The organism is Alkanindiges illinoisensis (assembly GCF_004377485.1).
GTDB lineage: Bacteria > Pseudomonadota > Gammaproteobacteria > Pseudomonadales > Moraxellaceae > Alkanindiges > Alkanindiges illinoisensis_A.
On record NZ_SNTY01000011.1, the window covers coordinates 1 to 57,671 of the forward strand.

Below are 57,671 nucleotides of genomic sequence, written 5' to 3' on the forward strand. Positions count from 1 at the left end.
TAGAGCACGTAGTCTTCATGGATTTCTGAGTGGAATTTACGCCTCACTATGTGCATATCAACTCACTCATCAAAATAAGCCAACAATTCAAATTAAGGAATCATCGGCTTAAGCACGATTCGGGTTAGCTAGGATGATTTCTTGCGCGCCCGTGGATGGGCACTGTCATAGACTTTCGCCAGATGCTCAAAATCCAGATGGGTATAAATTTGCGTGGTGCTAATATCCGCATGGCCCAGCAATTCCTGCACCGCACGCAAATCGCCACTACTGGCCAGCAAGTGCGAAGCAAAACAGTGTCGCAACAAATGCGGATGCAAGTGCTGACTAATGCCTGCCCGCTCAGCCTGCAAACTCACCCGGCGTTCAATTTGCCGGGTGCTTAAGCCCTTGCCGGAACGCTCGCTGACAAAAATCGCATCCTCTTCAGATGCAACCCAGCTACTACGTAATTGCAGCCAGGCTTGCAGCGCTTCAATGGCTTTGCTACCCACTGGCACCACACGGGTTTTATTGCCTTTACCAACGACAGACACTAAGCCACGCGCCAGATCCAGTTGCGCCAAGGTGAGTTTGGCCAGCTCGGACAAGCGTAAACCACTGCTGTAAAACAGCTCCAGAATGGCTTTATCCCGACACCACAGTTGTGCATCACGCTCCTTTTCTGGCGCAGCCTGATCCAGAATCTGCGGCATGATTTCCGCATCCAGCATACCGGGCAGCGGACGATTGGGACGCTGAATAGCAAAGTCCAGTGCAAAGTTTTGCGCAATAATTTCCTGCTCAACCAGCCAGTCGGCAAAACTGCGCACCGCAGACAGCTCACGTTGCAGGCTGCTGCTGGAAATGCGGTCTACTTCAATGCGCTGGGCGGCAAACTGGCGCAAGGTATGATGGCTGACCTGCTGCAATCCAACAGATTTACAAGATAAAAACACGGTGAATTGCAACAGATCACGCTGATAGGCCTTTCGGGTATGGAAAGACAAATTCATGCGGACCAGGGCTTGCATCCATTGCCGCACAAGCTCAGATACATTGTCCTGTACAGAACCTTTTTCAGGCTGATCTGTTTCTGAAAAACTTAAATCCTGCTGGGTCACTCAGTTATCCTTAAAAAAGCCCTGTTGCGAAACCATAAAAAATCCTTCTTGCAAAGCAATGTCTATCATCCCACTTGCCAAAAGAAATAATAAGAATTTCGCAAGAAATCTGGAGAACTACTGCTCCTCGTTTTGCTCAGGAACATAGAAGTCATAGGGATTAAAAGTGCCTTCAAAGGTGGTTGCTGTTGGCCCGGTCATCCATACTACGTCATTAGGTTGCCACTGAATTAATAAAGGGCCGCCCGCCAGATAAACGCGAACTTCCGGGTCAAGCAGGCCACGGCGAATCCCGCTCACTGCGGCGGCACAGGCGCCAGTACCGCAGGCTAGGGTTTCGCCCACGCCACGCTCAAACACGCGCAAACGTACCTCGCCCCGGTTCACAATTTGCATAAAGCCGACATTGACCCGTTGTGGAAAACGCACATGCGATTCCAGTACAGGGCCAAGGGTGTCTACAGGTGCTGTATGAATATCATCCACCAGCAGCACTGCATGCGGATTGCCCATATTGACTACATCCAGCTCAACCGTTTGACCCAGTGCCTCTACCGGATAGCTGTCTGGCAACTGCGGGCTTTGTTCTTCAACCTTAAACGGAATATCGTCCGGCAAAAAGCGCGGCTCGCCCATATTGACACGTACCCAGGCCTGATTATTGATTTCTGGCTCCACCACGCCGCTCTTGGTTTCCACCCGGATTTTGGCTTTTTTGGTTAAGTGACGCTCATGCACAAAACGGGCAAAGCAGCGCACGCCATTGCCACACTGCTCTACTTCCGAACCATCGGCATTAAAAATACGGTATTTAAAATCCACATCCGGCCGCTCAGGAGCTTCCACAATCAGCATCTGGTCAAAGCCGATGCCAAAATTGCGATGTGCCAAACGGCGAATGAGTTCAGGATGCAGCGGCATGCGCTGGGTTACCAGATCAATCACCATAAAGTCATTGCCCAGCCCATGCATCTTGCTAAATTGAATCCGCATTGTGTTCTCCGTTTGGTATTGCCACAGTGATTTGTTAAAAAGTGCTTATTCCGGCAGGCAGCTTTCCAGTTGCCACAGGTCTTGCAGGGTTTCACGCTGACGCACCACATGCATGTTGCTGCCATCGACCATGATTTCAGCCGCACGCGGGCGAGTGTTGTAGTTACTGCTCATTACAAAACCATATGCCCCTGCACCCATCACCGCCAGCACATCGCCTTCCTGCAAGGATAGCTCGCGCTCTTTGCCCAAAAAATCCCCGGTTTCGCAAATCGAACCCACCAGGTCCCACTGCTTGCTATCTTGCTCGCGTGGTGCTGCAACCGGCACAATATTCATCCAGGCCTGATACAGCGACGGACGGATCAGGTCATTCATGGCTGCATCAATTACCGCAAAATTACGGTGCGCGGTGGGCTTTAGCAAATCCACAGTCGTCAGCAACACGCCAGCATTGGCACTAATGGCACGGCCGGGTTCCATATATACTTTCAGGCCCAGTTTGCTTAAGGCAGGTTGCAGGCTTTTGGCATATTCGGCAGGGGTTGGTGGGGTTTCATCGTTATAGCGCACGCCAAGGCCGCCACCAATATCAATATGCTTAAGATGAATACCCTGCGCTTTCAACTGTTCAATCATTTGAATGATTTTGTCCAGCGCATCTACAAAAGGCTGGGTGGTGGTGAGCTGCGAACCAATATGGCAATCAATGCCAACTACATCCAGACCTTGCAGGCTGGCGGCATACTGGTAAGTGTCATACACAGTATCGCTAGGCACGCCAAACTTGTTTTCTTTGAGACCCGTGGAAATATACGGATGGGTTTGCGCATCCACATCAGGGTTAACTCTTAAGGACACTGGTGCCTTTACGCCCAAACGCTGGGCCACGCGGTCAATGCGGGCCAGCTCGGCATAGGATTCCACATTAAAACAGGCAATACCAACCTTTAGCGCCTGTTCAATTTCAGCTTCAGTTTTGCCAAGTCCGGAAAAAACCACTTTGGCCGGATTACCTCCTGCGGCAAGCACACGCGCCAGCTCGCCCCCACTGACAATATCAAAGCCTGCACCCAGACGTGCCAGCACATTCAATACCCCAATATTGGAGTTGGCCTTGACCGCAAAACACACCTGATGGTCAATAAACGCAAACGCTTCATCAAAGGCTGTATAGTGCCGTTCAAGGGCTGCCCGCGAATACACATATAGCGGGGTGCCGTGGGCTTTTGCAATTTCTGCCAGTGATACCTGCTCCGCATGCAAAACGCCTGCAATACGCTCAAAACTCATGAGTTACCTATTATTTCTAAAAAACGAAAGGGATAAATGCTTAAAAGCCGATGGCTAAAAATTATGCATTAAAACGAAGACATTAATTGGTGACTGTAGTGCCCGGCTCATCTGAAAAATCAGTTTGCGGGTTGGGCTGCACTTCGCCATTGGCCTTTTTCGGCTTAATCAAATAAATGGCTTTGCTGTCTTTGGCAGCATGATCAGAAGGCAGGATCAAAGGCCCTTTTTGCCCACAGGCGGCCAGCCCAAGAGCTGTCAGGCAAAGCAAGGCAGAAGAAAAGCCTATGCGCATGGTGGTTCCTTAAAATAATTCTAAAATTACGCAGTAGTATAACTCAAGCAAAATCCATAGATACGGTTTTTCAGCAAACTCGGCACTCACAGCTTTGACAGGATGCCGTCCTTCTGGCCCTAATCACGATAACCCCATAAAAACCTGTTTATCTATCCAGAAACTTTTTATGACCAGCGATTGTACTTGCATAAAATAACCAAACTTACAGAGTTTGACAGGGAATGCGCACTTTATTGACTGAAAAGACAGAGCAGTTCTTTTAAAACTAGAATGCACTGTATTGGCAACGCACAGAATTTAATCAAATTAATGACTGTTTGAAGGCAAGAATTCACCGAATCAGCGTTATCACAACCTTTTTAAACCAACCCGACTAAACCAACCAAATCATGCCCAGGTAACCGCTCTGCCAACCGTTTTAGGACAGCAGGCCAAGCCCGAGCACAGGAGTAGCACAATGCACGATTCAAATGGCGCAACCACCTCACTCTGGCAGGATATTCAGCCACCCATTCCGGCTAATGGCCAGCAAGCCCCCGACATGACTGTTGATGTCTGTATCGTTGGCGCAGGGATTAGTGGCCTGTCGGTGGCTTATATGCTAAGCCAGGCCGGCAAGAAAGTGGTGGTACTGGATGATGATCCAATTGGCGGTACCATGACCTCACGGACCACAGCGCATTTATTTAGTGCACTGGATGACCGCTTTTACAAGCTGGAGCGCCTGTTTGGTGAAACCGGCAGCCAGCTTGCTGCGGAAAGTCATACCCGCGCGATTGATAAAATCGAAGAAATTGTTTTGCATGAAAACATTGACTGCGAATTTAAACGTGTTGATGGGTATTTGTTTTCCCATACCACTGAAGACAGCCATGAGCTGGATAAAGAACTTGAGGCAGCACAACGCGCCGGTTTTACCGATGCACAAAAAGTTGATTTTCCGCCACAGCAGCCCCAACTTGGCCCGGCCATTTGCTTTCCACGCCAGGGTCAATTTCAGCCGCTGGCTTATGTGGCCGGACTGGCAAAGGCCATTCAGGCCAAAGGCGGACTTTTATATGATGGCACTCATGTTAGCAAGATACAGGATGATGAAAGCCAGCCTTATGTCGAAACAGCACATGGCACCACCATCAAAGCCAGACATATTGTAGTGGCGACCAATAGTCCCATGCACAGCCGGGAGTTTTCGCTAAAACAGGCGCAATACATGACCTATGCCATTGGTGTGCGTATTCCACCCAACAGTTTTACCCCTACCCTGTACTGGGATACGCAAACACCGGGTTATCATTATGTGCGGTCTGCTTCCAGTCCTGCCGGTAAAAATGATCTTTTGATTATTGGCGGTGAGGATCACAAGGTCGGACAAGATAATGCCGAAAACAAGCATTTTGACAATCTGGAAAAATGGGCAAAGCAGCATTTTCCCAATGTTGAGAACCGCGTGTACCAATGGTCGGGCGAGTATGCAGAACCCATGGATTCACTGGCATTTATTGGCCTAACCCCTTTTCAGAAATCGGTATATATGGTCACTGGCGATTCTGGTCAGGGCATGACACACGGTACTATTGCCGGCATACTAGTGACTGACCTGATTTTGGGACGCAACAATCCATGGGCTGAACTCTACGATCCATCACGGCGTAATCTGCATCCAGAAGCCATGCTAACCATGATGAAAGAAGGGATTAATGCCAACCTGCAATTTGCCGATTATTTACGTTCTGGCGAAATTAGCTCACCTGACGAACTGGATCATGGACAAGGTGCCATTATGTCCAAGGGCTTACGCAAAATCGCGGTTTATAAAGATGATGAAGGCAAGATTCATCAGTGCAGTGCCATTTGTACCCACTGGAAAGGGGTGGTGCGCTGGAACAATGCGGAAAAAACATGGGATTGTCCGCTACATGGCTCGCGCTTTAATGCCTGTGGCAAGCTCATTCAGGGGCCAGCCAATAAAGACCTTGATCCGGTTGAGTAGTTTTTCGGATTGAATATTCTTTCAGGCAAACAATCAGCCAGCTAAAATTAATAGCTGTAAATCAAAAGCCAGCCAGTTCATCTGCTGGCTTTTTTACAGTTGAAAATTCATCATTGCTAAAAACTTATCACTGCTCAATTGCGCGTGAACTATGCTATAACAACCAAGATTTTCAAATAAAATACTACTTAGATCAGGGACCACAGGGATTGTCATGTCTAGCAAAATCAGGTCAGTCAAAAGCCAATCTGGGAACCGTGACACCAGCAAAAAGAAAACCCTCTTAAGCCGTTTACTGAATCAACCGGAGCCCAGCTGGTATACACCCGTTGCAAAATCTACCAACAGCACGCTGGAAATTCTGTATCTGGGCACGGCAGGTTTTGTACTAAAAAGTCAGGATCGCATTATTGCACTTGATCCCTACATAAGCCGCCCTTCACTGTGGCAATCTTTGAGCCAGCCTTTATTGCCAAATACTGCCCTGATTGAACAGCTTATTCCTGAAGCCGATGACGTGCTGATTGGCCATGCACATTATGACCATATTCTGGATGCGCCACAGCTTTGCCGCTCTACCGGGGCACGCCTGATTGGTTCGACGGCTACCATTATGGTCGGGCGTGCAGCAGGCTTACCGGATGTGCAACTGGTAGAAACCCAAGGCCGTGAAACTATTAAATCCGGGAGCTGGCAGGTTCGTGGCCTGCCATCCATCCATGGCAAGGCTGCGTTTGGCCGGATTCCACTGCCGGGCGACATGAACGAGCCACCGCCGTGGCCGCCACGCTTTTACCAGCTTAAGCATGGACTGGTTTTAAACTGGCTGGTGGATACGGGCAATCTTAAAGTGGTGCATATTGATTCTGCCGATTTCATTGAATCTGAACTGGCAGGTATGCAAGCCGATATTGTATGCCTGTGTGCGATTGGTCGCCATTATCGCCCCAATTATGTGAAGGATGTGGTGCGCTTGCTGCAACCCAAGTGGATTATTCCCTGCCACTGGGACAGCATGGTTACACCCATCCATGACACGCCAGACCTGCTGCCACAAGTCGATATGCCGGGCATGATTGAGGAAATCCGGGCTGCTGGCTGTGAACCCGTGGTGATGCCCATTTTGGGTAAGGCCTGGTTTTAGTAGCTTGCATTAGTAATAACAAACCTGACAGTAGCGAACCCTACAGTTTCAATCCACGCACCTGCATGAGGTGCGACATGCAGTCTGAGCCTGAATTACCTGACTTTATGTTTCAATCCACGCACCTGCATGAGGTGCGACGACTAATAAAATCTACAAGTGTCGCAACTTCTGTTTCAATCCACGCACCTGCATGAGGTGCGACTAGTATAAGTATTTCTATAGTGGGCGTTTTATGTTTCAATCCACGCACCTGCATGAGGTGCGACATGAGGTTAAGGCTGGGTATAGATTGCATCCTGTTTCAATCCACGCACCTGCATGAGGTGCGACATGATGCAATCATGCAGCAATTTGACCAGATGGTGTTTCAATCCACGCACCTGTATAAGGTGCGACTGTCAAAGTTAGTAATTTCAGCTTCACCAAAATGTTTCAATCCACGCACCTGTATAAGGTGCGACTTATTTTTTGAAGATTTATTGCCAGGCTGTCGTGTTTCAATCCACGCACCTGTATAAGGTGCGACAAATCCCAGATCATGCGCGGAAAATCTGGCAATGTTTCAATCCACGCACCTGTATAAGGTGCGACTGTAAGTGGCATTTGTGCGCCCTATACTGATAGGTTTCAATCCACGCACCTGTATAAGGTGCGACAGCGCCCCACTTGGTATTCAGGGGCGATGTGTGTTTCAATCCACGCACCTGTATAAGGTGCGACTGCTGGTGGTACTGGCAAACAAATGTCAGATGCTGTTTCAATCCACGCACCTGTATAAGGTGCGACAATCCAATTACTGATACAAAGTCCAAAGCTAAGTTTCAATCCACGCACCTGTATAAGGTGCGACTTAATCCACCTCATGTTGGTGAAGTGCTACGGGTTTCAATCCACGCACCTGTATAAGGTGCGACTTGATACAACCATTAATTTGCCCAGTGCACCTGTTTCAATCCACGCACCTGTATAAGGTGCGACAAGAGTAGCAATGGCCAAGCTTGATAGTGAAATGTTTCAATCCACGCACCTGTATAAGGTGCGACGAGCAATCCCCGCAAGCACCAACACTCACCAGCGTTTCAATCCACGCACCTGTATAAGGTGCGACGTTTGTCATCAATAGCGAGCAAAAGCCCGCTGTTGTTTCAATCCACGCACCTGTATAAGGTGCGACGTTCTTTATGGCTGCTTACAGGGGTTTGATATGTTTCAATCCACGCACCTGTATAAGGTGCGACAATGACGAGTAGGACAAGCAAAGAGTAGTCAGGTTTCAATCCACGCACCTGTATAAGGTGCGACTTTTAAAATAATCACGCTCGCCAAAAGTGCGGGTTTCAATCCACGCACCTGTATAAGGTGCGACGCCATGAAAGCCGCCCAATGGCACATAGCACCAGTTTCAATCCACGCACCTGTATAAGGTGCGACCTGCACCACAGCCCGAACGGTGGCAAGCGCAGGTTTCAATCCACGCACCTGTATAAGGTGCGACTGTTGTAGGATTTGTGCGGATAAACGTAGCAAAAGTTTCAATCCACGCACCTGTATAAGGTGCGACAACATCACAGATGCCTGTATGCTCTCTTGATCTGTTTCAATCCACGCACCTGTATAAGGTGCGACTCGTGCGTATGCCGGATGGCACCATTATCAAGGTTTCAATCCACGCACCTGTATAAGGTGCGACATGACTGCGGATTGCCCAGGCTTGCCAGTTCACCATCTGGTTTCAATCCACGCACCTGTATAAGGTGCGACTATCCGCTGTTGCCTTATCATCCTCCAAGTTGGTTTCAATCCACGCACCTGTATAAGGTGCGACCCAGTCGTATGTTGAGTGTTGGTGATGGCCACGTTTCAATCCACGCACCTGTATAAGGTGCGACATGCTGATTATGACAAGGCTATGGCCATTATTGTTTCAATCCACGCACCTGTATAAGGTGCGACGGTTTAACGTCAGTGCGCTTCTGCCATAGGTCGTCATTCAGGTTTCAATCCACGCACCTGTATAAGGTGCGACGCACATCATCAGCAACCAGCGCGCTGCCATCATCGTTTCAATCCACGCACCTGTATAAGGTGCGACTTGCGCCTATGCGGCGCGTTTAGCTAAACGAGTGAGTTTCAATCCACGCACCTGTATAAGGTGCGACTGTGGACGTTTACAAAGCTTTGATCCAGGGTGTTTCAATCCACGCACCTGTATAAGGTGCGACTATAGCACGCTCCAGTGACCGACTGACTGAGCAGTTTCAATCCACGCACCTGTATAAGGTGCGACACCGTGTCTTGATCGTTCTCGTCCACCAGCACGGTTTCAATCCACGCACCTGTATAAGGTGCGACAAATTCGTTCTGATACGCCAGCCAGCTATCAGTTTCAATCCACGCACCTGTATAAGGTGCGACTTGTTCTGCAACGGCCATAAAACCCCCTTAATCGTTTCAATCCACGCACCTGTATAAGGTGCGACCTTGCGCCCAGAGCCAAACCATGTATTTATAAAATGTTTCAATCCACGCACCTGTATAAGGTGCGACTCTCTAAAGACGGCAAACCCGCACCAGACCTGCTGTTTCAATCCACGCACCTGTATAAGGTGCGACTTGCCAGTGGTACTGATCTGGAATGCTTCAGCAGGTTTCAATCCACGCACCTGTATAAGGTGCGACATCATTTCCTCTAGCTTGATAGCCACATTTAAGTTTCAATCCACGCACCTGTATAAGGTGCGACGTGCGCGGCATGAAATACGCACAGGACAGCCTGTTTCAATCCACGCACCTGTATAAGGTGCGACACTATCAACTGCTAATGCCGCAGCTTCTGACAATGTTTCAATCCACGCACCTGTATAAGGTGCGACGCCCATACAGCGGCTTATGGTCAGTTAAAGCTAGTTTCAATCCACGCACCTGTATAAGGTGCGACATCCAAGGCTGGATAATCTGGTCAGGTTTACGGTTTCAATCCACGCACCTGTATAAGGTGCGACATCCACAGGTTGTTATCCAGCCTCGTCTTGATGTTTCAATCCACGCACCTGTATAAGGTGCGACTATTAATTTAACGTGGGACCGGGTGGATTATAAGTTTCAATCCACGCACCTGTATAAGGTGCGACGCTTTCGGGGTTGGCTTGGGTACTGGTACAGCAGTTTCAATCCACGCACCTGTATAAGGTGCGACACTGGCGCATGAATCTGGTGGCTTTCGCTACATGGTTTCAATCCACGCACCTGTATAAGGTGCGACGCCAGCGTTATACACGTCGTCGGGCTTTGGTGTTTCAATCCACGCACCTGTATAAGGTGCGACCTGCCCAAGGCACTCTTAATGTGATTGTATTGCCAGTTTCAATCCACGCACCTGTATAAGGTGCGACTTTGCCTGTGCCATGTAGTGATCTGGCTGAATCAGTTTCAATCCACGCACCTGTATAAGGTGCGACGGTCGTGCGGCTGGCCGACAAAACTACTTGCTCGTTTCAATCCACGCACCTGTATAAGGTGCGACTGTTTTGATAACTGGCGGTGGAACATTCAGTTTTGTTTCAATCCACGCACCTGTATAAGGTGCGACGGCGCCCCAATTGTATCGAGTGACAATATCGTAGTTTCAATCCACGCACCTGTATAAGGTGCGACCGGTATGATGCACGACAATCACGTCAGCCAGCCGGTTTCAATCCACGCACCTGTATAAGGTGCGACTATCCAGCCATTCCATTTCATCAACACAAAATGTTTCAATCCACGCACCTGTATAAGGTGCGACGTGCCACTGGGGTGAACCCCCCCAACAATGCCAGTTTCAATCCACGCACCTGTATAAGGTGCGACAAATGATAAAGGCACTTTGGTCTGGAATGATGGTTTCAATCCACGCACCTGTATAAGGTGCGACGGCTTAGCCAAGCTGTTTGGTGGCAATGGCAAGATGTTTCAATCCACGCACCTGTATAAGGTGCGACAGCATTCTCTTAACCTACTAATAGCAAAGGCAAAAAACTGCAATTTTTGCGAATAGTAGAGATTGGAAATGCAAAGCTAATCATAAAGTAAAAATATTCCCCCATAACGATAATGATTTCAAACACTTAACCGATTTGCGAAAACCCTAGCAATTTTATGCCCGCTTAGGATTCGCGCACTGCTATTTACCTGCTTAAAAAATAAGTGGGCCGTTTAAGTCAAATGCTGGTTTTGCCCCAATATGTTCAACCCGATGCTCCCAGTTGCTGCCTAGGTAGTAGAACCGCAGGCTATCTAAGGATTCATCCATGACGTTGAGTAACCGACTTTTAAGGCTCACCCATTGAGCAGGGTCAACCTCAATTTCAAATACTGAGTATTGCACCCGCTGGCCATAATCGCGACATAATTTTGCAATTTTACGTAGGCGCTTTGCCCCTGTTTCACTATCTTTTAAGCTCACATCATAAGTGACCAGTACCATCATTACAGCATTCTCCTATTTCCATAAAAATGGAATATAGCTGTCTACATCGCCACGTAAATGACGCGCTAAAATTTGTGCCTGTAGCCAAGGGATTAAGCCAAATGGCACAGTTTCTTCAAACCACGGATGCAACAATGTTTCCTGCTTACGGGCTTGCCAAGCCGCCAAAAAAGTTTTGCGGGCGTCATCTTTCAACGTGACTGCACCATTTGGCCAGCTTTCAAAATCCTTTAGTAAAATTTGCTTTTTATTAATCAATGACAACACAAAACGGTCAATCATGGGACGCAATTCTTCAGCCATATCTAACGCTAAGGATGGGCGACCTGGCCTTAACTGATGCAAGAAACCACATGCCGGGTCTAGGCCTGTTGTTTCTAGAGCCGAACGATAATCATGTGTTAGTAAGGTATAACTAAATGATAATAACGCATTGACAGGATCTTTTGGTGGACGTCGCTGACGGTTTAAAAATTCAAATTCCTGCTGGCGAATTAGATGAGAGAACACACCAAAATAAACTGTAGCGGCCTCGCCTTCTCGCCCCATGAGCTCATCAATACTGGCACAATCAACCAATTGCCCAAGACACCGCGTCATGCGCTTATCCGCATATTCGAGCTGGGCAATATCTATACTGTTAAGCTGCTCGGCATAATCACGTAGATAGCGCCGTATTACTGCACGCTGGTTATAAAGTTTGCCACTTAGCATACTCTGTGCAATCAAAATACTGCTGGTTGAGCTATGAGCAGTGAGATGCTGCCTGCGCCTGAGCAATACATTGCCACTGACCGCGCCTTCTACCCGCGCCAGAAATTTTCCAAACTGGTTAAGCAAGGTAATAGTTATACCGTTTTTAGCGCAATGCTCCATTAAATAAGGCGAAATAGTAATCTGGCCAAAACACACCAGCCCCTCTAGCTTATGGATAGGCACGCGTGCTTTGGTTTCATCACCCAGCTTCATTACCAGATTTTCACCATCCTTATGAATCCATGCACCCTGAGTTTGCACGTAGATGGTATTTCTCAATGGTCGCATTTAATTTCCCTATTTATTCTGCCTGTAAGTGCTTAGCTAACCATAAACTCGCTGATTTTTTAAATTTTTTTGGATGGCATAATTCAATCAACGAACAGGCGCGACATTTTTTACTGTCGAATATAGCGGCTGGTGTGCTGCCGGTTTTCACAATCTCACGGCAGGCCTGAATGGTATTTAGAGTTAAGTCCTGCAGTTGCTGGTCAAACTCTATATTTTGCCGCCTGCGAGTTTCTCCATAAAATAATGCACCCTGAGGAATAACCACATTCTGCATTTCTTCCAGGCATAAAGCTTGCGCACAAAGTTGTACTTCATCCGCCTGATGCGATTTGGGCTTGCCGCGCTTATACTCAATTGGATAAGGCAACTCGGAACCATCAGGTTGCCGATGAAACTCAACCACATCGGCTACCCCTTCGATACCTAGTCTTTCTGAGGCTAAAGGCAATGCCCACGCCGTACGGATTTTGCCGCGTTTTTGCTGATCCTGCTGATTAACCCGCTGATGCAATACCTGACCTGACGCAGTAAAATAATTTTCTGTCCAGATATCTTCAAGTTCGATTAGCGCAAACTGGCGTGGACAGTATAAATAATGCTGCAAGCGCGATAGATAAATGGTTTCCATACCATGTGTCCTTTTAAACTAAAATAAACCCTGCCCATTAGAATCTCATTTATAGGCAGGGTTTAAATTTATAGCCGCTCGATAATTTCTACCCCTTCTGGTTTGCCTGCATGGTCAACTGTGATGTTGTAATCGGTATAGGCACGCGTACTCTCCACACCTTCTTTGCGCTCAACTTTGACACGCTCAAAAAGCTGATGTGCAGGCGCATTGCCTAACTTGCTTTCATGTTTAAATATCACAAGTTTTCGTGTGGTCATCTCGCCTCTTGCCGCAGAACGATCATGCTCAAACATCTGCTCTAAAGCCTGCCAAAATATTTCCAAGTCATTTTCGCTAAAACCTGTTCGCTCCGCCAATGGAGCAGAAATAAAGCCATGCATTTCATACAAGCCATAAGGAATAATATGCTTGCGCCCCATTGTCCGCTCTTTGTCGGCATCCTTTTCATTGGTGACCGCCATACGGGTAATTGAAATTTCAAGCGGCACTATAGGGTCAATTGACCGCGCAAAAGCTAGTTGAACCGCGCCACGCACTTGGCCAGTGTTTACCTCAGTCGTCATTACTGCACCGAAAGTCCGCACATCAAAAAAATGGTCACACATAAACTTAGTTAGGGCTTTTGCCTTGTCGGCATCTTTAGGCAGTTTTTTTGTTTTGGTATCTGGTTCAAGGCCTAATGCCTCGTAAGCTTTCTTATTAAAGTTATTAAGTACCGCCTTTTCCTGCATATAGATGGCGTAACCTTGTTGGTCATCCTGCGTTAATTCAACAAAGTTCCGTACCTTGCGTTTGATACAAACATCTGTAACCAGTCCCTGATTAGTTTCAGGATCCAGGCGCGCCATGTTACCGGCATCAGGATCACCATTGGGATTACCGTTGGTAACATCAAATAATAGAACAAAATCGTAGCGGTTGGTAATGGCAGTCATCATTGCTTCCTGAATTGAATTATAAAAATAGTTTCGATTGGAGATTACTCTTCGGTATTATTCATACCGTCATTCACAGGAAGTGATTCGGCCATCTCATTTTTGACTTCCTCGCCTTCCTTGGTTTTGATAGTTTTCGTCCACTTTTGATGATAATAACCAATAGCAAAGCGGCCCTGGTCATTCATGTTTAAACTTTTTGGCCAGCTTGTACTCAAGCCTTGTTCAATATCGCCAATTTGCCAGTCAAAAAAACTGGATAATCCCGGATTTTCCTTGCGTATCTTGCCCAAATGGTTAGCAGCATTTCGAAGTAGCATCGGAAAAATAGATGCGGGCGTTGCTGAGGCTGCTCCCCAATAACGGTCGCGTATAGTCGCGTTCACGCTATCTCCAAGCGCTTTACGCTGAATACTTTCTAATACAGCAAATAACCGCCCCAGTCGGTAGGCCGGATTGGTTTCGGTCACATCTAGGCTCATAGGTATCTCCTTATGGTTTTTTGTTTGTAGATCAAACTGCTGGCTTAAGCGGGCAGCGCGGTTAATTACTGCCTTGCACAGTGCCACACGCAAGCTAGTAATTTGCCCATCACTACGCATCCGCAGTAGCAGTTGTGCCAATAAACTTTGTGGATAGCGTTGCCCAGTAAAAATAGCTCTTGCTAAATCGCCAGCAAGTAGAGGGGAAACATCATCGAATTTAGGTTTCTGTCCTGCACGGTGCGGAACAGTAGCCAGCGTAAGTGAAGCTATGCTTGGTGGCGTCCGCCACGGGATAGGCTCCAGATATAAATCCTGATAATGCTCGGAGATTCTTTCGCTTAACTGTCCAAGCGTAGACTGCTGCCAGAAGCGGACGCTGATACGGGCTGCATTAGGAGATAAACCCAAAATATAAAACCGAGTATATGGGTCTAGATCGGGTCGTATAGCTGATAAAGGTCTACCACTAGCAATTTGTTTAATTAAACCAGAAAGACTTTGCGTTTCCTGCTCATCAGTTGGTGGCGGAGGTGCAAATAATGCAGCAACGAATAGTTCTGCTTGTTCAGCCTGACTTGCATTATTAGCCTCCGCCCAAAATACGGTAACCGCATCACCGATCTTTAGACGTTGCTGATTTCCTTCACTGCGCCGTAGTAAATAGTTCAATGCTATTGTATAGGCAAAGGTAGCTTGCTCGCTCATAGGTGAGTTTTCACCCTGCGTTTTTCCAAACGATTCGAACGAGTTTTTATTAAACGAAACAATCATTGCACCAGATGATTGCCCTCCGTCCACGCCCTTTATTGCTGGATGCAGACGTGCTAATGGAGCTTGCCTACCACTAACTAAACACTGCCCAATCACAGAAGTTTCTTCGGCCTGCAAACTAGCCCAGATGTCTTTAGCTATTGGCCTATCATGCAAATATAGGGTTTCACCTTCCAGACGAAACACTACATTTTTATCGATTAGTTCCTCTGTAAAGGGTTGAATAACAGGATGCGTCGTATAGTGCTCAGGTTGCCATTCTTGTAAAAAACTCACCAAAGCCTGTAAGCCCAAATCTTCATTTTGTGCCAGAGCATTAAAATGTAAATTTTTAAAGTTCTGATGCTCTTCCTGACTACGCTTACTGGTCGTGCTTACTCCTAACACATAAGCAGTTTTATCCCATAAAAAGTTGGACTTAATCCCAACTGTACGAGTTTGGCCTTGTGGCGCAATTAGTTCTAAGGCCGAGCGGCGTTTATCAGGTAAACGTAAATCATTGATCGCTGCTAATTCTCCTGCCTGATTTAATATTAGACAAAAATCAATTTTGGCAACTGCGTAACCCCTAGTGGCGACCTTTCCCTGTTCGTTTAATCGCTCATATAGATCATTTAGTTTTTGTAATATCATTGTAGTGTCTCCCCAAATGGAGGCACATTCAACACACCATCTTCAAGCCGGGCACGAAAAAAGCGGGCTTGATGCTTATTTTTATAATCTATGTCCCATAGCATATAGCCGAGGTCTTTGTTGCGATCGAGTTCAGGCAGGCTACTTTTTGGAATATCGGCTACTTGGTCAATCCATTCAAAATAAGCCGGGAATTCTCGATTCCCTAGACAAGGCTGCTGAAAGCATTGACCTTTTTGTGCCCGACGCTTAAAAGTTTCAAAGTGTTTGTTGAGGTTATCGTCTGCACCTGCCTGCTTTGTCATTTCAAAGGAGGCCTCAATCACATAAACAACTTGACGTAGTACTGTCGCAGCACGCTGTTGCCGGTCCTCATCAATAAATGTAACAGCCTCAGCAAGATTACCCGTCTTTTGTGCTTTGCTAATGCTCGTGGTAGCCAGCTTTGAACCTACCTCATTCCGCCGTATATTTTCAAATTGAATAGGATTTAAAACATGAATCCGTTCAATTACGTACCGAATAGCAGGTTTCCAATGTATGGCTTCAATAATTCCCCGTGCGGCTGATGGTGTCATCACATCATAAGATACTCGCTCAACTTTCATCTCTGGGCGAGTAAAGCATGCGTTATCTCCCCAAACTTTTAAAATAACTCTTTTTCTTGCCATAATTTCCCTCGCTCTTTTATTTTTAAATTGCCCGTGCACTGAGACCAAAGCCACCAATGCACTGGCTGTTTGCATCACTCTAACTGACGTTTATCGGTTTCAATCCACGCCTCTAAAAGAAGGCGAACTCAAACCAGCCTACCTATGTTCATTACATGCTTCAATAATTTTATTCCTATAAACGTCAGTAATTTAAAAAATTACCAATTACACTCCATTCCTGAAAGTAATAGTGGCTCACGGTCTGGGTCGAAACCCACATCAGTGGTATACATACTTCTGGTATCCAGCACCAGAAATTGCTGGCCAAAGCGTTCAGGCTGTATATATTGCAGTGCACCAACCTTGACTAAATCAGCGGCAACGCGTTCAGGTACGGACACGGTATAGACCTGTAATTGCCGTGCAATCTTGCCGACGCTTAGGAAAGTTGGAAGCGCTTTTAATTTCTCGATCAACTCTTCTGCTTTGGCATCAAACGGAACAATCACGGTGCACATTGTGCTTTCAATCAGCTTAAATTTTTGATCGACCCAATCAAATGGCAAACTATTAATTTTGCTATTTTTGACTTTAGTAAGTATCTGTTCCCGATCTAGCAGGCTGTTAGTACCTGATTCTTTTTGCCAGTAAAGTAATTCGAAATATTTACGTATACTTTTAATACCTAGAGGGTCTATTGCATAATCTGGCAGTCGTAGTATCTCTTGCATGGTTGAAGCAAAAGCTTGCAACTCTGTTGGCATACTATGATCTTGGGGTGTAAATACCTCAACTAAGCTACAGGCTATTTCCCACTTACCTTCACGGTTACAACGGCCAGCGGCTTGGGCAATAGAATCCAGGCCAGCATCGGCACGTAACACATGGGGAAAGCTAACATCTACACCCGCCTCAATTAATGAGGTAGAGATCACCCGACAAGGCTGGCCTTTCTCCAAATATTCGCGAATTTCCTGCAAAACCTGGCTGCGGTGTACTGAGCACATAAAGGTTGATAAGTGAAAACTTCCTTCCAGTGCTGCAATACCCCGATACAACTCACGCGCCTGCTTCCGATTGTTTACTATGCATAAAATCTGCTCGTGCTGGCTGATTCTTTCGATAAGTTTCTCGTCATTTTGCGCACCAATATGCTTAATAGTGACACGACGGAACTGTTCATATAAAGCTTGGGGTTGAATGTCAGCGGATTGTGCGAGCTCCCGTACATTCTCTAGGCCATCTAAAAAACCGTCTACCTTTCGAATTGCAGGTTGTGTTGCTGTGCATAGGACAATAGAGCAACCATAATTTTGGTTAAGCTCATCAATTGCAACCAAACTAGGACGTAGTAAATGAAGTGGCAGGGTTTGCGCCTCATCCATCACAATGACGCTATTAGCAATATTATGTAGTTTTCGGCAGGGACTGGTTTTGCTAGAAAATAATGATTCTAAGAATTGCACCACAGTCGTGATAATAATAGGTGCATCCCAATTATCCTGAGCAAGTTTTAGCTTAGTCAAACTATCAATATGAGCAGTCTTTTGAGAAATTTTGGCCTCGTTGAAAGCACTATGGTGTTCAATGATAGCCTCTGCAAACTCCTCATCCAGCGCCCTTCGAAATACACTTGCGGTTTGTTCAATAATGCTCGTGAATGGAATAACAAAAATAATTCTGCGTTTATTTTTTAGTGCAGCATGGTCAAGTGCAAATGCCATAGAGGTAAAGGTCTTACCTCCCCCAGTAGGAACCGTTAAGCTAAATAGTCCTGGTTCAAAAGCCGCATTTTCTCGTACAGTTTTAAGAATGACATTCCGCTTTTGTTGGATATCAGTTCGGTTAGGTAAACCTGATAAGAATTGATCAAACTTTTTCTTAATAGATATTAAAGTCGGGTAATTTCCGCGCGGCGCTGGCTGTTTTCCCTCAGCCTGTAAAGCAAAAGCCTCTGTATCTAGCCGATCTGCATCTACTAAACTGGACAACAATATACGTGCAAGTAACATGAGCTGAAAATTTATTGCATCATTTTTTACTTTAAAAAAGGGGTTCATCTCTATTTTAACTGGTAGCAAATGCTCAATTTCAGATTTCCATTGTTCAGCCAATACAGGAAGTGAGCCTTCTTTTTCTTTATTCAAACGCCGCTCAAGCTCAGTTAAACGTGCTGTGTCCTCATGTATTCCATTGGCTAATCCAGCATGGTGGCCAGCAATTACGTAGGCCATAAGTTGCCCCAAGTTGCCATATTTTTTAAATGCTGTTATTGCACCCCAAGTTGCATGATCAACAGATTTCGGATCACCCTGTAAACGCTCCTGAAACTCCTGACAATATTTCCCTAGATCATGTAACAAACCAATAGCTTTAGCAAGTTGAGCCCAACCAATAGACTGGGCGGATTGTTCAGCTATTTTGCCTACCACTGTTAAATGATCGATTAAGGGTTGCCAATTTGTTTTATTAGGGTCTGAGGTAGAGTGGGCATAAAACTCCATAGTTATTCCCTTAATTCATCTTTTCTTCACAATTACTAGTTTTATCACATCAACCAGCTTTAGCAATATCTATACGTCATAAAATGTCGCCCATAAAAAACCAGTCACAGGGACTGGTCTTTTTGTTTAGTCATGCTTTAAACCGGCTTGCGTTTCATCATTAGATAACTAAGCGCCAGAATCACCAGCCAGATCGGGCTAACAATCAGCGACTGCCGCGTATCTGGTTCCAGTGTAAGAATAAACACGGTAAAAATAAAAAATGCAATCACCACATAACACATGGCAACACCGCCGGGCATCTTGAATTTAGAAGTTGCATGCAGCTGCGGACGGGTCTTGCGGTACTTGATATAGGACAGCAGCACAATAATCCACACGCAAATAAACAAAATGGTGGACAGTGTAGTGACCAGGGTAAATGCAGTAATGGTATTGGGTACAAAGTACTGTAGCAATGCGCCGGACATAATCAGCACGCAGGAAAAGATCAGGCCATTGGCAGGAACAGCCACACTGGACAAACGTTCGAAAAAGCTGGGCGCCTGCTTGTCTTTTGCCAGTCCAAACAGCATACGACTGGTGGAAAAAATCCCGCTATTCATCGAGGACATCACTGATGACAACACCACCAGATTCATCACAATAGCCGCCACCGGAATCCCTGCCAGCAGGAACAATTCCACAAATGGGCTTTTATCCGGCACTACAGAGCGCCATGGGGTCACTGACATAACCACCACCAGCGACAACACATAAAACAAAATGACGCGAACCGGAATAGAGTTAATTGCCTTGGGTAGATTCTTTTCCGGGTCTTTAGTTTCTGCTGCTGTCGTTCCCACCAGTTCAATCCCGACAAAGGCAAAAATGGCTATCTGGAATCCAGCCAGAAAACCTTTTAACCCATTGGGAAACATGCCGCCATCTGTCCACAAATTGGTGAGGGACGCAACTGAACCACTGGGCGAGGTAAATGCGGTGAGCACCATGTATAACCCGGCGCAAATCAACGCAACAATGGCAACAATCTTGATCAGGGCAAACCAGAACTCCACTTCACCAAACAGTTTGACGGTCAGCAGGTTAAGACCCATCAGGAACAGCACACAGCCTGCACTAATGGCAGCGCCACCCAGTGGGGTAAACTGCGTGCCTTCCGGTAGCCAGAAGGTTAGATAATTGACAATGGCAGTCAGGTCGGCAATACAAATTGAGACCCAGCACAACCAATAGGTCCAGCCAGTAAAAAACCCGGCCCATGGCCCCAGCAGGTCATACGCCATATCCACAAATGACTTATATTGCAGATTTGACAGGAGTAACTCGCCCAGTGCCCTCATCACGAAGAACACCATCAGGCCAATAATCATATAAATAAAAATAATGGATGGGCCAGCAAGGCTAATGGTCTTGCCTGAACCCATAAACAGGCCGGTACCAATGGCGCCCCCAATTGCAATGAGCTGTAAATGACGGTTCTGTAATTTACGCTGCAAATGGTCTGGCGACGATTGGCTTACGGCATCATCGTGCGACATCATGAAAAGGTTCCCTAATGTTGTTGCGCCTTACCCAAGCAAACTATATTCCTAAAATACCAGCCTATGATTTTTTATCATCATGCCATGCTGATGCTTGCAGATCCCTGATGGCTGTAAGGCAAAAATAAGCCTGCACATTTAACAATGAAGTGCCCGGCGATACAACCTGCCATACGACACATTGCTTAATTTTATCGCAGGCTTACTCCCTCAAAAGACGTCAGATCACGACGCATTTTGCATTAAAATCCATTTTTGCAGATTAAAACCCGCTAAAATAAGCCTCATTTATTAAAAAAATGGACACAATGAGCAAAGTCAAAACCCAGTACGCTTGCCAGCAATGTGGCACGATTCATCCCAAATGGTCTGGCCAGTGCAGCGATTGCGGCGAATGGAACTGTCTGGTTGAAAGCAAGCCAGAAGCGGCCTCAACCCATCGTGCCAAAGCGGGCATCGTGGCTGGCGGCTATGCAGGCCAAGCCAGTAGTGTCACCAAGCTCAATAAAATCAGCATGGCACGTGAAACCCGCCTAAGCACTGGTATTGGTGAGTTTGACCGGGTACTGGGCGGCGGGCTGGTCACAGGCTCAGTGGTGTTGATCGGCGGTGATCCCGGTATTGGCAAGTCCACCATTTTGCTGCAAACCATGACTCACATGGCAGAACAGGCTGGTTCAGCCACAGAAAATACTACGCGCGCGCTGTATGTGACGGGTGAAGAATCACTGTCACAGGTAGCCTTGCGTGCCCAACGTCTGGACTTGCCTACCCATCAACTAAGCGTGATGGCCGAAACCTGTGTGGAAACCATTTGCGCTACGCTGGCACAGGAAAAACCCGCTGTTGCCGTACTGGACTCCATTCAAACCCTGTATACCGAAAGCCTGCAATCTGCACCGGGCGGCGTGGCACAAATCCGTGAATCGGCTGCCCTGCTCACGCGCTATGCCAAAAATTCCGGCACCGCCTTGTTTCTGGTCGGTCATGTCACCAAAGAAGGCGCACTGGCGGGGCCGCGTGTGCTGGAACACATGGTGGATTGCGTCCTGTATTTTGAAGGTGAATCTGACTCACGCTTCCGCATGATTCGTGCGGTCAAAAACCGTTTTGGTGCAGTAAATGAACTCGGCGTGTTTGCCATGACGGATCGCGGCCTGCGTGAAGTGCCCAATCCCTCCGCCATCTTTTTAAGCCGTTATGATGAAGCCATTCCCGGCAGTATTGTGATGGTAAGCCGTGAAGGCACCCGGCCGCTACTGGTAGAAGTGCAGGCGCTGGTGGACGATGCGCATGGTCAGCCACGGCGTGTAGCACTGGGTCTGGATCAAAACCGCCTAGCCATGCTGCTGGCGGTAATGCACCGGCATGGTGGCGTGCAAACTACCGGACAGGATGTATTTGTTAATGTGGTGGGTGGCGTCAAGGTCATGGAAACTGGTTCTGACCTTGCCGTATTGCTGGCTGTAGCCTCCAGTTTACGCGGCAAGGCCTTGCCACAGCATCTGGCAGTCTTTGGCGAAGTGGGCCTGTCTGGTGAAATACGTCCGGTACCCAATGGTCAGGAACGCTTGCGCGAAGCCGTCAAGCATGGCTTTAAAACCGCCATTGTGCCACGTGCCAACATGCCCCAGCAGCCTGTCAAAGGCCTGAATGTAATTGCAGTGGGTCGCCTGCATGAAGCACTGGATGCCGCCCTGCAACTGGACAGTTAATTCAGGCAGTGATAGCCAGTTAAACCGGCTGGTATAGGCTTAAGCCAGTATTTTAACCCGCCTTAATTGTGTGCTATTTGATTGCTTTTAAGGCTGGCTTAATGCACTTCAACAACAATTCCAGAACAAAGTGTTTGCTTGAAATTCAGGGGCCAGCACTACATTAATGGTTTATCACTTGATGATTTAAACTTGATAATCTAAAAAGCAGGAAATTGCAGATGCAAATCAATAAGCATGGTGTCGTGGCAGCGTTGATGATGACGACTTTGGTTTTGTCACCGCTTGCTGAAGCAAAACGGATGGGCGGTGGTAAAAGTTATGGCATGAGCCGTAGCCATAGCAGTAGCTCATCGTCTTCTTATAATCAGGGTTATAACCAGAACCGCCAAACTGCTGCGCCCGTACAACAGGGTACTGTCCAGCCACAGCGCTCTGGCCCCGGTGTAGGTACAATGGTTGCGGCGGGTGTGGCAGGTGCTGCGGTTGGTGCCGTGGCTGCTAACGCGCTGGCTAATGACAATGATCCGGCCACCTCTCGTGATGCAGCAGCTTCTCCTGATGCAACAACAGCGCAACAGCAAAATGCACAGGCAGCACAAGCTGAACAAAAAAGCAGTTTTAGCTGGTTGTGGATCGCCATTCTGGCTATTGGTGCATTTTTCCTGTTTAGACGCTTGTCTGCAAAAAAAGCATCTGCTAATGGCAACCCTTTTGCCCCGAACAGTGGAGGGCCATTTGGTCGCACCAATGCAGCGCCATCACCTAGCTCGCGTCCATTCTCTACCGGCGGCGATAACACCAATATCTTTGGTCAAAGCGTAGGTACAACCGCAGGTGGTGCATATAGCTCCAGTGGCCAGCAACTTCCTGATGGAACTGAACCGGCAGCATTTTTGCGTCAGGCGCGTGCCAAGTTCCTGCACCTGCAATCCATGAACAGCAGCAGCAACATTGAAGAGGTTCGCCGTTATTTTACGCCTGACATGTATGCGGCGATTCGCAGTGATATCCTGTCCAACGATGAACTGGCAGAATTCCCGCAACTCAATGCGCAAGTGGTCGAAAGCGGCACGGAAAATGGTCAGTACTTTGCCAGCGTGCAATTTAGTGGAACAGTGAGTGAAACCTTGAATGCGCAGGCGGTGCCATTTAGCGAAACCTGGCATTTTGTAAAACCTGCCAACAGCAGTGAATGGCTGGTGGCGGGTATTCAGCAAAACTAAGTTTAGTGCTGTTTTGCCTTATCTAAAAACCTCCGGTTTAAAACTGGAGGTTTTTTTATTGGTTGAACTTTAGGAATTAAATTGTTTTAACCCATATACCTAGATCAGCCACATAATAGGTATGCGTATCAGCCACTTCAAGGTTATAAACGGTACAGATATAAGGCTGCCCATGATCCTTATACCAGCCAAGATAAGTTTCCCGATAAGATACTCCAGTGTCACGTTGTCGCATTATCCCTGGGGTTAGATCAACGTCAACAATGCTTACACCCTCATCATCTCCATATTCGTTAAAACGAATAGTCCAGCCACTTAGATCACCAGGGAAATGATAAATAGGACGAGCTGCGGTAAACATTCCTCCTCCATTGTCATACAGTTTAGCTAATCGTCCATCATTAAGCTCAAAGGAATCACTCTCTCTTAGATCCTCAGCCTGCACCCAGCCTTTTCCTACCACCCAGAATGGATGATTGGCAGTCACTATAATATTGGTTAACTCATCATCAGAAATATATTTTCTATCTCTTCTAGCTTGGTCTCTAACCTCTTGTGCAATACATTTAACCAAGCGTACGGGTACATTATCCGTTTTAACGGTTCTGACTACAGACTTGTAAACTTGCGCCCCAATGCCATCTTCAGGTTTAGACAATACCCTATCGCCAACCTTGATCTGTTCAATGGGGACTAAACCTTGATCCGTATGAACCAGTGTTCCTGCTGCAAAACCACTTTCTATTTTTAATGTCATGTCTTTATCTCTCTTATCAATTTTAAAGTAATAAAAAAGCCCTCATGTTGAGAGCTTTTTTAAATTCACAGCTTCAAATCAGCCGAATGGATGACGCAAGATAATGGTCTCTGCGCGATCCGGCCCAGTAGAAATGATATCGATTGGACAACCGACTAGCTCTTCAATTCGCTTGATATAAGCTTGGGCATTGGCAGGTAGCTGATCCACACGGGTTGCACCTACGGTTGTTTCTGTCCAGCCCGGCATGGTTTCATAGACGGGCTTCATGTTTTCAAACGACACGGCATCGCTGGAACCTGCACAGCCGCAATCAGTTGCTTCATAGCTGGTACAGATTTTTACTTCAGAGAGGCCATCCAGTACGTCCAGTTTGGTCAGGCAAATTCCACTGAGGGAATTGACTTCGACTGCACGGCGTACCACCACGGCATCAAACCAGCCACAACGACGCTGACGGCCAGTAGAGGCACCAATTTCATTACCAACCACACCCAAATGCTTGCCAATGGCATCGCCCACATCAGTTTTGGCATCCCAGACCAGTTCGGTTGGAAACGGCCCAGCACCAACACGGGTGGTATAGGCTTTGGTAATGCCCAGCACATAATCCAGGAATAATGGGCCAACACCTGTGCCCGTGCTCACACCACCAGCTGTCGTGTTGCTGCTGGTGACATAAGGATAAGTCCCGTGGTCAATATCCAGCAAGGAACCTTGCGCGCCTTCAAACATCAGCGGCTTACCCTGCATCCGGTAGTCATGCAAAATGGCAGTGACATCAGCAATTAACGGTTTTAACTGGGCAGCCCATTCGGTGCATTGCTGCAATACGGTGTCAAAATTTACCGCTTCAACGCCATAATACTGGGTCAGGCGGAAATTGTGATATTCAATGACTTCTTTCAAGCGGGCAGCAAATTCTTCACCACCACGAATCATGTCAGCCAGACGCAGGCCACGGCGGGCAACCTTGTCTTCATACGCCGGGCCAATACCACGGCCAGTTGTACCAATCTTGGCATTACCACGCTTGATTTCACGCGCCTGATCCAGCGCAATGTGGTAAGGCAGAATTAGCGGGCAATTCGGGGAAATACGCAGGCGCTCACGTACCGGCACGCCTTTGGCTTCCAGTGTACCCATTTCCTTGAGCAACGCATCCGGCGCCAGCACCACGCCATTGCCAATCAGGTTAAGCACATTGGCACGTAAAATCCCTGAAGGAATCAAATGCAGTACAGTTTTCTCGCCACCAACGACAAGGGTATGGCCTGCATTGTGCCCGCCCTGATAGCGTACAACGGCTGCGGCCTGATCGGTTAGCAAATCAACGATTTTGCCTTTGCCCTCATCGCCCCACTGTGTACCAAGCACAACGACATTCTTGCCCATATCTGCCTCATTACCTATATAAAACTGTTGCTCAGGCTGCACCAACACGCAGCAGCCCTTACGTTAAAATTAGCCTTGAAAACTCATGCTCAAACTGACTGGCGCTGCCATATCGCCCCATCATGTACCAGACGCTGACTGGCACGACTATGCTGATCCTGCTCATCCAGCGCCTGAATAACCACAAAACCATCCTGACGGGCCTGTGCAATCGCAGCCTGTAGCTCGGTATCCTTGCCCAGTGGTGCTAGCATTATCGGCATGGAGTTGGCTTGATTGGCCTGCGCCAGCACATACAAATCACAGCTAAATCCTGTTGCTGCACGCTCACGGCCAAAGGCAATACCAATACCATCATAACGCCCACCCTGAGCCAGTGGCACTGCACGGTTAGGGCCATACACGGCAAACATCAGACCAGTATGGTAGTGATAACCACGCAACTCTGCGGCATCCACGCCAACATTAATCGTAGGCCAGTACTGCTGAACATGCGCCTGTGCCTGTTCCAGCGCATTTAGTGCCTGTTGCAGGGTTTGGTCAGCCAGTACCTGTGCAGACAATTGCTGCTTTAAGGTAGTCAAATCATTGCCATAACGGCCCAGCGCATAAAAATCCTGGCCCAGATTCAACGTCTGGGTATATTCTGCCAGTTCGGGAATTGCCTTGCGCTGATATAAATCGGTGAGCTCTGCTTCCTGAGCATCGCTCAGGCCAGCGATGCGTGCCAGATTTCTAAAAATACCCACATGACCCAGATCCAGATGCAGCTTGTGCTCAAAGCCTGCCTGTTGAAGCAGGGTCAGCATCAGGTCTGCCATTTCCAGATCAGCTTCCAGCCCCTCACAGCCAAACAGCTCAGCACCTAGTTGTAAGGGAGCGCGGGACGCTGACAAACCCTGTGGACGGGTATGTAAAACAGTAGCGGCATAGCAATAACGGGCAATGCCTTCAACCGGTCTGACATGCGCGTCAATGCGGGCAACCTGTGGCGTAATATCGGCACGCACGCCCAGCAAACGACCTGAAATCTGGTCGATGAGCTTGAAGGTTACCAGATCAAGGTCACTGGTATTGCGGTTTAGCAGGGATAAGGATTCGACGTATTCAATAAATGGCGTGTAAACCAGTTCATAACCACGGCTGGCCAGAGAATCAAGTAAACGACGACGAAGCTGTTCAATCACTTGCGCCTGTTCTGGCAGCACATCAGCCACCCCATCAGGCAATAACCAAGTTTCTGAAACTGGCATGGTAAAACCTATTTGATAGTTGGGTTAATGCCAAAAAGTGGCATCCCACACGAAAAAAAATCGGGCTATTTCCCGACGTCGGCAAGTCTAGCACGAAGCAAAAATGGTTGCACGCCTGTCTGCCCGGCAAACCAGTGAAAAATGGACAAATGACGCACAAACCAGCCTTTGAGCAATTAAATCAGCATTGAACCGGATTGCTACTTAAGGCCGTACACAAATCCAGCAAGCGATTCGCATAGCCCCATTCATTGTCATACCACGCCAGTACCTTGGCCTGCCTGCCCACCACAATGGTTTGCAGGCTATCCACTACCAGTGAATATGGCTGGTGGTTAAAGTCACTAGACACCAGCGGCTGGTCAGTGACATCCATAATATTGGCATACTGGTTTTGCGCAGCATCTATAAACAACTGATTAATCGCGTGTGCATCTGCCGGGTTTTTCATCACAAATGACAGATCAATGGCAGCCACGTTGATGGTTGGCACCCGAATGGAATAGCCATCAATACGGTTTTCCATGTGTGGCAATACCCGCTTTAAGGCACCTAGCGCACTGGAAGTGGTTGGAATAATATTGTAGCCCGATGCCCGTGCCCGGCGCGGGTCACGATGGGCATGATCCAGTACAGCCTGATCAGTCGTGACCGCATGGATTTCAGTCATTAATGCGGATTCAATGCCAAAAGCATCATCCAGCAGTTTTACCAGTGGCACCAATGCCTGCGTGGTACAGGACACACTGGAAATAACCCGGTCTGTTGGCAAAATATCCTGTTCGTTAATCCCAAAAACAACTGCAGCATCTACAGTATCAAATGGGGCTGCACCAATAATGACGCGCCCTGCTCCTGCTTGCAAATGCCCGGAAGCCCCAACGCGGGAACGAAACAGTCCGGTACACTCCAGCACAATATCAATATGTAGCGCCTGCCAAGGTAACTGTGCGGGTTCAGCGATTTTAAGAATTTTAATATGACGACTAATGCCATCTTTACTGACCTGCAAAAAGCTGGATTCACCCTCGCTAATCACCTCAACTTTTGCATTAAAACGGCCATGCGTACTGTCAAAACGTAGCAGGTGTGCCAGCATTTCCGGTTCAGCAATGTCATTGATAGCCACAATATTAACCTGTGGCCACAATCCTTCTTCAATCCAGGCACGCAATACATTACGGCCAATGCGTCCAAACCCATTGATGGCAATATTTAAGGCAGAAGAATGGCTCACAAACAGGCTCAGCGTGGCAAAACAGGCGATATAGTTTAGCGTATATCTTTCATAAAAAAAGTTTCCGGGCACTTTTTATGGAAAAAACATGAATTGAATCGATTCAAGCGATTACAAAAGCGGTTTCTCAAAATTTTTACTTAAAAAATGGGGATTTTTTGTACATTCACTTAACAATTATGTCGACTACGTCTATAATTTTAAAAATCAAGGACGTGACTTTTGACGACATAAATTATGGCTAAACTCTTTAAAGTTTTTGCATTTTCTACTTTAGCACTTTCTTTTCAGGTGCTTTCCCTTCAGGCTGCCTATGCTGAAGATACCATTTACACCTGGACTGATGAGCAGGAATCATTAACGAATTATGGTGGTATTCCGCCAGAGGAAGAACTGAGTTCCGACGCTGTTAAAGTGATTGACCTGCAAAAAGGCATTACAACCAAGGTTGATTTTCCCACCCGTGCCGTGGATGCAGCCGCTGAAAAAAACAGACAGCAACTTAAGCCGCCTGCGGGCTATCCTGCCGCAGCTGTTGCAGCAATGAATCCCAATGCTCCTACAGAAGCAGCTACACCTGCAACTAGCAGCAGTGCACCTAAAATGCTGGGTTCCTCAACGCCTGTACCACCGCCTGCCACTACTGATCAGGCTAAACCTGCTGCACAGTCCGGCATGCTGGCCTCAGGCAAGGCTAGTTCGTTTATTAATGAGGAAGAAGCCAAAAAGCTGAGTGAACAGGAAAACAAACTGGAAGAACAGGCCAAAAGTGCACGCCGTATTGCCCTTGAAAAACGACGTGATGAAATGAAAGCGCTGGCAGAACGTGTGCGCAATGGTGCAGCATCACGGCAGGAAATTGCAGCCTTAATGACTTATCGCCAAACCGCCTCTTTTGGTGAAGCCCGTAGCGCATTGGCACGGCCTAAAACTGCCAAGAAAGTTGAACTGAGCGATTAAGTTTTAGGTTTATTCATAAAAGTCAGCCCTAAAAAAATGCCTCCCAGATGGAGGCATTTTTTATGTCAGAACACTTGCAGGAATGGTTTATCGAGCAACCAGTTCTTCTACCGCAGCAACAACTGCTTCAGTAGTAATGCCAAAATACTTGAACAGGTCTTTGGCTGGGGCAGACTCACCAAAGGTACTCATACCAATCACCTTGCCATCCAGACCCACAAATTTCCACCAGTAGTCTACATGTGAGGCTTCAACTGCAACACGCGCGCGGATATTGGCTGGTAATACCGATTCCCGGTAAGCCGCATCCTGACGCATGAATTCTTCAGCACATGGCATGGAAACCACGCGTACACCAGACAACTGGCTGTAGGCCTGCATGGCCAAGTCAACTTCCGAACCCGTTGCAATAATAATGGCTTTAAGCTCGCCCTGCTCTGCGGCCAATACATAGCCGCCTTTTGCAGCATCCGTAATTTGCGTTTCAGTGCGGGTTAAATGTGGCAGATTTTGACGGGAGAACACCAATGCAGTTGGGCCATCCTTACGTTCCAGCGCTGATTTCCAGGCAATAGCGGATTCAACGGTATCCGCTGGACGCCAGGTATTCAGATTTGGTGTACCACGCAAGGACGCAAGCTGCTCAATGGGCTGATGCGTTGGGCCATCTTCACCCAAACCAATCGAATCATGCGTATACACATGAATCACACGCTGTTTCATCAATGCGCCCATACGAACGGCATTGCGGGCATATTCCATAAAAATCAGGAAAGTCGCGACATAAGGAATAAAGCCACCATGCAATGCAATACCATTGGCAATCGCTGTCATGCCAAATTCGCGCACACCATAGTGAATATAGTTGCCTGCCGGATTGTCCTGAATGCCTTCACAGCCTTTCCAGATCGTCAAGTTAGAGCCAGCAAGGTCAGCCGAGCCACCCAGCAATTCGGGCAACTGTGGGCCAAACGCCTGCAATGCATTCTGGCTGGCCTTACGGCTGGCAATGGTTTCAGCCTTACTGTTAACGTCGCGAATATACTGGTCGGCTTTAGAGGCAAAATCAGCAGGCAAGTCACCATTCAAGCGGCGCTGTAGCTCAGCAGCCAGTTCAGGATACTGGGTGCGATAGTCTTCAAACAGCGTGTTCCACTCATTTTCCTGAATGATTCCCTTTGGACGTGCATCCCATGCGTCATAGACATCCGCCGGAATCACAAAGGGTTCATCAGTCCAGGTTAGGGTATCGCGCACCAGTTCAATTTCTGAGACACCCAGCGGCGCACCGTGACATTCTTCCTTACCCTGCTTGTTAGGTGAACCCAGACCAATGACGGTTTTACAGATAATCAGGCTTGGGCGTTTGGTTTCTGCCTGTGCAGCCAGGGTTGCAGCATGCAGCGCTTCGGTATCGTGGCCATCCACTTTCACCACGTGCCAGCCATAAGCCTCAAAGCGTTTTTGTGTGTCGTCGCTAAACCAGCCTTCCACCTCACCATCAATGGAAATGCCATTATCATCATAATAAGCAATCAGCTTGCCCAGTTGCAGGGTACCTGCCAGCGAGCAGACTTCATGCGAAATCCCTTCCATCAGGCAACCATCACCCATAAAGCAATAGGTGAAGTGATCCACGACATTCAAGCCATCACGGTTAAACTGTGCGGCCAGCGTTTTTTCAGCAATGGCGAAGCCCACTGCATTGGCAATACCCTGACCCAATGGCCCGGTCGTGGTTTCAACCCCAGCGGTATAGCCATATTCCGGGTGGCCCGGTGTTTTGCTATGCAACTGGCGGAACTGTTTTAAATCATCAACTGATACATCATAGCCAGATAAATGTAATAAGGCATATTGCAGCATGGAGCCATGGCCATTGGACAACACAAAACGGTCACGGTTTGGCCAGTTGGGATTACTTGGGTTATGACGCAAGAATTGACGCCACAGCACTTCAGCAATTTCTGCCATGCCCATCGGCGCGCCTGGATGACCGGAATTTGCCTGTTGAACAGCGTCTACGGCCAGCACACGAATGGCATTGGCAAGGCGGCGTTCATTGAGTGGTGTTGTCATGAGCCAGTTTCCCGAATAACTAAATGAAGGACTTGAGTAAAACCTGAGCAAGCAAGCTTCAGTCTGTTTTTAAAACCAGTACAAAAAACCAGTTTGATAAAAGCAGCACTAAAAAAAGATGGGCGTATTGTCCTAAAAATCAGGTGCAGGGTAAAGCAAAGAATGCTTTTTTATTAAAGACAGGTGACATGATGGCATCAGGCTGAATTTTATTGCGATAAAATCAAGCATTTTTCATGCAAGATATGCTAGTCCAAAGCTTGAAGTCGCGTTAACATAGCCGCCATCTTTAACTTCTTATTTTCTGGAACATTCATGCGCGAATACGCTGTCTTTACGTCAGAATCGGTCAGTGAAGGCCACCCAGATAAGATGGCAGACCAGATTAGCGATGCCATTCTTGATGCAATCTTACAACAAGACCAATATGCCCGCGTGGCCTGTGAAACACTGGTAAAAACCGGTGCCGTGGTACTGGCAGGTGAAATTACCACCACTGCCAATATTGATTTTGAAAAAATCGTGCGTGATACGGTTAATGATATTGGCTATAACCATAGCGATTTGGGTTTTGATGGCTCGACCTGTGCGGTTATTAACATGCTAGGCAAGCAGTCCCCTGAAATTGCGCAAGGTGTGGATCGCCAAAAGCCTGAAGATCAGGGTGCTGGTGATCAGGGCCTGATGTTTGGTTATGCCAGCCACGAAACCGATGTGTTAATGCCAGCACCGATTTGCTATGCGCACCGTCTGGTTGAGAAGCAGTCTGAACTGCGCCGTAACGGTAAGCTGGCATGGTTACGTCCTGATGCCAAAAGTCAGGTCACTTTCCATTATGAAGATGGCAAGCCTGCCCGTGTTGATGCAGTAGTACTCTCTACCCAGCATGATCCCTCCATTAGCCAGGCTGACCTAAAAGAAGCCGTGATTGAAGAAATCGTCAAAGCTGTATTACCAGCTGAGATGCTGCATGCGGCCACCAAGTTTCACATCAATCCAACTGGCAAGTTTGTGATTGGCGGACCAGTCGGTGATTGCGGTTTAACAGGCCGCAAGATTATTGTAGATACTTATGGCGGCATGGCCCGTCATGGTGGTGGCGCTTTTTCGGGTAAAGACCCGTCCAAGGTTGATCGCTCAGCAGCCTATGCAGGCCGTTATGTGGCTAAGAACATTGTGGCGGCGAGCCTTGCCGATAAATGTGAAATTCAGGTGAGTTATGCGATTGGTGTGGCAGAACCCACTTCTATTTCCATCAATACCTTTGGTAGCGGCAAGATTGATGATGAGCAGATTATTGCCCTGATTCGTGAACATTTTGACCTGCGTCCCTATGGTATCACTCGCATGCTGAACCTGATTCAGCCGATGTACCAGAAAACTGCAAGTTTTGGCCATTTTGGCCGCCATGGTTCAGATAGTGCATTTACTTGGGAAAAAACCGATAAAGCGGCTGACCTCAAGCAGGCTGCCGGTATTTTATAATTTTATATAGCCTACAATAAATATATTTATTGTAGGTTATAATTTCACATAGAGATAAAAGCTGTGGACAATTATGCTCAAAAACTTTAGTTTTATTTTAACAATAGTTTTATTTTTTTTTACAAAAGCTTATGCTTCAGAAATATACGACAGCTCTGAAAAATGTGATAGTTTTATTATAGTGATTTCTCCTATTAATGACACTGTAAAGGTTTTATGGAAAGAAAAATCTATCTTCCCAAACCCACCTAAAACTTTTACAGCTGGTGATAATTATTTTAAAGGATTAAAACAATTTACACTTAATTGTCCAGATAGATTTATAAGCTATGATGGAAACATTCTTAAAATAAAATCTGATGATTATCTAGAAAAAACTAGAAATTTATTAAATGGAAATATTGATATTTCGTATTCTTATTATTATGATTATCCTAATATTAAAGAAGGGTATCATAGCAATAAGTTAATATTTGATTTACACTCTTATGAAATTAAAAATTCCCCTTCTGTAAGCTCTGAATTAAGTGGTAAAATTATCGGCACCAAAATAGATGACAGTGAGTTATTGCCTTTGATATATGACTCTAAAATATATGATCATAAAACAGATATGAGAACTGCTGATGTAATAGAAATTTTTAGTAAAACTGAAGCTATATGGGAAAAAATATACATAAAAAAATCGGATGGCGTTATAGAGTTACACAAAAAATTTCAGTTTCCTGACCGGAAATAGTTTTCAAGTGAATAAAAAGCTAACTAATTTTTACTAAAAATAAGTTAGCTTCATAAAACATCTAGATATTCTGGGTGGGTGCTTCACCCGCAATGTTAGACTCTGGTAATGCAGAGCGATCTTCATCTGCTCGCGCAGTCGGACTTGGGGTGGAGGTGGCCAGGCCAGTGATTTCTTCCAGCTCTTCTTCATTGCTATCAATCAAGTCATCAATATCCATTTCCTCCAGCCCGCCTTCCGGTTCATTGGCCACGGTTTCATCGTAGCCTGCATCGGTTGGGTCTGCTGCGTCGTCTGACAGGTCACTGGCTGCAGGCTGGTCAGAATTATCACGGTTATTCACGCTAAATTCAGGTGGTACGTCAGTCAGCGCACTGTCCTGACCCATTGCATCCTGACGCATATCCTGTTTGGCATCCTGTTCTGCCTGCTGTGCCTCGTGGTTTGAACTGGCCTGGTTTGAATGGGTCATTGCTTACTCCTACTGCAAAATTTTGAGATAGCAATAAACTAATAGGTTTATAAATAAGTAATAAGAGCAGAATTGCGATGTTGCAACAGCTTTATGTAAGCAGGATTACGTTATGTAAAATCCAGCAAAATTTTAACTGAAAAAATTAAGTAAAAAAATTATTGCAGGCCGTTGAATGCCGTCCAGACAGTTGCCTATCATCCAGAAAATTGCATACCATCCAGACAATTGCATATCATCTAAACAGTTGCATACTGTTAATCTGCAATTTCTTGCATACACCATTTTCCAAGCATGCCTAAGAATTTCGCCGCCCAGGCCGCCATTGCTAGAAAATTTTTTTTCTGGGAAATACCGTCTTGTTATTGACTCAGCTGTACAACATTAAAAAAAGCCTGCATGCGCAAGCTTGGTTGTTAAGAGTTTGAATAATTTACTTCATTACCACCATCACCCGGATAGCATCTGGTACTAACGATAACTGCTGCAACAACTGTACGCCCTGTGCCTGCTGTTCTTTTAGACGCTCCAGCTCGTCTTCGCGAATGCTGGGGTTATGTTCCTTCAGATAGGTCAGACGATCAATTTCCTGTTGCAGTCGATCGTTATAACGCTTGCGGGCAACTTCACTAAAGCTTTGCACCTGTGCCTTGGCCAGTTGCTCTGCCTGCTTGTAGCGTTCTTCAATCACTTCGCGGCGCAATTTAACCACCTGACGCGCATTATTCATGTCCAGACGATGCACATACGGATGCAGCATGGCAGAATTAATCTTAGCGGATAAATCCTGTCCATTTTCATTTAGTAATACCCGAATAAGCTGCTGTGGCAAACTGGCAGCCAGATTCAGGATTTTGGGTGCAATCACTTCGACCCGAAACCACATTTCCAGCATTAGGCTACCTTGTGGAATTGCCGCGCTTTTCAGCACTGTAACACTGGTATTACCAAACGACTGAGTATGTACCATTTCAAAAATGCTATTGGTAAACGGGTGTTCCAGCGTAATGTACTGGGCATCTTCCCGGTGCTGTGCCTGCTCACGCGAGAAGGTGGCTGTCATGCCCTCTTCATCCATTAACAAACCTTCTACCTGCATTTGATCGGAAGGCCGGATAATCAGCGTGCCATCACTTTGTTCTTCATAGTCAATGTTGGTAGCTGCCAGAAAGCGTGTCATAAAGTCAGGTAACGGATTTTGCTCATCCTGATCTTCCAGCGCCTTGACAATCCGTGCAGCCACTTTAGGCCGGCAGGAATTAAACTCCAGCAGACGGTCACGCCCGGCCTGTAATTCATCTTCCAGCGCCATACGCTCGCTGTTCACCTGTTCCAGCAGGTCTTCAAACACCTGCCCCTGATCACTTAACAGGCAATCTTTCAGCTCGACAATATGGTTTTCCTGCAAGGTTTGCGCAGTAGGGGAAATATTGCTGAAAATATTTAAGGCTTCGTTGTACCAGCGGAACATGCGCTCTTGCGCGGTGCCTACAAAATAAGGCACATGAATTTGAATGCGGTTTTGCTGACCAATCCGGTCAAGACGTCCAATCCGTTGTTCCAGCACATCAGGGTTGGCAGGCAGGTCAAATAAAATCAGGTCACTGGCAAACTGGAAGTTACGGCCTTCCGAGCCAATTTCCGAACACAGGAGGATTTGTGCCCCATAGCCTTCTTCAGCAAAATATGCTGCGGCTTGGTCCCGTTCCAGCAGGCTCATGCCTTCATGGAACATGGCCGTACGAATGCCGCCATGAATGCGTAAGGCAGTTTCCAGTGATTCCACCACTGGGCCACTACGGGCAATCAGCAGCACTTTTTTGTGTTTTAAATCCTTGCGCAGAATGTCCATCAGCCATGGCAGGCGTGCATCATGTTCCATCCATGAGCCATCCAGCATGGTTTCTTCAAACCACATTTGCTCACGCAGTTTGCCAGTTAACGGCCAGTGCTCAGGAGCTGGCAAAGCTGCTGGAATGCAGTCACGACCCGGAAAACCGGAAATGGCCTCACGGGTATTGCGGAACAAAATCCGGCCTGTGCCGTGACGGTCTAGCAGTTCATTAATAGCACGATAGCGCGCTTCACTATCTTGCTCCACTTCATGGCCCAGCAGCTCAACTAAAACCTGTTGATGCTGTTCATTTAAAGGCTCATCCGACATCAGCACTTCAGCAATTTGTGCCGTCTGGCTGTATTGCGCTTCTTCTTCCAGAAAGTGATCCAGCGTGTCAAAGCGCTGTGGATCCAGCAGGCGCAAACGGGCAAAATGGCTATCTACACCCAGTTGCTCCGGGGTTGCTGTCAGCAATAAAACACCCGGCGTTTGATTGGCAAATTCTTCAACCAAATCATAGCGGTCATTGCCAACGCCTTCACCCCTTTCCGGGTCTTCGTGCCAAGTTAAATGGTGCGCTTCGTCAATCACCAGCAAGTCAAAGCCAGCATCCAAGGCCTGTTGTTTGAGATCTTCGTGATCCAGTAGCAAGTCAATACTGGCAATGATGCATTGTTCGGTTAAAAACGGATTGGCATCTTCATCGTGTTCTTTAATGGATGCCGTACGCGTGAGGTCAAACAGGGAAAATTGCAGATTGAAACGGCGACGCATTTCAATCATCCACTGGTACTGCAAGGAATCTGGCACCAGAATTAAAATACGTTCACTACGGCCAGTTTGCAGTTGCTGGTGAATAATCAGGCCGGCTTCAATGGTTTTGCCAAGACCCACTTCATCGGCAAGCAATACACGCGGTGCCAGACGGCGGCCCACTTCATGGGCAATATATAACTGGTGTGGAATCAGGCCAACACGTGGGCCAAGTAAGCCACGCAACGGACTAATCGCCATACGGCTTTGCATGAGCAATGCTTCAATGCGCAAGTCATACCATTCTTTGGATTCAATCTGGCTGGCCAGCAAACGATCCAGCGGACGCGCTAGCTGGATATTGGCACCCAGCCGGGTTTCATTCATGCTTTTACGCTGTTCCCCTGCTGGGCAAACCACGTCATAGCGCATGACGCCACGTACATTTTCAACACCTTCAACCTGCCACTCCTGCCCTTCCTGATCGGTAAACCAGTCACCCTGTTTAAACAGGATACGGGACAGCGGCGCATTGGCCCGGGCATACACGCGCGTTTCATCGCTTTTGGGGAATAAAATGCTAATGGTACGTTCATCGACATCGACCAAAACGCCTAAGCCAAGTTCTGACTCTGTGTCTGATAACCAACGTTGTCCAATGGCAAAATCTTGCAATTCATTCACCTTATCTTTTGCAATTATTACAGCACACGTATTTACTGCCCAAGGATTTGAAGCCCAAATCGTGCGGCGCGCATTCTCTCATATCTGCTGTGCGTTGTGCTTGAGTTTTTGTATAAAACTCGCCCGTAAAGATATTTTCTAAACTATTCCTGCGGGAAAGACAGACAAAAGCAACAGGTCAGTTGATTAAAATGGTGCTGGACAGAAAAAATTCAACTTCTTGCCTGTTACGGGATGAAAAAAAGACAACTGTTCGGCATGCAAACATAAGCGTGGCATCAGCTGGCACGCCTGTTCATCGGCATACAGTTCATCACCGACAATGGCATGCCCCAGATATTGCATGTGTACCCGCAACTGATGGGAGCGCCCGGTAATAGGTGTTAATTTTACCCGGGTAACTGGCTGGTTGTTGATTTCAAACTGCTCAACGGCCTGCCAGTGTGTTAAAGCTGGCTTATGATAGGCAGGCTCAGCAATGTGTAAGGGTGGACGGGTTGGATCATAATTAACTGGCACATCTACACTACCCTCACCCATTAAATGTCCACTCACCAGCGCATGGTATTGCTTGTCAGTTTGGCGGTTTTGAAACTGTTTTGAGATATGGCTTTGCGCTGTTTTATTTAAGGCAAATACCAGAATACCCGAGGTATCACGATCCAGGCGGTGAATGAGTAAGGTATTGGGTTCATCGAACAACAAACGATTAATGACGCAATCCGTCAGATCGCCTTTGCCCGGTACACTGAGCAATCCGGCAGGTTTGTTGATGACAATAAAGTGTTCATCGCGGTGGATGAGCGTTTGCTGTAAAAAATTGGTCATAGGTCGGTCAGGGTTCTTCAAATAGCCAGATGGCTTATAGCAAAATTATTAATCATCAAGTTATAGGGTCAAATCAAGCCTGCCATGGATTGAATAAGCTAACCCCAGTTTCCTTAAAATCAGCAATGTTTCGGGTAACCACTGTCATGCCATGGATAATGGCCGTTGCTGCAATTAAGGCATCTCGTTCAGAACGTGGATCTGGCACATGTAATCGCGCGCAGGCTAATGCAACCTTGGTATCAATAGCCAGAATTCTTTTTTCAAAAGTAGGTAACACTTGCTGATCCAGCCATTGTCTTAATAGCTGGCCTTGCTGGAAATCACGGCGCTCGATTCTTAATACGCCGGTTTCCAGCTCCATAATACTAATGGCAGACACATAAAGCTCAGGAAGAATCAGCTGATTTGCCCATTGTGCAAATCGAAGGTCAGCCTTGCCAGTGTGTACTTTTCGCAGCTCGGAAATGACATTGGTATCCAGTAATAACATTAGTCAAAATCTACTGGCTTTAAGTACAGACTGGTTTTTACAGTTTCAAAATCAATCTCGTCAGGACAACTTAGCAACTCAGTAATTTTTGGCTGGGTACTCAACATTTTTTGGTATTCATCATAGCTCAGTAATACATGTGTAGGTTTGCCACGCTCAGTAATAACAACTGGATCTTGCACACTTTTGCGTTTGGCATAACCAATATCCTGATTAAATTCACGGCTGCTAATTTGAATCATGATTCGCCTCCTAAATTCAATACCGGTTTGCAATAATAAATTGTATAAGCCCACACGTAGTAATGTTACTACATTTTCAAGAAATGCAATAGAGAACTGATTTCATTTTTATATTTAGTGAATTGCTGCAAATGCACCCAATTTGCAGGAACAGGTACATTTGCATTCTTTTTCTTATAAATAGTGACTTAAACTGCCATCTCATTAAATACATCGCACGCAATACTAATGGTTTTCTCAATATCAGCATCGCTATGCACACTGGAAATAAATCCGGCCTCAAAGGCTGACGGTGCCAGATATACACCACGCTTGAGCATGCCATGGAAAAACTGCTTAAAGGCTTCAATGTTGCAATGCGTCATGGCTTCAAAACTGGATAGGTCATCAGAATTGGTAAAATACAGACCAAACATGCCACCCACCGCTTGGGTTTTAAAAGCAATGCCAGCGTCATCTGCTGCCTGTTGCAAACCTGTCAATAACTTGGCCAGTTTAGCCTCCAGTTGCTCATAAAAACCGGGCTGGGTCAAGTGCCTGAACATGGCAAGTCCTGCCCGCATGGCCAGTGGATTGCCGGACAGTGTGCCAGCCTGATACACCCCACCCAAGGGCGCAATACACTGCATGATTTCTTTTTTGCCACCAAACGCGCCAACAGGCAATCCGGCACCAATAATCTTGCCTAAAGTCGTAATATCGGCCTGCACGCCATAGCGCTGTTGTGCGCCGCCCAGTGCCACACGAAAGCCAGTCATCACTTCATCAATAATCAGTACGCTACCGGCTTTGTCGCACTCATCACGCAGGCATTGCAAAAAGCCTTCAACAGGAATAACCAGATTCATATTACCAGCCACTGGTTCAACAATAATGCCAGCAATTTCTGAACCAAACTCAGCAAAGCAGCGTTGCACCGCTTCAATATCGTTATAGGGGAGAATAATCGTGTGTTTGGCAAAATCCTCTGGTACGCCTAAGGAGGTAGGCACGCCAAGTGTTAACATACCAGAACCGGATTTTACCAGTAAGGAATCGGCATGACCGTGGTAACAGCCTTCAAACTTGACGATCTTGTCGCGTCCGGTATATCCCCGCGCCAAACGAATGGCACTCATACAGGCTTCGGTGCCGGAACTGGTCATACGCACCATTTCAATGGATGGCATGATCTCACAAATTAAATCAGCCACTGTGGTTTCTGTGGGTGTGGGCGCACCAAAACTCAAGCCATCTGCAGCAGCCTGCTGTACAGCTGTGACGATATCCGGATGCGCATGCCCTAAAATCATTGGCCCCCATGAGCCAACATAATCAATATACTGTTTGCCCGCCGCGTCCCACAGGTAAGCACCTTGAGCCTTGGTAATAAAAACTGGGGTACCACCTACCCCTTTAAATGCACGCACGGGTGAGTTTACACCGCCAGGAATATGCTGGTTTGCTGCTGCAAAAAGCTCAGCATTAGAAGGCGTTGATAAAGGCTGGGTCATACATTCACCACAAGACAAGTCACTGAAAAAATAAGCACATCGTATTTAAGGCCGGGCTAGGGTCAGGCTTTTAAAGCATTCTGACCCATAAAATGAATGCATTATAGGATGTGCGATACGAAAGCGTGAGTTTAACGCGAAAACATGCTACAAGCGTTGTGAAATGTTTAATTGAATACAGTTCAGCCAATGTGAAATCAAGACAGAATAAAGTTAAAACGAACAAGGCTAGGGCAAAATGATATTACTGAGCTTCCAGCCCAATCCTGAACGGGTGAGCACATAGCGCACAGGCTGACGTTCAGGATGCTGCTGAACAATACTAAACTGGTTTACATTATCAAAATGATATTGCCACTGTGTATGAGAATGCGTGGAGTGTAATGCATGAACCGGATAAGTGCTGCTGGCTTGACTGGCAAGCGGCTTGCCCATTTGTACTTGCTGATAATCTGTGGTGTTTTCATTAAGACCATCTTCAGCACCAGACCAGCCCTCAAGGTTGTTGAGATCATTTTCAAAACTGCGGATATTGCTTACCAGTGTAATGATGGATGCAGGCGTTACGGTGCGATTCAACATGCCATCAATGGCCTGATTGGCAATATTGTAAGTCAGGCTACCGAAAAAACTGCCATTCTGGCGCAAGGAGATTTTTTGCTCCAGTTTGTCTTGTAACTGGATTTTCAAGTTACGCTTTAACAGGGCAAAGTCAATGTAATGAGCTAGATCATCACTACTTTTTTGCTCAACTGCCTGTTTAATTTGATAAACCGTGTAATAGGGACTTACGATCTGCCAGACAATAAAAGCCAGAAAGACTAAAACAGCAGTCCACTGCTTTTTCATATCCATTAACCACTCGTTACGCTAACAAGTGAATCAGCCTAACCAATAACACGTGTTCACAGATTTCTTTTTTTGTGTAGGTTTGTGTTAAACAGTGTAACCAAGCGGTTAATTTTCTAAGAGCGCTTGCCATGCTTTAACACGTTGTGCTACCTGATCCATGTCAAGATTAAGGACATCTCCGACCACTGCATACAAGTCGATATTCAGATTTATCAGTGGCTGACTATTTTCCACTGTCAACCCGCCAATTACACAAATGGGTAGCTCAAACTGGGCCTTGGCCTGCTGTAGGGTTGCCATACTAACGCGCTGTGCATTGGGCTTGGTAAATGAAGGAAATACCGCACCAAAGGCCAGATAACTGGCGCCTTCTGCAACGGCCTGCTTTGCAAGCTTCAATGAATCATGGCAAGTCCTGCCAATAATCGCCTGCGTTCCAAGTTGCGCTCTGGCGTCAATCAGTGAGCCATCCCCCTGCCCCAGATGCAAGCCGCAAGCAAACTGTCGCGCCAGTACCAAATTATCATTAATAATTAACGGCACCTGATATTGCTGGCAAAGCTTCAATAGTGTTTCAATTTCCCTAACTTGCTGGGCAGGCATTACCTGCTTTCTACGGTACTGAATGAATGCAATAGGCCCACTTTGCAATGCAATATGCAATTTTTGATACAGCACATCAAATGGATCGTCATTGGTAATTAAATACAGTCCGCGCATTAGGGTATTTTCCTTATCACAGGAATATAAGCCTGTAAAATTGATAAATCATCTGCATAAAAAAGCGCAGTAGTGACGCAATGCCTTAATAACAGTGTTAACTGTATTTGGCAAAGCTCCACCCTGCGCTTTTAATACACCGCTGCTTTTAAAGCAATGGTTGAATGCCCATGTCAAATCAGGCTTCTTCTTTAATACCTGTCATATCTACTGGGGTATTTTCAGAAGACACATCAATCACAGTACTTTTTACTGCAATCTTGGCCTTATCATTACGACGCGCTTCCAGTCGATCCAGATAGCCATCATCAATGCCTTTGGTGACATAAACGCCATTAAATACCGAACAGTCAAATTCCTGTACTGGCGATTTGCGACTCTTGGTGGCTTCAATCAGGTCTTCCAGATCCTGAAAAATCAGACGGTCTGCACCAATAATCGTGCGTACTTCCTCAACACTATGGCCGGATGCAATCAGCTCACTCTTGGCTGGCATATCAATGCCATACACGTTGGGAAACTTCACTGGTGGCGCAGCAGATGCAAAGAACACCTTGGTTGCACCAGACTCACGGGCCATCTGGATAATTTCATGGCAGGTGGTGCCGCGTACAATTGAATCATCCACCAGCAATACATTCTTGCCTTTAAATTCAAGGTCAACCGGATTTAACTTCTGGCGCACTGATTTCTTGCGCTGCTGCTGACCCGGCATAATGAAGGTACGGCCAATGTAGCGGTTTTTCATGAAGCCTTCACGGAACTTCACACCCAGATGATTGGCCAGTTCCAGTGCTGCGGTACGACTGGTGTCCGGAATTGGAATCACCACGTCAATATCATGCTCTTCGCCCCACTCACGCAAAATTTTCTGGGCCAGTTTTTCACCCATGCGCAAACGTGATTTATAAACCGAAATACCATCGATAATGGAATCCGGACGGGCAAAATAGACAAACTCGAAAATGCACGGTGCGTAACGGAACTCTTTAGCACACTGCTTGGTAAAAATCTGGTTATCCGAATTAATGAAAATGGCTTCACCGGGAGCGACGTCCCGAATAACCTTAAATCCTAATGAGGTCAGCGCTACTGATTCGGAAGCAATCATGTATTCAACACCGCCCGCTTCGTTCAGGCGCATGCCATAGGTTAATGGACGGATACCATTAGGGTCACGAAAACCCAGCAAGCCATGACCGGTAATCATGGCAACTACCGCATAAGCCCCTTCACAGCGCTGATGTACCCGGGAAACCGCTTCAAAAATATCATTTTCGCCAGGAATTTCTTTGCCTAAAGCCTGTAGCTCATGGGCAAATACATTCAGCAGCACTTCAGAATCTGAATCAGTATTGATATGTCGCAAATCGGTCTTAAACAGGTCTTTGCTGATTTCAATGGCGTTGGTCAGGTTGCCATTGTGTGCCAGTGTGATCCCATAAGGTGAGTTCACATAAAATGGCTGGGCCTCGGCACTACTGGACGAACCAGCTGTTGGGTAGCGCACATGCCCAATCCCAAAATTACCCGCCAGACGCATCATGTGACGTGTATGAAACACATCACGCACCATGCCGTTTTCCTTGCGTAAAAACAGGCGACCATCCTGGCAGGTCACAATTCCGGCGGCATCCTGTCCGCGATGCTGTAACATGGTTAAGGCATCATATAACGTTTGGTTGACTGGCGCTAAACCGGCAACACCAACGACTCCACACATAGCGACCTCGCAGACAGGCTAGGTAAATAAACTGATTGAATCAACCAGCTAGACAAACAAGAGATAAATCAGGAAAACGGATTAGGCACTGTATCGGCAGCATCACGGCGGCCTACGTTGTGCTCATACTGGTCAACCGGCTCGGCAGACAACTCTGGTTCTTCACGAGCATCACGGGATTTTACTTCATCCCACACGTGTCCTGCTACATGTTCCGACATTTCAACAGCCATTGGCGCATAAGGTGACAACAGCGATACCATTCTGGATTTTTGCCAGTAGGGTGATTCAGCCACCCACGGCCCCAGCAACTGGATTGCAATCATTAAGATCAGGGAACCTTTGGCAGCCCCAAAAATGCCCCCTGCCGCCTGTTCGGTTAGACCAAGCTTTAGGGCTTTAAACAAGCGACGCAGCACATTGCCAATTATAGCTGTCACAAACAACACCAGTGCTGCAATCGTGGCAAACGCCGCAATTTTCTGGACGACAGGATCATGCGTCAGGACAGAAAAACTGGGAGCCAGGGTTTGTGCAAAACGGCTACCCAGTACGAGTGCCAATAGCCAGCCAATCAGACTGGTTAGGGAGCGAATCAGGCCACGTTGTAGCCCTGTCCATGTTGCCCACATGATGATCACCACACTGGCGATATCCAGATAATTCATGATCTGTTAGCGCACCGCTTTAACACAGTCATTAATGAGGTCTGGACCCTGATAAATCAAGCCACTATACAATTGCACCAAGGATGCGCCAGCATCCATCTTGGCTTTGGCCTGATCACCGTTTAAAATTCCGCCTACCCCGATCAAGGGGATACGTCCCTGCAAATGCGCTGCAAATGCTGTCAAACATTCGGTACTTCGGTCAAAGACCGGGGCACCCGACAACCCACCCGCTTCATCTCCATGCGGCAGTTCAGCAACGCCATCACGGGATAAGGTAGTATTGGTGGTAATCAGGCCATCAATTTCAAAGCGGATTAACTGCGCACTAATAAACGCAATATCTTCCGGGCTTAGATCCGGTGCAACCTTAAGTACCAGTGGTACATAATGGCGGTGTTTTTCAGCCAGATAAAGCTGTCGTTGTTTTAATTGCTGTAATAAATCGGTTAAGGCATCACCACTTTGCAGGCTACGCAAGCCTTTGGTATTGGGTGAAGAGATATTAACCGTAACATAAGAGGCGTAGGGATAAACCTTATCCAGACAAATCAGGTAATCATCTACTGCTTTTTCAACCGGCGTATCTGCATTTTTGCCGATATTAATGCCAAGCACCCCTTTATACTTGGCTGCCCTGACATTTTCAACCAGCTTGTCTACGCCATCATTATTAAATCCCATGCGGTTAATAATGGCTTCGGCTTGAGGCAAACGGAACAAACGCGGGTGCGGATTGCCGGACTGCGGGCGTGGCGTGATAGTGCCAATTTCAATAAAACCAAAACCCAGTGCGGCCAGTGCATCAATATAATCGCCATTTTTATCCAGACCAGCGGCAAGTCCCACGGGATTATCAAATGTAATTCCCATGCAGGTAACAGGCTGGTTAATTTTTAGATATAGTCGGGATAGCAGACCGGTTTTTTCGGCCAGCTTGAGCGAGCTTAGCGTTGCATGATGTGCACGTTCAGGATCAAGGGCAAACAGGGCTGGACGTGTAAACTGATAGAGCATGAACAAAACAGGCTGGGTGCGATAAAGCGCAATTATAACTGTCTCGCTGTTCAGTTGCTACCTGTTGATCTTAAAACACCTGGTAAAAAGCAAGCTATTGCAGGAATTTATCAGGTCAATACCATCTGGCCCAATTTATCGACCCTGTTATGTTGCATTTAAAAGCTGCATTTAAAACAAAATGGGCTAGCCCTGTTTTAATGAGGCCTTTAACTGCAAGTCACCGGATGGATTCTGGCTGATATCCAGTTGCTGGATACTCACGCCCTGCTCGGCCAGCCGCGATAGCCAGGTTCCCAGCACTGCAAAATTCTGATGCACCACACTCACCTGTATCTGATCACCCGCAGGCATTTGCGACACGGTCAAACCCTGATTTTGTGCGGTGGTTTGTATGATCATGTTTAGAGGCATCTGGTCGCCCTGGGACTGGCGAATGTTGGGTGCCTGAGAGCGCATCCACAGCAGTAGCTCGCGTTCTTCAGTAGCCTGGGTTTGAGCCTTGTCGGCTGCCTTGTGCAATGCCCAGATACTATAGCCAATTGAAGTAACAATTAAGAATATCGTCAGGATAATCAGTGCAAAGCGGTCACGTGGTGAAAGCTGATCCAGTCGCTGCTGCAACCGGGCAACGCGCTGATTAAAACGCTGGTTAAAATTAGCTGCCAAACTCATAATTGCACCCGAATTAAACCTGATACCTGTCCATTGGCCGGATTCACTGATCCAAGTTCAGCATTTAAACCCTGATCACTCAACTGGGAGCGCAAGGATTCTAGCGCAGGCAAACCACTGGCAATAATAGTCAGCTCCAGCACATTGTCACGATATTGCACCTGACTGGCCGGCAAATTGGCCTGCTGTAATAATGGCCCTACCCGGCTAATCAACGACAGTGCCGTTAGATCCATTGAGCTGTTGCTTTGCAGGTGTGCTTCGAACTGTCTTTTCAGGTTAACAATCCGTCGCTCCTCTGGAAACCAGCTTTGGAACTGCTGCACTGCCATTGCATGGGTTTGCTCAGCTATTTTGTGATAGCGCCATGTTCGCACCCCATCATAAACCATCTGTACCAGCAAGGTTGCTACCAGCACCGCAGCAATTGCTGGCCAGTACCCAGACAACGGGGCTTTGGCCTTTGGCAACACATTAAATGGATGACGAATATATTGAGCATCCGTTAAGGATGCCGGGGTTGTTTCCCATGCATACAAACTCACAGCTAGACCGGCAATACCCTCAATGGCCAGCTGATCCTGCTCAGTCGGCTGGCCCCAGATATTAAGTTGTACCAGTTCCGGCAGGTAATCCAGCAAAATGGTCAGGTCGTCAGCACAATAGGCTACATAGCGGCCTACACGCAGAATACGTTGCTGCTGATGAATAATCAGCTGGGCTTCATTGAGCTGGGTTGGTGCTGGCACCAGTAAAAAATCCGGGAGCAACGCCTGAATACGCCAGTTTCCCAGTGCCATGATATTCTGATAGTGCCCAACCAGACTGGCAGGTAAGGCCATGATATTGATGTGCTCGCTTTCATCAATCAGGGTTTGATCTGGCTGACCCTGATCCAGCTGATAGTGAACCGCCAGTTGGTCAACGGGAACCAGTGCATATTCTTCAAGTAGATAACGCACGCCAGTTGGTCCAAGCTGGCGCAACTGCTGACGGGTCATGGGCTGCCGCAAGATCTGGGTGCTGCTGGTTGGAAAGAAAACAATAGCTTCTTTCTGGTGTTCTGTTGCTGTTGCCTGTAGCAGTTCATCCCAGTTGGCTGCCGTCTGCCAGGCATCAGTGGCATTAACACGCCAGTGCCAGGCAGCATCGCCTTCTGGCATCCATAAATACAGCATGGGTTATTTTTCCCTGATTTTAATAGTGCAGTGGTTGTGTCAGCTTAGCGTGACCACGTCTTGCCGTCATCATATAAAAACATGGGCTATAAATCTATGCCAGCCTAAAAGATTATGCGGCAGTTCCTGGCAGCAAAGGGTTAATGCCATTACGGCACCAGCCTTGCCTGCTCAACTGACAACCCCGGTGCAATGACCGCTTGCTCATACACACGTGCTTCGGCCAGCTCAAAACTGCGCGGTGACTCGCCAACCAGTAAACCGCCCAGATAAGCCACAATATTCATGTGACATACCACCACAATGCATTTTGCATCCAGTTGCGATAACCAGTCCAGTGCTGGTACCGCTTTGTCGTCTGGCTTGATGTGCGGATAAATAATGACAGGAATGTCAGTACAATAGGCATCAAAGGCCTGTCGGGTTTGCTGGGCACGAATCAATGGACTCACCACAAATAAATCCGGCTGGTAACGCTGAATGAGCTGCTGTGCCGTTGAAGCAGCCTGCTGCTGGCCACGTCCTGTGAGCACGCGGCTGGCATCACTGTGCAGGCTGCTATCCATAGGGGCTTCAGCTTCGCCATGCCGCATTAGAATTAGTTGCATTACCTGTCATTTCCTATGGGCTGGTTTACATGAATGAACAAGATGAAGCCTTGTGGTTTAAACCTGTTCATGCGGCAGGACAAACTCCACATCACTGCGATGCCCATTTTGCATGAGCGACAAGGCAATACCCAGTGGCGGTTTTCCTTCAAAAATCACTTCGTACAGCGCATTGGTAATGGGCATATACACATTTAGCAATCTGGATTGCGCACTCACCTGACGAATGGTATTAATGCCTTCTGCGGTCTGCCCCAGGGCTGCGATTGCTTCCTCAAGATTTTTGCCTTGTCCCAGTGCATAGCCAATCTGGTAATTCCGGCTGAGTGGACTGCTACAGGTGGCAAATAAATCACCCACACCCGACAAGCCCAAAAAGGTGAGCGGATTAGCGCCCAGCGTTACCGCAAATCGGCTCATTTCTGCCAGTGCGCGGGTGAGTAGCATACTGCGGGTATTCTCGCCCACGTTATAGGCTGCACCCATACCCATAGCAATGGCATAAATATTTTTCAGCGCACCGCCCAGCTCCACACCATGTACATCAGAGCTGGCAAAAACCCGGAACAGAGCGCTATGGAGCGCAGTCTGCACGGCATTGCGCAAGGCCTCGCTGGTACTGGCAATGACTGTCCCTGCGGGCATATTGGCCACAATTTCCTTGGCAAGGTTTGGCCCCGAGAGCACACCAAAAGGCACTTCTGGCAACTCCTGCTGAATGATGTCGCTCATCAGGCAAAAGGTTTCTGCTTCAATGCCCTTGGTGAGCGATACAATCGCCTGCCCGCTAATCATTGGCGCAATTTGCTTGAGCACATCACGATAGGAATGGCTGGGAATCGCCACCAGAATAATATCGCGGTTAGGCACCACATCTTCCAGCTTGCTGCTAAATTGCAGGGTTTCTTCCAGTTGAAAATCAGGCAAATAACGCTTGTTGCGTTTGGATTGCTGCATGTCCTGTGCAGCCTTTTCGTCACGAATCCACATACAGGTTTCGCAACCATTACGTGCAGCAAGGTTAGCCATGGCAGTACCAAAACTGCCGCCACCCAGTACTGCCACGCGTAATGGGGTTGCCGGTTTTTCACGTGGGGTAATTAATGCCGAAATATTAAAATCATTCATCATGTTAGGTTCTACCAGTCCAAAGTCTGGACCATTCAATTTCAATTATAGTAAAGTTCAATATAGCAAATCGCCAAATGATATTTGTTGCTTAATCCGGCACTTATACATGGGCCCAGGATTACAGCAAAACTTCAAACAGCGATTATTAATATGTTAAGCCTGTCTGGTTGGCCAGTCAGCCAGAAAATCATTCACTGGCAAACGCTCGCGGGGTGCCAGTTGACGGGCTGCCGTGCCAATATAAATAAATCCGGCAATTTCATCATCGGATTTTAGTCCCATTTTTTGCTTGAATACCTCAGACTCTGCCATTGCACCTGTACGCCACATTGATGCATAGCCCTGCGCAGTCAGCATTAACAAGAAGTTTTCAATGGCTGCGCCCATACTAAGCACTTGCTCTACTTTAGGTACTTTGGGATGTATTTGTGTATTCACAATAGCCACCAGAATTAATGGCGCACGCAAGGGTTGTGCCAGTGCCCGTTCGTGCTGGGTCGGATCAGTGACACCAGATTCCTGCACACATTCCAGAAAAATTTGCCCAAGCGCTTGGCGTCCTTCACCCCGTATCTGCAAAAACTGCCAGGGACGCAAACGGTGATGATCCGGTGCACTTATAGCGGCCTGCAATGCCTGCTCAAGCTCGGCCTGTGTGGGCGCTGGCTCTACCAGCTGGCCTACCGATTGCCGACTTTCAATGAATTCCAATAATTGCGCTGGAGCTATTGGCTGCGTCATGGGAATTCCTCAGTAATTTTTATGTCAATCAAATCAGAAGATTCAAAACTCAATTTAAGGGTAAATAGCCTGAAGGGTTAATCTGTTCAATTTCTACCACGCTATTTTGCGGCTTTATCATTTTCTGCTAGCCCGTTTCCTGATGACTCATTTTCTAGTGCTTTATGTTGCACAGGCAATGCTTCACCAGAACGACGTTTTAGCCAGTCAGTCACAATCACCCAGGTTGTTTTTACGGCTTGAGTTCCCGTAAACAGCCCGGCATGACCACCCGGAACCACCTCAAAACTTTTATCCAGTGAACCCACCACCGTCATCACTGCACTGGCCGCACCAATACTGGTAATCGCATCATTGTCACCTGCAATCGCCAGCAAGGCACATTTAATATTTTTAAAGCTGATCTGGCGTCCACCAATATGAAAATGCCCATGATTCATGCGATTGGCCAAGCCAAATTTTTCAATCATCTCGCGCATGGTAGCTCCCGGATAATCCGGCATATTGGTAAACCATTCATTCATGGTGGTATAGCGGCTAACATAATCCTGATTGCTGATATTACGGATTAAATCAATATAACTGCTTAGCATGGCTGTGGGTTGTGTGAGCTGAAAACCAATTGAAAGCAGCTTGCCATTCACATGAAACAGTTTTGAATTAAAATCATTTAAATCAAGGCCTGTGAGGCGGCGCATCATGCTGGCCGGTATTGAAAGCAATTGATAAGCCTTACCTATAGCACTACTCATCTGATGCATATTTACCGGGGATGCAATAGTGACTAGATTCTTAACCTGATTTTTTCCTTCGGCAGCGGTATAAATCAGTGACAATAACCCACCCATGCAATAACCAACAATACTAACCTGCACCTGTCCGCTATGCTCGCGAATCACCGCAACGGCTTTTGGAAACCAGTTTAATGTATAGGTTTCCAGTGACAAATAATTTTCACTGCTACCCGGCCGCCCCCAGTCAATCATATAAACCGCAAAACCATGCGCCAGAAAATAACGCACCAGTGATCGTTCAGTCATCAGGTCAAACACCCAGCCATACACGCCTAGCGGAGGCACCAGCACCAGTGGAATGGCATAGTGTTTTTGTGACACTGCTATGGTATCGCCTTCAACCTGAACGCGCTCTTCAAGCAAAGGCGGATAATAATAAACAGAAAACAGACCCTCGCGTAGCAATTGCTGACGGATACTTTTATTTTGTAATAAATAACGATGGCGCGAAAAACGACGGCCTGTCGAATGCTTAAATGCGGCTTTGCTGTATTCAACAAACGATAACCGTGGAAAATGAAATGCCATGCAGTGATATCTCGTAATGCACTAAAGCAGGAAAGCTGATCTAGAGTAGCAAATTTCCAGAGATGGGGCGAACAATCCGAGCAAAACACATAAAAACCCTTTAATTTTTGCTTGATGATTTGTCATAAAAAAGAAAGGATTTAACTTAAAGCACACAGTTTGGCAAACGAAGTGTTATCGAAGCTCAGCCCTTCTATGTCCATAATTCTTCTAAAATTTGAGCTATATTTTTTTGAGCCAAGCTCTGGAGCCCGACAATGATAATGCAATTTACCCCACTCGCCACATTAGCATTAATAGGCCTGATCCTGACTGGTTGTGCCAGTACGCCCAATGCCACCACCGCCATCCAGCGCGAAAATAATCAGTTTGAAGTTACAGGTCTGGGCAAGTCCAAAACTATTGCCACGAATAATGCGGCCAGTGCAGCCAATAAAACCTGTCGCAGCAGCACGCCCGTGGTAGTGAATCAGGACATCAAATACAATGGGGTCGTTAGTGAGCAAACCGGGCGCATCATTGAGCAGGCAGCCAGTGTTATCGGTGTATTAAGTGGTTCAGGCAGCAATTCCATCAGCCGTGATGATGATTACGAAGCAACTTTAACTTTTTACTGCAAAAACTAAATCGGCCTCTATAAAGTGCATTAATTGATCCAGCACAGTAAAATGTCAGCTCAATGAGCTGACTTTTTTATATTTCAAATAATAGACTTCTTTCATAAGTTGTACCAACTCGCCTTCGACAGGCTCAGGCAGCGTTGGTAGAGCTTGTCGAAACCAGACTTATGCAAGAGATCTAATAATGACCTAAATGGATATGATATCCTAAGCTTAGCGATAGCCATCCAGACGTTGCAAAGGCAATTTCTGGCCAATTGCTTTTTCTAGATCGGCCAGTAAAAAGGCATCATCTTCACTGGCAAAACTGATACTAATGCCATTTTCACCAGCACGGCCAGTACGTCCAATCCGGTGCACATAATCTTCGGCATGTTCAGGCAGGGTATAATTCACCACATGGCTTACTCCATCCACATGGATACCACGCCCTGCTACATCTGTTGCAATTAGAATCTGGATTTTGCCTTGCTTGAACTGATCCAGCGTTTTAATGCGTTTATCCTGTGCAATTTCGCCTGACAAGATACCAACGCTATAATTCTGCTTTTTTAAACGATCATAAAGCTTACGCACCTGATCACGGCGATTAGCAAAAATCATTACCTTATCAATAGGTTCCTGGGCTAAAAGCTCTTTTAACAAGCGCTCTTTTTCCTGATTACCCACAATATAAACGCGCTGCTCTACCCGTTCGCTGGTTTTTTGCTCTGGCTCAATTTCAACCGTGACCGGCTCAAATAGCCATTGTTGCGCCAGATTTAGTACATCGTAGCTAAATGTTGCCGAAAACAATAAGGTCTGGTGATTTTCCTTAATCGGAGCCTGACGCAGGATGCGCTTGACCGATGGAATAAAGCCCATGTCCAGCAAACGGTCTGCTTCATCAATCACTACAAACTCAAGCCGATCCAGCCAGACTTCCTTTTGATCCATAAAGTCCATCAGGCGACCCGGTGTTGCCACCAGAATATCTACAAAGTTTTTATCCAGCCCTTTGCGTTGCAGGTCATAATCCACGCCGCCCAGCAATGTCACAATATTAATATTGGTATGTTTGCACAATGCCTTGGCATCACTTTCAATTTGCAGCGCCAATTCACGGGTAGGCGCCATAATCAGGGCACGCGGTTCACCCCGGTAGCGTTGTTCTTCAATCGGATGGTTTAACAGGTCATTCAGTACGCTAATTAAAAAAGCTGCGGTTTTGCCAGTCCCTGTCTGGGCGCGCCCAATGGCATCATGCCCTGCCAGCGTATAGCGTAAAATCTTTTGCTGAATCGGAGTCATGTGATGATAGCCAAGATCATCAATGGCACGACGCAAGGAAGGATGCAAATTAACCGCGTCGAAGCTTGAACTCATATAAACCTTTCTTTCATAAAATAAATTTTTTGGCCACTTGCGTTAAGGCCTTCTTTTCACCCAAAAAAATACGTCCCAGCACTAATGCATGGGACGTACATTCTAGCGGCATTTAATGCACATGAAAACATGTAACACCAACTCGCTATCTAACGCCAGATGGATAAAGTGTCTTTAAAAGATTCTTTACCCGTCTGTGCATTACTGCTTTTTTCAGCAAAATTAGTCTAAAGGCTGAACTTCTTCAGCTTGAAAACCTTTTTGGCCTTTTACTACAGTGAATTCAACACGCTGACCATCACGCAGAGTGCGGTGACCGTCGCCTTGAATTGCACGGAAGTGAACGAATACATCGTCACCGCCATTGCGCTGAATAAAACCAAAACCTTTAGTATCATTAAACCACTTTACAACACCTTGCTCGCGCGCTGACATATGTCAATCCTCATATAAAACAAAAGAAGGACTGTCCGGTGTTGCAACAGCAGAGAAACACAGACCATCAAAAAACTTATTTCTTGTTGTCGTAGTCATTCTGTATATCATTCAACAATTCCAGATCAAATCCAATACCGTATTAAATGAATACTTAATATCGATATGATTTGAGCTTAACATGAAGTGAGCAAGGTGCAAAGCCAGAAACGATATTGTTTGTAATTAACATGGGATTTCTGTCACATTTACCCAAAATTGTTTGATTTTTAGCCATTTTTATCATGTAACAGTTTTTTATCATTTTTTAGAGTCATGCCTCACCAAAGCATTTTATAATAAGTTCAGCAATAAATACGTGTTACGAATAGATAAATTCCATGCCAGTGAACTCTAAAATGCCGTTATATAAAAATATCGATGCCACAGGACTTGCCTGTCCCTTACCGCTATTGAAGTTAAAGCAGGCATTGCACAGTATGGGAGCTGGTGAGCAAGTGGTTTTAAAGGCCAGTGATGCAAATAGTTTGACTGATATTAAGCGGTTTTGTGAAATTTCAGGACATTCTTTTGAAATAATTAGGCAGGAAAATCAACTGTTTGAATTTTTAATACAAAAGAAAAATTCATAATTTTTAACAAGTTTACCTGATGATACGGTTTGTTGTAACTTTACACAACTAAACCTAATTTCTGCATCGTTAATTATGCTATAACCTTTATAATTCAACATTAAAGCAACAGGGCCAGCCTTTAAAAGCCCTTATCAAGGAGTTTTCATGAGCGACAGCACTAACCAGCTGATGCCCTTGTCTTTAACCGCTCCCGGTGTAAACCTGGGTGCCTACATCAGCACTGTTAACCAGATTCCAATCTTAACGGCTGAGCAGGAAAAAGCGCTTGCTGATCGTTATTTTTATGATCAGGATGTTGATGCTGCCAAGATGCTTGTGATGTCTCACCTGCGCTTTGTGGTTCATATTGCCAGAAGCTATGCGGGTTATGGCCTGCCTCAGGCTGATTTGATTCAGGAAGGCAATCTGGGTTTGATGAAAGCGGTGAAACGCTTTGACCCTACAATGGGCGTTCGTCTGGTATCGTTTGCCGTACACTGGATTAAAGCGGAAATCCATGAATTTGTTATCCGTAACTGGCGAATTGTTAAAGTGGCCACTACAAAGGCACAGCGTAAATTATTCTTTAATTTACGCAGTTTGAAAAAAGCCAGTCGCAAACTAACGCTGGACGAAGCGGCAGCCATTGCACAAGATTTGAATGTAACGCCTGAGCAAGTGCTTGAAATGGAAGGCCGCCTCACAGCTTATGATGCTTCCTTTGAAGCGCAAACCGACGATGACGATGAAGGCCGTGTTGCCCCAGTCATTTATCTGGAAGACAGTCGCTATGATCCGGCGCGTGAAGTTGAGGACGCAGACTGGGAAGAACACAACAATAATGCTCTGCATGATGCCATGGGTATGCTTGATGACCGTTCACGGACTATTTTGCAACGACGCTGGCTGGATGATGAAAAATCTACCCTGCACGAGCTTGCTGCCGAATACAATGTGTCTGCTGAACGTATTCGTCAACTGGAAAAAAATGCCATGGAAAAAATCAAGACAGCCATGATGGCAGGTTAGAGGGTGGCTGGTTGAGAAATCATGGCTGATTTATTGATGTTCTAAAGTCAATCCTGTGGTTAATTCCAGAATCATAAATAAGAGCCATAAAATAGAGATTTATGGCTCTTTTATTTTGGGCGAAATGCTGAGTAATCCGTTGAACCTTGATGATCTTGCCTATGGCATTCATGGTTATTTAAGCTGGTTTTGGGTAAACTAGCAGCCTGCATACTACGGACTCATTTTGATGTGGATTGCTATTGCGGCTATTAATCTGGCTATTGCCGTTGTGCTTGGTGCATTTGGTGCCCATGGCTTAAAAAGTCGTGCTTCGGTTGATCAACTGGGCTGGTGGCATACTGCAACCGAGTACTTTTTCTATCATGCCCTTGGTTTACTGGCTATGGGCATTTTGATGAAAATCCTGCCTGAGCTGTCATTCAAAATACCAGCAGCACTTTTGCAGTTGGGAATCATCATTTTTTGTGGTTCATTATATCTGATGGCGCTTGGTGCTCCACGCTGGTTTGGGGCGATTACGCCGCTTGGCGGCTTGGCTATGATTGCTGGCTGGCTTGGTCTGGCATGGATTATGATTCGGGCGCAAACATGAGTAGCAACATGAACACCTATACCAACGTACACATTAATGGCGAAGCCAGACAGGTGAAATCTGTCACGCTGGCAGATTTGATCATCGAACTTGGCTTGCAGGATAAACGCCTTGCCGTGGAGCTGGATGAAATGCTGGTGCCAAAAAGCAAACATGCTGAAACCGCATTATATGAGAATGCAAAAATTGAAATTATTCAAGCTGTTGGTGGAGGTTAATTGATGTCACAGCTCAACACACATTTAAGCAGCGCTGATTCAGATCTCATCCAATTGAGTGATTCATCCAGCAAATCTGACCAACCATTAATAATTGGCTCTCGACAGTTTAATTCCCGTCTATTGGTAGGCACTGGCAAATACAAGGATCTGGCTGAAACCGGCGCTGCTATTGAAACCAGTGGTGCTGAAATTGTGACAGTTGCCATTCGTCGGGTGAATATTGGACAAAACCCCGATCAGCCAAACTTGTTGTCAGTTATTCCTCCAGAAAAATATACCATTTTGCCCAATACGGCAGGCTGTTTTGACGCCGATAGCGCAATCCGTACCTGTATGCTGGCGCGTGAATTGCTGGATGGGCATAATTTGGTCAAGCTGGAAGTACTGGGCGACCAGAAAACTCTGTATCCCAATGTGGTACATACCTTAAAGGCAGCACGCACCCTGATTGATGATGGTTTTGAGGTAATGGTTTATACCTCGGATGACCCAATCATTGCGCAGGAACTTGCAGACATGGGCTGTGTGGCCGTGATGCCTTTGGGCAGTTTGATTGGCTCTGGCTTGGGCCTCACCAACCCGCACAATATCCGCCTGATTCTGGAAAATGCTGCTCAAAGCAAAAATCAGGTGCCCATTATTGTTGATGCAGGTGTGGGTACAGCCAGCGATGCAGCCATTGCTATGGAGTTGGGATGTGCGGGTGTGCTGATGAATACAGCCATTGCGGCAGCACAACAACCAGTACTGATGGCGTCTGCCATGAAAAAAGCCGTTGAGGCTGGCCGCGAGGCTTATCTGGCAGGACGTATGGCTCGCAAGCCTTATGCAGCAGCAAGCTCACCAGAAACCGGTTATTTCTTTAAATAATTTGTCGTGGCATGCATTGAATTAAGGGGCAGTATTTGCCCCTTTTTATTTAGCATTTTTAGGTGCTGTCAGCATGAGAAAGCTACACCAAACCTTCTTGTTTTAAACTTTTTTGGACTGCTGGATATTCACTCACCTTTTGCTTATGTACCTGCAAATTGGAAAACTGGCTTAAATCCAGTTTCATATTGCTGGCCCAGGTTAAAATCACAAACAGGTAAATATCGGCAATACTAATGATATCGCCAGTGACATAAGCCTGCTGCGCCAAAACCTGATCAATATAGGTAAAGCGATTGTTGATTTTATCTTTAGCAGCTTTTTTAGCTTCATCACTGGAAGCAGGATTAAATAGCAGCGCAAAGCTTTTATGAATTTCTGAACCAATAAAAGCCAGCCATTCCACCACACGGATTTTAGGCAAGCCCTGTTCAGGAAATAAATGATAATTTTGCTGACTTTCCGATAAATACTGTGCTACTGCTGGCAATTCGGTAATACGCTCGCCACTGTCCAGCTCCAGAGTGGGAACATAACCTTTTGGATTAATCTCATAATAATCACGGCCATCTTCTGTTTTATGGGTTTTTAAATCTACCCTGACCAGTTCATATTCAACGCCCATATCATTGAGGAGCACATGAATGGTTAAAGGACAGGCACCGGGTGAATAATACAATTTCATGAGTTAATCCCTGAGCTGGCAATAGTTTAGGATTTTAGCAGCTTGCAAAAACAGCAGGTTTTGGCCTTTGTTTCAGCATGTTGTGTTTGCATTAATAGCTCAGATAAAACAGTGTGCTGACTTAAACGGTGAGCTGATCAACGCATAGGTGAGCTAAAGCTCATCACTTGGTCAATCCGGTGCTTATCCATAAGTAACATCAGTAAACGATCCAGCCCAAAAAAAATTCTACCCTGCTTTAGTATAGTCTGTTGATTTTCTATAACCTGTTCGGCCTGTGTCACTTGTCCACTTACCAGCTTTAAGCCATCAATGTATAAATTAAACTTGGCTGCTACTGCCATGTCATCATCATTAATATCGGTCTGCGCTGCGGCTGTTTTCTCAACCGGGAAATCTGTTAAAAACATAGGCTGGTTATAGCCCAGCGTGGGTTCGACAAAATGGCAAAATAGTCCG

At 46.6% G+C, this 57,671-nt stretch carries 51 protein-coding genes, 1 pseudogene and 1 CRISPR repeat array (1 of these 53 running past the window's edge); of the genes and pseudogenes, 14 read left to right on the forward strand and 38 right to left on the reverse strand.

Annotated elements, in window-relative coordinates; all coding sequences use genetic code 11:
- Positions 1-112: pseudogene (locus E2B99_RS02900) on the forward strand (IS982 family transposase); the annotation flags it as partial.
- 16 nt (positions 113-128) lie between these two features.
- Here E2B99_RS02900 and E2B99_RS02905 read toward each other — a convergent pair.
- From E2B99_RS02905 to lptM, 4 genes are all read right to left on the reverse strand, one after another.
- Positions 129-1,013 (reverse strand): tyrosine recombinase XerC, encoded by an 885-nt coding sequence (locus E2B99_RS02905; RefSeq protein ID WP_134243537.1) that lies wholly within the window; start codon positions 1,011-1,013, stop codon positions 129-131.
- 207 nt (positions 1,014-1,220) lie between these two features.
- A complete protein-coding gene (dapF, locus tag E2B99_RS02910; RefSeq protein WP_134243487.1) occupies positions 1,221-2,096 on the reverse strand; it encodes a diaminopimelate epimerase in 876 nt (291 codons plus the stop codon).
- 45 nt (positions 2,097-2,141) lie between these two features.
- A complete protein-coding gene (lysA, locus tag E2B99_RS02915; RefSeq protein WP_134243488.1) occupies positions 2,142-3,389 on the reverse strand; it encodes a diaminopimelate decarboxylase in 1,248 nt (415 codons plus the stop codon).
- 82 nt (positions 3,390-3,471) lie between these two features.
- Positions 3,472-3,684: an LPS translocon maturation chaperone LptM gene (gene lptM / locus E2B99_RS02920; protein WP_134243489.1), complete on the reverse strand. Its 213-nt coding sequence runs from the start codon at positions 3,682-3,684 to the stop codon at positions 3,472-3,474.
- 460 nt (positions 3,685-4,144) lie between these two features.
- Between lptM and E2B99_RS02925 the strand changes: the two genes are divergently transcribed.
- Positions 4,145-5,677 carry an FAD-dependent oxidoreductase gene (locus tag E2B99_RS02925; RefSeq protein WP_134243490.1) on the forward strand — a complete coding sequence of 511 codons (1,533 nt, stop codon included), beginning with the start codon at positions 4,145-4,147 and terminating at the stop codon, positions 5,675-5,677.
- 214 nt (positions 5,678-5,891) lie between these two features.
- The gene (locus E2B99_RS02930; RefSeq protein ID WP_134243491.1) at positions 5,892-6,821 is read left to right on the forward strand and encodes an MBL fold metallo-hydrolase; all 930 of its coding nucleotides are present in this window, start codon (positions 5,892-5,894) and stop codon (positions 6,819-6,821) included.
- A gap of 45 nt (positions 6,822-6,866) precedes the next feature.
- A CRISPR array of direct repeats spans positions 6,867-10,804; the repeat unit is 32 nt; unit sequence GTTTCAATCCACGCACCTGTATAAGGTGCGAC.
- A 194-nt stretch (positions 10,805-10,998) separates the two neighbouring features.
- On the opposite strand, the gene cas2 is transcribed toward E2B99_RS02930, so the two are convergent.
- From cas2 to cycA, 8 genes are all read right to left on the reverse strand, one after another.
- The gene (cas2, locus tag E2B99_RS02935; RefSeq protein ID WP_134243492.1) at positions 10,999-11,292 is read right to left on the reverse strand and encodes a CRISPR-associated endonuclease Cas2; all 294 of its coding nucleotides are present in this window, start codon (positions 11,290-11,292) and stop codon (positions 10,999-11,001) included.
- Between the two features lie 12 nt (positions 11,293-11,304).
- Positions 11,305-12,336, reverse strand: a complete 1,032-nt coding sequence (gene cas1c / locus E2B99_RS02940) for a type I-C CRISPR-associated endonuclease Cas1c (RefSeq protein ID WP_134243493.1) — start codon at positions 12,334-12,336, stop codon at positions 11,305-11,307.
- 13 nt (positions 12,337-12,349) lie between these two features.
- Positions 12,350-12,967: a CRISPR-associated protein Cas4 gene (gene cas4 / locus E2B99_RS02945; RefSeq protein WP_134243494.1), complete on the reverse strand. Its 618-nt coding sequence runs from the start codon at positions 12,965-12,967 to the stop codon at positions 12,350-12,352.
- A 68-nt stretch (positions 12,968-13,035) separates the two neighbouring features.
- Complete coding sequence (cas7c, locus tag E2B99_RS02950; protein WP_240687704.1) at positions 13,036-13,908, reverse strand: type I-C CRISPR-associated protein Cas7/Csd2; 873 nt, start codon at positions 13,906-13,908, stop codon at positions 13,036-13,038.
- A gap of 41 nt (positions 13,909-13,949) precedes the next feature.
- Positions 13,950-15,794: a type I-C CRISPR-associated protein Cas8c/Csd1 gene (gene cas8c / locus E2B99_RS02955; protein WP_134243495.1), complete on the reverse strand. Its 1,845-nt coding sequence runs from the start codon at positions 15,792-15,794 to the stop codon at positions 13,950-13,952.
- Complete coding sequence (gene cas5c, locus E2B99_RS02960; protein ID WP_240687705.1) at positions 15,791-16,540, reverse strand: type I-C CRISPR-associated protein Cas5c; 750 nt, start codon at positions 16,538-16,540, stop codon at positions 15,791-15,793. The genes cas8c and cas5c overlap by 4 nt, the downstream gene beginning before the upstream one ends.
- Positions 16,541-16,665: 125 nt before the next feature.
- The gene (cas3, locus tag E2B99_RS02965) at positions 16,666-18,951 is read right to left on the reverse strand and encodes a CRISPR-associated helicase Cas3' (protein WP_134243496.1); all 2,286 of its coding nucleotides are present in this window, start codon (positions 18,949-18,951) and stop codon (positions 16,666-16,668) included.
- Between the two features lie 137 nt (positions 18,952-19,088).
- Entirely contained in the window at positions 19,089-20,495 is a 1,407-nt protein-coding gene (gene cycA / locus E2B99_RS02970) for a D-serine/D-alanine/glycine transporter (protein WP_430981440.1), read from the reverse strand.
- Positions 20,496-20,803: 308 nt separating this feature from the next.
- Between cycA and radA the strand changes: the two genes are divergently transcribed.
- Both radA and E2B99_RS02980 read left to right on the forward strand, forming a co-directional pair.
- A complete protein-coding gene (gene radA, locus E2B99_RS02975; RefSeq protein ID WP_134243497.1) occupies positions 20,804-22,210 on the forward strand; it encodes a DNA repair protein RadA in 1,407 nt (468 codons plus the stop codon).
- A gap of 221 nt (positions 22,211-22,431) precedes the next feature.
- Positions 22,432-23,436, forward strand: a complete 1,005-nt coding sequence (locus tag E2B99_RS02980) for a Tim44 domain-containing protein (RefSeq protein ID WP_134243498.1) — start codon at positions 22,432-22,434, stop codon at positions 23,434-23,436.
- 76 nt (positions 23,437-23,512) lie between these two features.
- Here the strand turns inward: E2B99_RS02980 and E2B99_RS02985 are convergent, their stop codons facing one another.
- The 4 genes from E2B99_RS02985 to E2B99_RS03000 form a co-directional block, all read right to left on the reverse strand.
- On the reverse strand, positions 23,513-24,193 hold the full coding sequence (locus E2B99_RS02985) for a polymorphic toxin-type HINT domain-containing protein (RefSeq protein ID WP_134243541.1): 681 nt from the start codon (positions 24,191-24,193) through the stop codon (positions 23,513-23,515).
- Between the two features lie 78 nt (positions 24,194-24,271).
- Positions 24,272-25,588: an adenylosuccinate synthase gene (locus E2B99_RS02990; RefSeq protein WP_134243542.1), complete on the reverse strand. Its 1,317-nt coding sequence runs from the start codon at positions 25,586-25,588 to the stop codon at positions 24,272-24,274.
- A gap of 89 nt (positions 25,589-25,677) precedes the next feature.
- A complete protein-coding gene (locus E2B99_RS02995) occupies positions 25,678-26,841 on the reverse strand; it encodes an ATP phosphoribosyltransferase regulatory subunit (RefSeq protein ID WP_134243499.1) in 1,164 nt (387 codons plus the stop codon).
- A gap of 181 nt (positions 26,842-27,022) precedes the next feature.
- Positions 27,023-28,078, reverse strand: a complete 1,056-nt coding sequence (locus tag E2B99_RS03000; protein ID WP_240687706.1) for a type I glyceraldehyde-3-phosphate dehydrogenase — start codon at positions 28,076-28,078, stop codon at positions 27,023-27,025.
- Positions 28,079-28,315: 237 nt separating this feature from the next.
- Here E2B99_RS03000 and E2B99_RS03005 point away from each other — a divergent pair, with 237 nt between their 5' ends.
- Positions 28,316-29,038, forward strand: coding sequence for a hypothetical protein (locus tag E2B99_RS03005; RefSeq protein WP_134243500.1), 723 nt, complete (start codon positions 28,316-28,318; stop codon positions 29,036-29,038).
- 87 nt (positions 29,039-29,125) lie between these two features.
- Here the strand turns inward: E2B99_RS03005 and tkt are convergent, their stop codons facing one another.
- Positions 29,126-31,117 carry a transketolase gene (tkt, locus tag E2B99_RS03010; protein ID WP_134243501.1) on the reverse strand — a complete coding sequence of 664 codons (1,992 nt, stop codon included), beginning with the start codon at positions 31,115-31,117 and terminating at the stop codon, positions 29,126-29,128.
- 315 nt (positions 31,118-31,432) lie between these two features.
- Between tkt and metK the strand changes: the two genes are divergently transcribed.
- Both metK and E2B99_RS03020 read left to right on the forward strand, forming a co-directional pair.
- Complete coding sequence (gene metK / locus E2B99_RS03015; RefSeq protein WP_134243502.1) at positions 31,433-32,602, forward strand: methionine adenosyltransferase; 1,170 nt, start codon at positions 31,433-31,435, stop codon at positions 32,600-32,602.
- A gap of 73 nt (positions 32,603-32,675) precedes the next feature.
- Complete coding sequence (locus tag E2B99_RS03020) at positions 32,676-33,341, forward strand: hypothetical protein (protein WP_134243503.1); 666 nt, start codon at positions 32,676-32,678, stop codon at positions 33,339-33,341.
- 61 nt (positions 33,342-33,402) lie between these two features.
- Here E2B99_RS03020 and E2B99_RS03025 read toward each other — a convergent pair whose 3' ends face one another.
- The 17 genes from E2B99_RS03025 to E2B99_RS03105 form a co-directional block, all read right to left on the reverse strand.
- Positions 33,403-33,813, reverse strand: a complete 411-nt coding sequence (locus E2B99_RS03025) for a hypothetical protein (RefSeq protein ID WP_134243504.1) — start codon at positions 33,811-33,813, stop codon at positions 33,403-33,405.
- Between the two features lie 433 nt (positions 33,814-34,246).
- The gene (gene rapA, locus E2B99_RS03030) at positions 34,247-37,087 is read right to left on the reverse strand and encodes an RNA polymerase-associated protein RapA (protein ID WP_134243505.1); all 2,841 of its coding nucleotides are present in this window, start codon (positions 37,085-37,087) and stop codon (positions 34,247-34,249) included.
- Between the two features lie 186 nt (positions 37,088-37,273).
- On the reverse strand, positions 37,274-37,915 hold the full coding sequence (locus E2B99_RS03035; RefSeq protein ID WP_134243506.1) for an RluA family pseudouridine synthase: 642 nt from the start codon (positions 37,913-37,915) through the stop codon (positions 37,274-37,276).
- 73 nt (positions 37,916-37,988) lie between these two features.
- Complete coding sequence (locus E2B99_RS03040; protein ID WP_134243507.1) at positions 37,989-38,408, reverse strand: type II toxin-antitoxin system VapC family toxin; 420 nt, start codon at positions 38,406-38,408, stop codon at positions 37,989-37,991.
- Positions 38,408-38,650 carry a type II toxin-antitoxin system Phd/YefM family antitoxin gene (locus E2B99_RS03045; RefSeq protein WP_134243508.1) on the reverse strand — a complete coding sequence of 81 codons (243 nt, stop codon included), beginning with the start codon at positions 38,648-38,650 and terminating at the stop codon, positions 38,408-38,410. Before E2B99_RS03045 ends, E2B99_RS03040 begins: the two co-directional genes overlap by 1 nt.
- A 188-nt stretch (positions 38,651-38,838) precedes the next feature.
- On the reverse strand, positions 38,839-40,143 hold the full coding sequence (gene hemL / locus E2B99_RS03050) for a glutamate-1-semialdehyde 2,1-aminomutase (protein ID WP_134243509.1): 1,305 nt from the start codon (positions 40,141-40,143) through the stop codon (positions 38,839-38,841).
- 228 nt (positions 40,144-40,371) lie between these two features.
- Positions 40,372-40,992, reverse strand: a complete 621-nt coding sequence (locus E2B99_RS03055) for a DUF2939 domain-containing protein (protein ID WP_166738975.1) — start codon at positions 40,990-40,992, stop codon at positions 40,372-40,374.
- Between the two features lie 108 nt (positions 40,993-41,100).
- Positions 41,101-41,715 (reverse strand): thiamine phosphate synthase, encoded by a 615-nt coding sequence (thiE, locus tag E2B99_RS03060; RefSeq protein WP_134243511.1) that lies wholly within the window; start codon positions 41,713-41,715, stop codon positions 41,101-41,103.
- Positions 41,716-41,893: 178 nt separating this feature from the next.
- Complete coding sequence (gene purF, locus E2B99_RS03065) at positions 41,894-43,438, reverse strand: amidophosphoribosyltransferase (RefSeq protein ID WP_134243512.1); 1,545 nt, start codon at positions 43,436-43,438, stop codon at positions 41,894-41,896.
- A gap of 68 nt (positions 43,439-43,506) precedes the next feature.
- On the reverse strand, positions 43,507-44,106 hold the full coding sequence (locus tag E2B99_RS03070; protein WP_134243513.1) for a CvpA family protein: 600 nt from the start codon (positions 44,104-44,106) through the stop codon (positions 43,507-43,509).
- 6 nt (positions 44,107-44,112) lie between these two features.
- Entirely contained in the window at positions 44,113-45,123 is a 1,011-nt protein-coding gene (locus E2B99_RS03075; protein ID WP_134243514.1) for a quinone-dependent dihydroorotate dehydrogenase, read from the reverse strand.
- 186 nt (positions 45,124-45,309) lie between these two features.
- Entirely contained in the window at positions 45,310-45,798 is a 489-nt protein-coding gene (gspM, locus tag E2B99_RS03080; RefSeq protein WP_134243515.1) for a type II secretion system protein GspM, read from the reverse strand.
- A complete protein-coding gene (gene gspL, locus E2B99_RS03085) occupies positions 45,795-46,976 on the reverse strand; it encodes a type II secretion system protein GspL (RefSeq protein ID WP_134243516.1) in 1,182 nt (393 codons plus the stop codon). The genes gspM and gspL overlap by 4 nt, the downstream gene beginning before the upstream one ends.
- Before the next feature lie 149 nt (positions 46,977-47,125).
- Positions 47,126-47,584 (reverse strand): SixA phosphatase family protein, encoded by a 459-nt coding sequence (locus tag E2B99_RS03090; RefSeq protein WP_134243517.1) that lies wholly within the window; start codon positions 47,582-47,584, stop codon positions 47,126-47,128.
- Positions 47,585-47,641: 57 nt separating this feature from the next.
- Complete coding sequence (locus E2B99_RS03095; RefSeq protein WP_430981441.1) at positions 47,642-48,715, reverse strand: NAD(P)H-dependent glycerol-3-phosphate dehydrogenase; 1,074 nt, start codon at positions 48,713-48,715, stop codon at positions 47,642-47,644.
- A 153-nt stretch (positions 48,716-48,868) separates the two neighbouring features.
- Positions 48,869-49,456, reverse strand: a complete 588-nt coding sequence (locus tag E2B99_RS03100) for a nitroreductase family protein (RefSeq protein WP_134243518.1) — start codon at positions 49,454-49,456, stop codon at positions 48,869-48,871.
- Between the two features lie 101 nt (positions 49,457-49,557).
- Entirely contained in the window at positions 49,558-50,778 is a 1,221-nt protein-coding gene (locus E2B99_RS03105; RefSeq protein WP_134243519.1) for an alpha/beta fold hydrolase, read from the reverse strand.
- Between the two features lie 263 nt (positions 50,779-51,041).
- On the opposite strand from E2B99_RS03105, the gene E2B99_RS03110 reads away from it, so the two are divergent.
- Entirely contained in the window at positions 51,042-51,404 is a 363-nt protein-coding gene (locus tag E2B99_RS03110; RefSeq protein WP_134243545.1) for a hypothetical protein, read from the forward strand.
- A gap of 207 nt (positions 51,405-51,611) precedes the next feature.
- Here the strand turns inward: E2B99_RS03110 and rhlB are convergent, their stop codons facing one another.
- Together rhlB and E2B99_RS03120 are read right to left on the reverse strand one after the other, a co-directional pair.
- On the reverse strand, positions 51,612-52,763 hold the full coding sequence (rhlB, locus tag E2B99_RS03115) for an ATP-dependent RNA helicase RhlB (protein ID WP_134243520.1): 1,152 nt from the start codon (positions 52,761-52,763) through the stop codon (positions 51,612-51,614).
- Between the two features lie 222 nt (positions 52,764-52,985).
- Positions 52,986-53,198: a cold-shock protein gene (locus E2B99_RS03120; RefSeq protein WP_026470832.1), complete on the reverse strand. Its 213-nt coding sequence runs from the start codon at positions 53,196-53,198 to the stop codon at positions 52,986-52,988.
- A 380-nt stretch (positions 53,199-53,578) separates the two neighbouring features.
- Between E2B99_RS03120 and E2B99_RS03125 the strand changes: the two genes are divergently transcribed.
- The 5 genes from E2B99_RS03125 (at position 53,579) to E2B99_RS03145 (ending at position 56,527) form a co-directional block, all read left to right on the forward strand.
- The gene (locus E2B99_RS03125) at positions 53,579-53,830 is read left to right on the forward strand and encodes a sulfurtransferase TusA family protein (protein WP_134243521.1); all 252 of its coding nucleotides are present in this window, start codon (positions 53,579-53,581) and stop codon (positions 53,828-53,830) included.
- Between the two features lie 147 nt (positions 53,831-53,977).
- Positions 53,978-54,841: an RNA polymerase sigma factor RpoH gene (gene rpoH / locus E2B99_RS03130; RefSeq protein ID WP_026470834.1), complete on the forward strand. Its 864-nt coding sequence runs from the start codon at positions 53,978-53,980 to the stop codon at positions 54,839-54,841.
- A 229-nt stretch (positions 54,842-55,070) separates the two neighbouring features.
- On the forward strand, positions 55,071-55,436 hold the full coding sequence (locus E2B99_RS03135) for a DUF423 domain-containing protein (RefSeq protein ID WP_134243522.1): 366 nt from the start codon (positions 55,071-55,073) through the stop codon (positions 55,434-55,436).
- 8 nt (positions 55,437-55,444) lie between these two features.
- Complete coding sequence (gene thiS / locus E2B99_RS03140) at positions 55,445-55,654, forward strand: sulfur carrier protein ThiS (protein ID WP_134243546.1); 210 nt, start codon at positions 55,445-55,447, stop codon at positions 55,652-55,654.
- 3 nt (positions 55,655-55,657) lie between these two features.
- Entirely contained in the window at positions 55,658-56,527 is an 870-nt protein-coding gene (locus tag E2B99_RS03145; RefSeq protein WP_134243523.1) for a thiazole synthase, read from the forward strand.
- 82 nt (positions 56,528-56,609) lie between these two features.
- Here the strand turns inward: E2B99_RS03145 and gstA are convergent, their stop codons facing one another.
- Both gstA and E2B99_RS03155 read right to left on the reverse strand, forming a co-directional pair.
- The gene (gstA, locus tag E2B99_RS03150; RefSeq protein ID WP_134243524.1) at positions 56,610-57,212 is read right to left on the reverse strand and encodes a glutathione transferase GstA; all 603 of its coding nucleotides are present in this window, start codon (positions 57,210-57,212) and stop codon (positions 56,610-56,612) included.
- Between the two features lie 137 nt (positions 57,213-57,349).
- Positions 57,350-57,671 carry the final stretch of an amino acid--tRNA ligase-related protein gene (locus E2B99_RS03155; protein ID WP_134243525.1) on the reverse strand. The gene runs 581 nt beyond the window's last position, so the window shows 322 of its 903 coding nt (coding positions 582-903); its start codon lies off the right edge, out of view; its stop codon occupies positions 57,350-57,352.

What these genes read in the sequence shown, in the direction of transcription:
- E2B99_RS03145 (WP_134243523.1), top strand. Translation starts at nt 55,658, where the DNA reads ATGTCACAGCTCAACACACATTTAAGCAGCGCTGATTCAGATCTCATC.
- E2B99_RS02930 (WP_134243491.1), top strand. Translation starts at nt 5,892, where the DNA reads ATGTCTAGCAAAATCAGGTCAGTCAAAAGCCAATCTGGGAACCGTGAC.
- E2B99_RS02990 (WP_134243542.1), bottom strand. Translation starts at nt 25,588, where the DNA reads ATGGGCAAGAATGTCGTTGTGCTTGGTACACAGTGGGGCGATGAGGGC.
- lptM (WP_134243489.1), bottom strand. Translation starts at nt 3,684, where the DNA reads ATGCGCATAGGCTTTTCTTCTGCCTTGCTTTGCCTGACAGCTCTTGGG.
- thiE (WP_134243511.1), bottom strand. Translation starts at nt 41,715, where the DNA reads ATGCGCGGACTGTATTTAATTACCAATGACGATCCATTTGATGTGCTG.
- E2B99_RS03070 (WP_134243513.1), bottom strand. Translation starts at nt 44,106, where the DNA reads ATGAATTATCTGGATATCGCCAGTGTGGTGATCATCATGTGGGCAACA.
- hemL (WP_134243509.1), bottom strand. Translation starts at nt 40,143, where the DNA reads ATGACCCAGCCTTTATCAACGCCTTCTAATGCTGAGCTTTTTGCAGCA.
- rhlB (WP_134243520.1), bottom strand. Translation starts at nt 52,763, where the DNA reads ATGAGTTCAAGCTTCGACGCGGTTAATTTGCATCCTTCCTTGCGTCGT.
- E2B99_RS03105 (WP_134243519.1), bottom strand. Translation starts at nt 50,778, where the DNA reads ATGGCATTTCATTTTCCACGGTTATCGTTTGTTGAATACAGCAAAGCC.
- cas4 (WP_134243494.1), bottom strand. Translation starts at nt 12,967, where the DNA reads ATGGAAACCATTTATCTATCGCGCTTGCAGCATTATTTATACTGTCCA.
- E2B99_RS03090 (WP_134243517.1), bottom strand. Translation starts at nt 47,584, where the DNA reads ATGCAACTAATTCTAATGCGGCATGGCGAAGCTGAAGCCCCTATGGAT.
- lysA (WP_134243488.1), bottom strand. Translation starts at nt 3,389, where the DNA reads ATGAGTTTTGAGCGTATTGCAGGCGTTTTGCATGCGGAGCAGGTATCA.
- cas3 (WP_134243496.1), bottom strand. Translation starts at nt 18,951, where the DNA reads ATGGAGTTTTATGCCCACTCTACCTCAGACCCTAATAAAACAAATTGG.
- E2B99_RS02995 (WP_134243499.1), bottom strand. Translation starts at nt 26,841, where the DNA reads ATGCCAGTTTCAGAAACTTGGTTATTGCCTGATGGGGTGGCTGATGTG.
- rpoH (WP_026470834.1), top strand. Translation starts at nt 53,978, where the DNA reads ATGAGCGACAGCACTAACCAGCTGATGCCCTTGTCTTTAACCGCTCCC.
- E2B99_RS03040 (WP_134243507.1), bottom strand. Translation starts at nt 38,408, where the DNA reads ATGTTATTACTGGATACCAATGTCATTTCCGAGCTGCGAAAAGTACAC.
- E2B99_RS03020 (WP_134243503.1), top strand. Translation starts at nt 32,676, where the DNA reads ATGCTCAAAAACTTTAGTTTTATTTTAACAATAGTTTTATTTTTTTTT.
- E2B99_RS02905 (WP_134243537.1), bottom strand. Translation starts at nt 1,013, where the DNA reads ATGCAAGCCCTGGTCCGCATGAATTTGTCTTTCCATACCCGAAAGGCC.
- dapF (WP_134243487.1), bottom strand. Translation starts at nt 2,096, where the DNA reads ATGCGGATTCAATTTAGCAAGATGCATGGGCTGGGCAATGACTTTATG.
- E2B99_RS03005 (WP_134243500.1), top strand. Translation starts at nt 28,316, where the DNA reads ATGGCTAAACTCTTTAAAGTTTTTGCATTTTCTACTTTAGCACTTTCT.
- cas7c (WP_240687704.1), bottom strand. Translation starts at nt 13,908, where the DNA reads ATGATGACTGCCATTACCAACCGCTACGATTTTGTTCTATTATTTGAT.
- metK (WP_134243502.1), top strand. Translation starts at nt 31,433, where the DNA reads ATGCGCGAATACGCTGTCTTTACGTCAGAATCGGTCAGTGAAGGCCAC.
- E2B99_RS03100 (WP_134243518.1), bottom strand. Translation starts at nt 49,456, where the DNA reads ATGACGCAGCCAATAGCTCCAGCGCAATTATTGGAATTCATTGAAAGT.
- tkt (WP_134243501.1), bottom strand. Translation starts at nt 31,117, where the DNA reads ATGACAACACCACTCAATGAACGCCGCCTTGCCAATGCCATTCGTGTG.
- thiS (WP_134243546.1), top strand. Translation starts at nt 55,445, where the DNA reads ATGAACACCTATACCAACGTACACATTAATGGCGAAGCCAGACAGGTG.
- E2B99_RS03135 (WP_134243522.1), top strand. Translation starts at nt 55,071, where the DNA reads ATGTGGATTGCTATTGCGGCTATTAATCTGGCTATTGCCGTTGTGCTT.
- gspM (WP_134243515.1), bottom strand. Translation starts at nt 45,798, where the DNA reads ATGAGTTTGGCAGCTAATTTTAACCAGCGTTTTAATCAGCGCGTTGCC.
- E2B99_RS03025 (WP_134243504.1), bottom strand. Translation starts at nt 33,813, where the DNA reads ATGACCCATTCAAACCAGGCCAGTTCAAACCACGAGGCACAGCAGGCA.
- E2B99_RS03035 (WP_134243506.1), bottom strand. Translation starts at nt 37,915, where the DNA reads ATGACCAATTTTTTACAGCAAACGCTCATCCACCGCGATGAACACTTT.
- E2B99_RS03055 (WP_166738975.1), bottom strand. Translation starts at nt 40,992, where the DNA reads ATGAAAAAGCAGTGGACTGCTGTTTTAGTCTTTCTGGCTTTTATTGTC.
- E2B99_RS03120 (WP_026470832.1), bottom strand. Translation starts at nt 53,198, where the DNA reads ATGTCAGCGCGCGAGCAAGGTGTTGTAAAGTGGTTTAATGATACTAAA.
- E2B99_RS02980 (WP_134243498.1), top strand. Translation starts at nt 22,432, where the DNA reads ATGCAAATCAATAAGCATGGTGTCGTGGCAGCGTTGATGATGACGACT.
- gspL (WP_134243516.1), bottom strand. Translation starts at nt 46,976, where the DNA reads ATGCTGTATTTATGGATGCCAGAAGGCGATGCTGCCTGGCACTGGCGT.
- cas2 (WP_134243492.1), bottom strand. Translation starts at nt 11,292, where the DNA reads ATGATGGTACTGGTCACTTATGATGTGAGCTTAAAAGATAGTGAAACA.
- E2B99_RS03095 (WP_430981441.1), bottom strand. Translation starts at nt 48,715, where the DNA reads ATGATGAATGATTTTAATATTTCGGCATTAATTACCCCACGTGAAAAA.
- gstA (WP_134243524.1), bottom strand. Translation starts at nt 57,212, where the DNA reads ATGAAATTGTATTATTCACCCGGTGCCTGTCCTTTAACCATTCATGTG.
- E2B99_RS03075 (WP_134243514.1), bottom strand. Translation starts at nt 45,123, where the DNA reads ATGCTCTATCAGTTTACACGTCCAGCCCTGTTTGCCCTTGATCCTGAA.
- purF (WP_134243512.1), bottom strand. Translation starts at nt 43,438, where the DNA reads ATGTGTGGAGTCGTTGGTGTTGCCGGTTTAGCGCCAGTCAACCAAACG.
- cycA (WP_430981440.1), bottom strand. Translation starts at nt 20,495, where the DNA reads ATGATGTCGCACGATGATGCCGTAAGCCAATCGTCGCCAGACCATTTG.
- radA (WP_134243497.1), top strand. Translation starts at nt 20,804, where the DNA reads ATGAGCAAAGTCAAAACCCAGTACGCTTGCCAGCAATGTGGCACGATT.
- E2B99_RS03125 (WP_134243521.1), top strand. Translation starts at nt 53,579, where the DNA reads ATGCCAGTGAACTCTAAAATGCCGTTATATAAAAATATCGATGCCACA.
- E2B99_RS03045 (WP_134243508.1), bottom strand. Translation starts at nt 38,650, where the DNA reads ATGATTCAAATTAGCAGCCGTGAATTTAATCAGGATATTGGTTATGCC.
- cas8c (WP_134243495.1), bottom strand. Translation starts at nt 15,794, where the DNA reads ATGATATTACAAAAACTAAATGATCTATATGAGCGATTAAACGAACAG.
- E2B99_RS02925 (WP_134243490.1), top strand. Translation starts at nt 4,145, where the DNA reads ATGCACGATTCAAATGGCGCAACCACCTCACTCTGGCAGGATATTCAG.
- E2B99_RS02985 (WP_134243541.1), bottom strand. Translation starts at nt 24,193, where the DNA reads ATGACATTAAAAATAGAAAGTGGTTTTGCAGCAGGAACACTGGTTCAT.
- cas5c (WP_240687705.1), bottom strand. Translation starts at nt 16,540, where the DNA reads ATGCAAACAGCCAGTGCATTGGTGGCTTTGGTCTCAGTGCACGGGCAA.
- E2B99_RS03110 (WP_134243545.1), top strand. Translation starts at nt 51,042, where the DNA reads ATGCAATTTACCCCACTCGCCACATTAGCATTAATAGGCCTGATCCTG.
- cas1c (WP_134243493.1), bottom strand. Translation starts at nt 12,336, where the DNA reads ATGCGACCATTGAGAAATACCATCTACGTGCAAACTCAGGGTGCATGG.